The organism is Oxalobacteraceae bacterium OTU3CAMAD1 (genome assembly GCA_024123915.1).
Lineage (GTDB): Bacteria > Pseudomonadota > Gammaproteobacteria > Burkholderiales > Burkholderiaceae_D > Rugamonas.
On sequence record CP099650.1, the window covers coordinates 2,591,948 to 2,649,618 of the forward strand.

Below are 57,671 nucleotides of genomic sequence, written 5' to 3' on the forward strand. Positions count from 1 at the left end.
TCCTGGAGACGGTACGTACCGGCGGTTCCGGCATCGGACGCGGCGAACGCATCCTCAAAGTTTGATTGGCATGGCCGCAAGGCCCGCCGACACCCCAACATTAAAAATTATTACTAAGGAATTATCATGAAAGTTTTCTACGACAAAGACGCCGACATCTCCCTGATCAAGGGCAAAAACGTTGCCATCATCGGCTACGGCTCGCAGGGTCACGCGCACGCACAGAACCTGAGCGATTCGGGCGTGAACGTCACCGTCGGCCTGCGCAAGGGCGGCGCCTCGTGGAACAAAGTTGAAAAAGCCGGCCTGAAAGTCGCGGAAGTGAACGACGCCATCAAGGCCGCCGACGTCATCATGATCTTGCTGCCGGACGAGAACATCGCCCAGGTCTACAACGAAAACGTCGCACCTAACGCCAAGCAAGGCGCCGTGCTGGCCTTCGCCCACGGCTTCAACGTGCACTACGGCCAAGTCGTGCCACGCGCCGACCTGGACGTGATCATGGTCGCACCGAAGGCCCCTGGCCACACCGTGCGCGCCACCTACACCCAGGGTGGCGGCGTGCCGCACCTGGTCGCCGTGTACCAGGACAAGTCCGGCATCGCCCGTGACATCGCCCTGTCGTACGCTTCGGCCAATGGCGGCGGCCGCGCCGGCATCATCGAAACCAACTTCCGCGAAGAAACCGAGACCGACCTGTTCGGCGAACAAGCGGTTCTGTGCGGCGGCGCCGTCGAGCTGATCAAAGCCGGTTTCGAAACCCTGACCGAAGCTGGTTATGCTCCGGAAATGGCGTACTTCGAGTGCCTGCACGAACTGAAGCTGATCGTCGACCTGATCTATGAAGGCGGCATCGCCAACATGAACTACTCGATCTCGAACAACGCCGAATACGGCGAATACGTGACCGGTCCTAAGGTTGTGACGTCGGCCACCAAGGACGCGATGCGTCAGTGCCTGAAGGACATCCAGACCGGCGAATACGCCAAGTCCTTCATCCTGGAAAACAAGGCCGGCGCACCGACCCTGATCTCGCGTCGCCGTCTGACCGCCGAGCACCCGATCGAAGAAGTCGGCGCAAAACTGCGCGCCATGATGCCTTGGATCGCCAAGAACAAGATGGTCGACCAGTCGAAGAACTAAGTTTTATCTTCGTCACGAAAAAGCCGGCGCGAGCCGGCTTTTTTGCGTCTACGGCAGCAATGGTGAGAATGTACGCATTTTGAGGTGTTTCATCCGAGTATGATTGCTGATCCATAAACTTTGTTTGCCCATGATGAAACGTCCCACCTCCGTCTCGATTATTGCCTGGTTCCTCATCGCGACCTCGCTCATCTCCGTCATCACCAGCTACACGAGCCTGGACAATCCGGTCGCGCAGGAGTTGATGGCGAAAAACCTGTTGCCGATGTCAGTGCAATACGCGATGTTGTACGTCGGCCTGGCGATCTCCCTGGCGTCGGGGTTCGCCATGTTGAAGGGTCTGAACTGGGGGCGCACCTTGTATGTCGTCTGGAGCGTGCTCGGCATTGTGATCGGCCTGGCGACGTCGCCGATGAAGCTGATGCTGGTGCCCGGCGTTCTCGTCCTCGGCATCATTGTCTTCTTCCTGTATCGTCCGAAAGCCAACGCCTTCTTCTCCGCACCGCAAGCGGCCAACGATGCTTAAGGTGATCAGCGTCGTCTGCCACGTCGTCGCCGGCTTTGTCTTGACCATCGCCTGTGTGCTGGCCTTTATCAGCGGCCTCCCGGCGATGGCCAAACTGTTGATGGTGGGCGGCACCGCGCTGCCCGGCGTTATCGCCCTGGTCATCGGGCTGGCGTGCACCCGCTTTCGGCTATGGAAGCGGGACACCGGCGTCGTCCTGCTCTCCGCGACGGTTTGCAATGTCGTGATGGTCGTGTCGATCGCGTGCATGCTGATGAGCGAGGAGATGATGCTGATGTTTCCGGAGAGCGCCTCCATGCCGTTCCGCGATTACGTGACCGGCATCCTGGTCATGGCGGTGCTGGCGATCGCGGGGTGGCTGCTTTTCCAGCGTGGGGACGCCGAGCGCCAACAGAATGAAATCGGTCAGAGTGCGAGAGAGTTATCTTAAAGTGGTTCGTCACTTTTCACTTCGTCGGTAGGCGTGTGCGAATTGCCCTTGCGGGAGCGCGCGCGGCCGGCGGGTTTCTTGATGACGGCTATAGCAAGCATTTCCTCGGTCAACTCCGGAATTTCCTCATACTCATGGGGTTGAATTTCATGGGCATCGACGCGGGCCAGATCAGAGCCCAAGGGACGATGCGATACGGGATTTTTCACGTTCATTGGCTTTCCTCATACTGATGATACGGCGCTGGGAACCTCGTTGCGTGTAGATCACGACGACCATTCTATTGTTCAGAAGGCCGTAGCAAATCGTTCGCCGCTCGCCATAGTTTTTTCGCTTGTCCGGAATCTCCAAGATGGGACCCGCGAATACTTGCCACGCATCCGCAAAGTCGAGTCCGCGCTCATCTAGTGTTTTGTCACGTTTGACCGGATCGAACGTGATGAACATAAGGGTATTGTAGGGAAGTGGGGCGCCAACTTCAAGCGAGGTTAGCGGGGGAAGCCGGAGCAGCGGGAGATGTGATTTTCAGCCATCCACCTGCAGCAGGTTTTGATCTGCATCTTGGAGGTGGTTCGAATCGGCTGCACTGCAGCCGATTCAGTTAGATCTGAACCACGCGTAGGACATGCCAGCCCTAATTTAGTCCAATCGATAACGCAACCACGATCGCGATCCAAAACAGGATACCGACGAATGCGGCGGTCTCGCCGCTGAACACCACTTGCCCGTCTTCGCGCCACCACCATTCGAACGTTGTGAGGTATCGCCGCGCGTTCCATTTATCGACCCGCGCCCTGCCCAGGGACAACACCGGAATGACGACCCGGCCGGTGCCGTAGGCGAACACTTCGAGCCCTATCCGCACCAGCAAGTCGCCGATGAAATCAAGCGCCATGGTTACCTCCGGATCATCGCCCTGAAGCGGGCACGCTGATCTGCGCTCAACAGGCGGTAGGGGATGGGCATCGAGGTGTCCGCCAGGCGCAGCAAATAGCCGGTGGGGTAGGGACGCACCTCGCGCACATCGCGCCAGCTCCAGACCGAGGTGCCGCCGGCGCCGGTTCGTCTGATCTGTTGCTCATCGATGTCAATGGCGCTCGCGGCCGCATGGCGCACGCGCAGGTAGTACCAGAACGCGCCTGCCACCGTATCGGGTAAACGCATTCTGGCTTTCTTCGATTGGTTACTCGCCCATCGGAAATCGAGATATTCACGCAGCTGCAGCGTGACGTTGATGCGGATCGGCGCGGCGTCGCCGACCGCCGCGTCTGCTTGCTGACTTAACTCGGGAATGGGCACTTCCTCATGCTCGACCGTGATGGTCGTCGTCTCCGGCGGCGGCAACTTGTTCTGCTCGGCCATCTGCATGGCGACCGCTTTGGTGATGAAGGGTTTGGGGTGGCTAAACCACATATACGCTTCCTCTGTGTCAGCTCGGATTGAGCAGCTTGCCGCCATCGGTTTGCCGTTGACCGAGCAGCACCGTGCCCACCAGCCCCAGCACGATCAGCACGACGGCGATCATCTCGGCCTGCGTGGCCCGCACGCCGAGCACGTCGAACACCGGGTTGACGCGGATTTGCTCGATCAGCAAACGCTCGGCGCCGGCCAGTATCAGGTACACGGAAAACAGCCAACCCGTGCGAAACGGATGCCGGCGCAGCGCCCACAAGATCAGGAAGCATACCGCAGCCATCGCCGTTTCATAAATCGGCGCCGGATACACGCCCGGCGCGGCGAGCACTTCTCCGAAGATGTTGTTGTCGTAGGTTTGCGCCCAAAACCACGTCGGCAGCCATTCCGGCTTGAGCGCCATGTTCGCCACCGTGCCCCAATCGCCGTCGCCCGACACCTGGCAGCCGATGCGGCCGATCGCATAGCCGATCATCATGGCCGGCGCGGCCGCGTCGAGCAGCGGGCGCACCGGCAGGCGCCAGCGCCGCACGCAGACCATGCCGGCGAGGGTGCCGGCGATCAGCCCGCCGAAGATACTCAGCCCCGAGCGCGTGAAGATCATGCTCATCGGATCGGCCATGAACTGGCCGGTGTGTTCAAGGATATGGAACAGCCGCGCACCGATCACGCCTGCGATCATCACGACCACCATGAAGTCGCTGACCACTTGCTGTGGCGGCACCTCCGCACCCCGCACCCACGCGGCGCCGATCCTGCCGACGCGGTACAGGCGGCCCAGCTCGGCGTGGAAGCACGCGCCGGCGACCATCGCGCCGAGCGCGACGAACAGGCCGAACGTGGCCAGCGGTAGCGGGATGTCGTAGCCGGTCCAGGCTTTCACCACATCGCTTAAAAATGGATACGACATTAGAGTCCTTCAACGTCCCGTTGGTTCCCGAAACTATCCTGTCGAGATGTCATGCATGGCAATTAGCTAATCACTCTAGCATAACTTATGGCTCACCAGAAATGTTACAAACACTCACCATGTCTTACATATGCTCCGGTTAAATTCAGGTAAAGTTCGGCTTGTCGTAATCTCAACTTTGGAGTCCGCAATGACCGTAATGAAAAATCTCGCCGCAGCCGCTGCCGTCTCCTTCGCACTCGCCGCCCACGCCGCGCCGGGCGATTCGCTGCCGACCACCGGCACCTTGGTGGTGGTGCCGGCATACGGCGAAGTCAAACACGCCAACGATCAAGTCATTGCCACCTTGGCGATCGAAGAGCAGGACAAGGACAAGGCCGCCGCCGCCTCGCGCGTCAACCAGAAGATGAAGCAGGGTCTGGACATCGTCAAGGCGGCCGATCCGCAAGCCAAGCTCAAGACGCAGGGCTACTACACCTATCCCGTCTATCCGGAAGACCGTCCGCTGCCGAACGGCCAGATGCCGAAGCAGCGCGTGCCGACCGCCTGGCGCGTGGGCCAGTACCTGGAAGTGACCACCACCAATCTCGACAAGCTGCCGAAAACCGTGGCCGCCGCGCAAAAGGTGCTGACCCTGAACGGCCTGCAGTTCGGCCTGACGCCGGAAACCACCAAGAAGCTGGACGACGAGCGCATCGCCGCCACCTACAAAAACCTGAACGAGCGCATCAACTCGATCGCCAACGCCATGGGCCGCAAGGTCGGCGACGCCGTGCTCGACACGGTCGATTTCGAAGGCTCGGGCAATTACGCGCAGGAGCGCGCCCAGGCGCCGGCACCGATGATGATGCGCGCCAAGATGGCTGACAGCGCCGAAGTCGCCGAGCCGAGTTTCGAGCCGGGCGAGACCACCTTGCAGATGCAACTGGTCGGCAAGGTGCGCTTCAAGTAAGTCCGCGATGGCGAAACGTTTCAGGTAAAGTCGAGCTTGCTTTTCCATCAACCTCGGAGATCGATCGATGACCCACCTGAAACACCTCGCCGCCGCCGTGGCCGCCGCCTTCACCCTGGCCGCGCACGCCGCGCCCGAATCCCTGCCCACCGCCGGCACCTTGGTGGTGGTGCCGGCCTCCGGCGAAGTCACTCACGCCAATGACCAGGCGATTGTCACCTTCAGCGTCGAGGAGGTCGACAAGGACAAAGCCGTGGCCGCCTCCAAGGCCAACCAGAAGATGAAGCAGGGCACCGATATCGTCAAACGGGAAGACCCGCAAGCCAAGCTCAAAACCCACGGCTACTACACCTATCCGGTCTATCCGGAGGAGCCGCCGGTGCCGCCCGGGCAGCCCCTCAAACCATCCAAACCGCGTGTGCCGACCGCCTGGCGCGTCGGCCAGTCGCTGCAGGCGACGACCACCACGCTGGCGACCTTGCCGAAAACGGTGGCCGCCGCGCAAAGCGTGCTGTCGCTCAACGGCGTGCGCTTCGGCCTGGCGGCGGAAACCACCCGCAAGCTCGACGAACAACGCATTGCCGCCACCTACGCCAACCTGACCGAACGGATCAATTCGATCGCCGCAGCGATGGGCCGCAAGGTCGGCGACGCCGTGCTCGACACCGTCGATTTCGAAGGCTCCGGCAATTACGGGGGCAATAATGCGACCGCCTATGCGAGCGCTCCGGCGCCGATGATGCTGCGCAGGAGCGAAACGGCCGTTGCCGAACCCAGTTTCGAGCCCGGCGAAACCACCTTGCAGATGCGTCTTGTCGGCAAAGTGCGCTTCAAATAAGCAAACTTGTGCAGAATAGGGGGATGGGGCGCCATCCCCCTTTTTTATTGTCGGCTCCTCTATAATGATGGCGCAGCAAGACCACATAATGAGAATGGAACCCTATGCCGAACTTTCCCCGCCGCCGCGCTAAAAACGTCGCCGCCCAAGCCAAACTGCCCAAGACGTCGCGTTTCAGCCGTTTTGCGCGCCGCGCCCGGGGCGAGGGCCTCGACAAGCCGCGTCATCGTGGGATTTACCTGCTGCCGAACGCCTTCACTACCGCCGCGCTGTTCTGCGGCTTCTACGCCATCGTCATGGCGATGAACCAGAAGTTCGAACACTCGGCCTGGGCGATCTTCATCGCCATGGTGCTCGACGGCCTTGACGGCCGCGTGGCCCGCCTGACCAACACCCAAAGCGAATTCGGCGCCCAATACGACAGCCTGTCGGACATGGTCTCCTTCGGCGCCGCGCCGGCGCTGGTGATCTACGAGTGGTCGCTGCGCGGCCTCGGTAAACTGGGCTGGATCGCCGCCTTCGTCTACTGCGCCGGCGCCGCGCTGCGCCTGGCCCGTTTCAACACCAACATCGAGGTGGTCGACAAGCGCTTCTTCCAGGGCTTGCCGTCGCCGTCGGCCGCCGCGCTGGTGGCCGGCTTCATCCTGCTGATGGTAGACCAGGAGGTCTCCGGCCTGGAACTGCGCTGGATCTCGTGGGGCATCGCCGTCTTCGCCGGCCTGTCGATGGTGACCAATGTGCCGTTCTATAGCTTCAAGGACGTCAACTTCCGCAAGTCGGTGCCGTTCATCGCCGTGTTCCTCATCGCGCTGGTGTTCGCGCTGGTGTCGATCGATCCGCCAAAGGTGCTGTTCCCGATCTTTATCGCCTATGGCTTGTCCGGCTACGCGGTGCTGGTATGGCGGCTTGCGAAGGGCAAGCCGGTGAGCCTGATCCAGACCGAAATCGATAGCGACGATCCGAGCGAGCGTCACTAACCCGGGTCCTCGACACATGGGCGGTAGGCCCTGAGCATTTTCAAGCAACGCAGCCACAGCAACGGAGCTACTATGAACAACTCATCCAACCGCCTGATCATCTTCGACACCACCCTGCGCGACGGCGAGCAATCGCCCGGCGCATCGATGACCAAGGACGAGAAAGTCCGCATCGCCAAGCAGCTCGAGCGCCTGCGGGTGGATGTCATCGAAGCCGGTTTCGCCGCCGCCTCCCAGGGCGACTTCGAATCCATCAAGGCGATCGCCTCGGTGGTGCGCGAATCGACCATCTGCTCGCTCTCGCGCGCCAACGACCGCGATATCGCGCGCGCCGCCGAGGCGCTGGCGCCGGCCGAGCGCAAACGCATCCATACCTTTATCGCCACCTCCAATCTGCATATGGAGATGAAGCTGCGCATGCTGCCCGACCAGGTGCTGGAGCAGGCCCGCAACGCCGTGCGCTTCGCCCGCCAGCACACCGACGATATCGAATTCAGCCCGGAAGACGGCAGCCGCTCGGACGAGGATTTCCTGTGCCGCGTATTGGAGGGCGTGATCGCCGAAGGCGCGACCACAATCAACTTCCCGGACACCGTCGGCTACGCGGTGCCGGAGATTTTCGGCGAAACCATCCGCCGCCTGCGCGAGCGCATTCCCAACTCCGACAAGGCCGTGTGGTCGGTCCACTGCCACAACGATCTTGGTCTGGCGGTGGCCAATTCGCTGGCGGGCGTGATGATAGGCGGCGCGCGCCAGATCGAGTGCACCATCAACGGTCTCGGTGAACGCGCCGGCAACACCGCGCTGGAGGAGGTGGTAATGGCGCTGCGCACGCGCGGCGGCTACTACAACCTGGAATGCGGCATCGACACCACGCAGATTGTGGCGGCGTCGAAGATGGTGTCGCAGATCACCGGCTTCGCCGTGCAGCCCAACAAGGCCGTGGTGGGCGCCAACGCCTTCGCGCACGCCTCGGGCATCCACCAGGACGGCATGCTCAAATCGCGCGAGACCTACGAGATCATGCGCGCGGAGGATGTCGGCTGGGCGGCCACCAAGATCGTGCTGGGCAAACTGTCCGGCCGCAACGCCTTCAAGCAGCGCTTGCAGGAGCTGGGCATCGACCTGGAATCGGAGGCGGAGGTCAACGCCGCCTTCATCCGCTTCAAGGAACTGGCCGACCGCAAGTCCGACATCTTCGACGAGGATATCCTGGCGCTGGTCTCGGACGAGCAGCAGTCGCAGGAAAGCGAGTTCTATCGCTTCGTCTCGCTGTCGCAGCAATCGAACACCGGCGAGACGCCGAACGCCAAGGTGGTGTTCTTCATCGACGGCGAAGAGCACACCTCCGAGGGCAAGGGCGACGGCCCGGTGGACGCCACCGTCAACGCCATCGAATCGGAAGTCGGCAGCGGCGCCGAACTGGTGCTGTTCTCGGTCAACGCCATCAGCACCGGCACCCAGTCGCAGGGCGAGGTGACGATGCGGCTGTCGAAGGAGGGGCGCATCGTCAACGGCGTCGGCGCCGATCCGGACATCATCGTCGCCTCGGCCAAGGCTTATTTGTCGGCGCTGAATAAACTGCACTCGAAGATCGAGCGCGTCAACCCGCAACCATGAGGTTTTGAGTGGCAAAAGATTTTGATACGAGTTTTGATACGAGTTTTGATATTGTGGCGTTGGGCGAGGCCATGGTGGAGTTCAACCAGGCCACGCCTGGCGAAGCGAACTACCGCCAGGGCTTTGGCGGCGACACCTCCAACGCGGTGATCGCCGCCAGCCGGCAGGGCGCGCGCACCGCGTATCTGACACGCGTCGGCGAAGATGCTTTCGGCGGAATGCTGCTCGACTTATGGCGGGCCGAGGGTGTCGACGTCAGCGCCGTCGCGCGCGATGCCGACGCGCCCACCGGCCTGTATTTCGTCACGCACGGTCCCGATGGCCACGCGTTCAGCTATCTGCGCGCCGGCTCGGCGGCCAGCCGCATGCAGCCGCGCACGATGGATCTGGGCCTGATCGAATCGGCGCGCTGGCTGCATGTGTCGGGGATCTCGCAGGCGATATCGGCCAGTGCCTGCGACACCGTGTTCGCCGCCATCGACATCGCGCGCCGCGCCGGGGTAAAGGTCAGCTTCGATCCGAACCTGCGCTTGTCGTTGTGGCCCCTGGCGCGTGCGCGCGCCGTCATGGGCGCCACCATCGGCATGACCGATCTGTTCATGCCAAGTCTGGACGAAGCGGTGGCGTTGGCTGGTACCGACGATGTCGAGACGATGTTCGCGTGGTGCCGCGCGCAAGGCGCGCGTTCAGTGGTGCTGAAGACGGGACCCCAGGGCGCCTGGTACGCGGGCGAGGGCGAAGCGCCGCGATTGGCGGAGGGATATCCGGTGCAAGCGGTGGATGCAACCGGCGCGGGGGATTGTTTCGACGGCAGCCTGCTGGCGCGTCTTGCGGCGGGGGATGCGCTGGGCGACGCGGTAAGGTACGCCAACGTCAGCGCCGCGCTATCGACGCAAGGCCATGGCGCCGTGGCGCCGATACCGAGCGCCGCGCAAGTGCGCGCGGCGCTGGCATAAAATGCCGGCCAGCGGCAAAGCCGCCTGGCCGGGCTGTCCACAAAACCATGCTCCATTCTGGAGACACGTAGGGCGGATTAGGCGGAACGCCGTAATCGGCCATGCACGCGCCGTCGGCGGCTCATGGCGGATTACGCTACGCTAATCCGCCCTACGTAAATCCGCGCGACGCATCCAGTACCTTAGAACCGCACCTTGAGATAAGCCGCAGGTCCATTCAAACGGATATTCACCGCCAGATCGTCGCGCTCGCGGCGCAGGCTGATCTTCGACGCGCTGTACTCGGCCACCACGCCCACCATCGGCGTCACATACCACTCAACGCCAACGGCGCCGCCGTAGATATGGCCGTTGATGCTGCCGCCATTCTTCTTGATCCCGTTAGCATCCGCATACATGCGCAGCTGCGGCGAGAACTGATGGCGCCAGCCCAGTTCCACCAGCGGCGCGTAGGCGCTCTCATTCTCCGAATAGCGCGCATTGCCGCTAATACCATTCAACACCCCGTTCGCGGTGCCATCGATGCGCGCGCGGTAGTAGGCCGCGCCGACACCCACGCCGAACACGTCCGCGCCGCTGCCCAGCCACCACTTGTAGGCGACATTGGCCAGATCGAGCTTCAGCTTCGCATTCAGCTTGCCGGTGCCGGTCAGCGGCAAGCCATTAATGTTGGTGCTGCCGCTCAGGCTCGGGTTGTACTCTTTATCGTAACGGTAGTAATCGAAGTCAAAACCGTGCGAGTCGCCGATCAGTACGCTCGCCTTGGCGCGCGGCAAGGTCACGTTGTCGGATTTGTAGGTGCCGGTGTCGATACGGCCATAGTTGGTGTCGCCCTCGACCTTGATGCGCGGTTCGGTATAGAAGGCGCCGACGGACAGGCTGGCGCGGTCCAGCGCCGGTGATGGTTCCGCCCAGGCCATCGCTGTCGCGGTGGTCAGCGCGATAAGCGAGGCTGCATAAATAGCGTGGCGTGCGGAAGGCGTACGTAAAGACATGAATTCTCCGAAGTAAGTTGCGTTTTGATATAGAGAAATCATAGCAACCACGAGAAATCTTTCACGTCGGCGCACTGCCAAACTGCGCGTGGGACTGCTCCTACCGCGCCGGTTAGCGCAACCAGCGCGGTTCGCGTTCCTCGTCGGGCCCATTGACCAGGGCTTGCACCACGCCGTTGCGGTCGAACTGCACGTCCATCAGCGAGTTCCATACATCGCTTTCCTTGTAGCGGTATTGCCAGACGTCGCCGTCGACGCTGTAATAACGCACCTGCTTGGACGGCCGCCCGAGGATGCCCAGCACGCTGTCTTTGGTGTCCCGGCCGATTTTGATGGTGCCGAACTTGGCGTTCGTCAGCACCTGTTCGTACGAGATCAGGCGCCCGTCCGGACCGATGCGCGCCATCCACGTGTACTGGCCGAGCGGCCCCATGGCGTATTCGAGCATCGTGTCGGGGCCGTTTTTATAGACGCCGGTGGGCTGGCCCAGCTTGGATTGGACCACCTGGGCGGTGTCGCCCGGCGCTGGTGGCGGCCCGAACATATTGGCGCAGCCGGTCAGCGTGCCGCAAAACGTTGTCAAAACAAGCAGTCTTTTCATGTCGCAGCTCCAAAAAGAGGAGGGAAGTGGACAAATTGTAGCCAAGCCGGGATACACGCGGCGCTTTTTCCGCTATACTTTCGGGTCTGGTCTTCGGACCGGTTTTTTTTGAAGTTCACGGTGTGCAGGGTTCAGACTCCGCGCACCGCATGTTAAAGGTAAATATCATGACCGTAGAAAACATCAACAAAGCCGCGATCATCGCGGACAACGCCCGTGGTCAAAAAGACACCGGCTCGCCAGAAGTGCAAGTTGCACTGCTGACCGCACGCATCAACGAACTGAACGGCCACTTCAAGGCCCACAGCAAGGATCACCACTCCCGTCGTGGTCTGATTATGATGGTTAACCGTCGTAAGAGCCTGCTGTCGTACCTGAAGGGCAAAGACGCAACCCGTTATCGCGATCTGATCGCTAAACTGGGTCTGCGTAAGTAATATTTGCGTCATCCGGCTTAATCGAAATGCCTGCGCCAGTTTGTCTGTCGCGGGCATTTTGTCATTTTTGCGGGTAAAAACTTGCCAAATGGAATGCGATCTTGGCAGCGCAGCATGGAATCCCGGTAACACGTAGGGCGGATTAGCGAAGCGTAATCGGCCATGCCTGAGCAGTGGGCGGCTCGTCGATGGCCGATTACGGCGTTCCGCCTAATCCGCCCTACGTGGACCAATGTTTTAGCAAGTGTAGGTGTAGCAAAGACGGCGGGTATGCCGTCTGTGGTGAGGTGAACGACAGCCCCTGAAAATCTGTCGGCAAATAGAAAGGGATTACCCATGTTTAACAAAGTTACGAAAACCTTCCAGTACGGCCAACACACCGTGACGCTGGAAACCGGCGAAATCGCTCGCCAGGCATCCGGTGCGGTGATGGTGTCGATCGAAGACACCGTCGTGCTGGCAACGGTTGTGGCACGCAAAGATGCCAAGCCAGGTCAGGATTTCTTCCCGCTGACCGTCGATTACGTCGAAAAAACCTACGCTGCCGGTAAAATCCCGGGCGGTTTCTTCAAGCGCGAAGGCCGTCCTTCGGAAAAAGAAACCCTGACGTCGCGTCTGATCGACCGTCCTATCCGTCCGCTGTTCCCTGAAGGCTACCTGAACGAAGTGCAGGTCATCATTCACGTGCTGTCGGTCAACCCTGAGATCGATCCGGACATCGCCGCCATGATCGGCGCATCGGCCGCCCTGTGCGTGTCGGGCGTGCCATTCAACGGCCCGGTCGGCGCAGCGCGCGTCGGCTACGCCAACGGCCAGTACATCCTGAACCCGACCGTCGAACAACTGAAGACCTCCGAAATGGATCTGGTTGTCGCCGGTACCGAAACGGCCGTGCTGATGGTCGAATCGGAAGCCAAGCAACTGTCCGAAGAAATCATGCTCGGCGCCGTCGTCTTCGGCCACACCGAAATGAAAGCGGTCATCGACGCGATCCACGAACTGGTGCGCGACGGCGGCAAGCCGGAAGTCGAATGGGTTCCACCTGCCAAGAACGAAGCACTGATCGGCCGCGTGACGCATTTCGCCGCCAGCAAGATCAACGAAGCGTATCAGACCAAAGACAAGCAAGAGCGCACCGCCAAGCTCAAGGCCGCCACCAGCGAAGTGCTGGCCGACCTGTCGGCTGAAGCCGCCGCTGCAGGCGCCGCGCCGGTCGATTCGGCCGAAGTGAACAACATCCTGTTCGACATCGAAGCGAAAATCGTCCGCACCCAGATCCTGGACGGCGAGCCACGCATCGACGGCCGCGACACCCGCACCGTGCGTCCGATCTCGATCCGCACCTCGGTGCTGCCACGCACCCACGGTTCGGCTCTGTTCACCCGTGGTGAAACGCAGGCGCTGGTCGTCGCCACCCTGGGCACCGCCCGCGACAGCCAGAAGATCGACGCGCTGATGGGCGAGTTCACCGACTCGTTCATGCTGCATTACAACATGCCTCCGTTCGCCACCGGCGAAACCGGCCGCGTCGGTACCCCTAAACGCCGCGAAATCGGTCACGGCCGTCTGGCCAAGCGCGCGCTGATCGCCGCGCTGCCGGCACCGGAAGAGTTCAGCTACTCCGTGCGCCTGGTGTCGGAAATCACCGAATCGAACGGTTCGTCGTCGATGGCTTCGGTCTGCGGCGGCTGCCTGGCGCTGATGGACGCCGGCGTTCCAATGAAAGAGCACGTCGCCGGTATCGCGATGGGCCTGATCAAGGAAGGCGGCAAGTTCGCCGTGCTGTCGGACATCCTGGGCGATGAAGATCACCTGGGCGACATGGACTTCAAGGTCGCCGGTACCCGCAACGGTATCACCGCGCTGCAGATGGACATCAAGATCATGGGCATCACCAAGGAAATCATGCAAGTGGCACTGGCGCAAGCCAAGGAAGGCCGCGAGCACATCCTGGGCGAAATGCAAAAAGCCATGCCGCACGTGAAAACGGAACTGTCCGATTTCGCCCCGCGCCTGATCACCATCAAGATCAACCCTGAGAAGATCCGTGACGTCATCGGCAAGGGCGGCGCCGTCATCCGCGCGCTGACCGAAGAGACCGGCACGCAGATCGACATCAGCGACGAAGGCGTGGTCACCATCGCCTCCGTCGACGCCGCCGCCGGCCAGGAAGCCAAGCGTCGCATCGAAGAGCTGACCGCCTCGGTCGAAGTGGGCAAGACCTACGACGGCGTGGTGTTGAAGCTGCTGGACTTCGGCGCGATCGTCCAGGTCATGCCAGGCAAAGATGGTCTGCTGCACATCTCGCAAATCGCCAACGAGCGCGTCAACGCCGTTGCCGACTACCTGAAAGAAGGCCAGGCAGTGCGCGTCAAGGTTCTGGAAACCGACGACCGCGGCCGCCTGAAGCTGTCGATGAAAGCAGCCGCTGAAGAAGCGGCCGCCGCAGCGAACTAATCTCGGACCAGTCTGAGCGAAAACCGCCGGAGCGCAAGCGCCGGCGGTTTTTTTTGTCTGAACCTTTGATCACCTGGCGCCTCTAACTGAATGTGTGAGGAGGGGAGCCGCCATGGGCACGCTATACGATGAGGACGTCGTTGCATGGGCCGAGCAGCAAGCGGAACTGCTGCGCGCGAGACAGTGGTCGCAACTGGACGTCGACAACATCGCCGAGGAGATCGAGGATGTGGGCAGAAGCGAAAAAAGCGCGTTGCGCAGCCATCTCATTGTCTTGCTGGTGCATTTATTAAAATGGACGTATCAACCCCTCCGTCGCGGCGCGAGTTGGAACGCATCCATCTGCACGCAACGCGACCTCATTGAGGACGCACTTGAAGATTGTCCGAGTCTAAAAAAACTATTTGATGACCCCGGGTGGATCGTCACCACTTATCGCCGCGCTGTGCGGAAGGCCAAGCGCGAAAGCGGAATAAAAGCATTTCCCCCCGAGTTGCCTTGGGAATTGACACAAGTGCTGGATCCCGAATTCTTCCCGCAACCGAAAATTCCGGTTGCCAAGGTCCGGCGTATTCGCTGATTACTTGCCGTCGTACGTCACGCGGAATACGCGCCCGCCGTGGTCGTCGGAGACCAGCATCGAGCCGTCGGCCAAGGTGACCACGTCGACCGGCCGCGCCACCACTTCCTCGCCGCGCAGGAAGCCGTCGATGAACGCGGTGTCGCTGACGACCTTGCTGCCGTATAAGGTGATCTGGCGTACGCTGTAGCCGCTCTTGGTGGCGCGGTTCCACGAGCCATGCTCGGCGACATAGACGTTGTTGCGGTACTCCTCCGGGAACTGCTTGCCCGTGTAGAACGTCAAGCCCAGCGGCGCGACGTGCGGCCCCAGCTTGGCGACCGGTTCGACATACTCCTCGCAGGCGCGGCCCTTGAAGGTCGCATCCGGCACCACGCCGCCGTGGCAGTACGGAAAGCCGAAGTGCAAACCGGCCTTGGGTGCGATGTTCAGTTCGCACGAAGGGCTGTTGTCGCCCAGTTGATCGGCGCCGTTATCGGTGAACCACAATGCTTTGGTGGTTGGATGGAAGGCGAAGCCGACCGTATTGCGGATGCCGCGCGCATATTCTTCCAGCCCGCTGCCGTCGGCGTTCATGCGGTAGATCTTGGCGTGCCTGGTGTCGTCGGTGTCGCAGATGTTGCAGGGCGCGCCCACCGGAATGTACAGCTTGCCGTCCGGACCGGCCTTGATGACCTTTTCGCCGTGCCATTTGTCGTCCGGCAGATCGACCTTGACCACCTCGTACGACGGCTTTTGGGCGTAGCGCTTGTCGATATCGTCGAAGCGGATCACGCGGCTGATCTCGCCGACGTACAGCGCGCCGTTGAGGAGGGTGACACCGATAGGATTTTCCAGGCCGGAGGCGATGGTGACCACCTCGGCCGTCTGCTTGTCGCCGCGCGGCACCAGCGCGTACACCTTGCCGGCCTTGCGCGAGCCGACATAGACGATGCCGCTGTCGGACACGGCCATGCTGCGCGCGGCATCGACCTGGTTGGCATAGACGCTGATGCGGAAGCCTTTGGGCAGCTTGAAGCCGCTCAGGTCGATGCCGTCCGGGGCGGCCTTGGCTGCGGCTGCGGGCGCGGCGGCTGCCGCAGTGGTCGCCGCAGCGGCAACGATCGGTTTGTTGGCGCCGGCGGCGATGTAGTCGGCCAGCAGCGCGATCTGCGGCGCGCTCAGCGCAGGGGACCACGCCGGCATATTCTTCTCCGGCACGCCCTTGCTGATCACCTTGATCAGATTGGCCTTGGTCGGCTCGCCGTGCAGCCAGGCGTGCTTGCCCAAGGTCGGACCGATGCCGCCTTCCATCTTGACGCCGTGGCAGGAGGCGCAGTTGGCCTGATAAAGTTTTTCAGCGGCCACCGATGGCGCGGCGGCATGCGTAGCGAAAGAAGTGAAGGCCAGAGCGATAGCGGCGGCGGGCAAGGCGATCTTTTTCATAAGTGTCCCAAGGTCAACAATGCCGTATTGTGCCAGTTTTCTTGCGCTGGAGACATCTTGAAGATCACTGTCAGCGCAATGCCAGCGCCTTGTGCCCGCGCGCCGGCCCGGCGTCCAGCTTGAACATGCTGACCAGCTGCGCCAGATGACCGGACTGTCCTTGCAAGGCATCGGCTGCGGCCGCCGCCTGTTCCACCAGCGCCGCGTTTTGCTGCGTCACGCCGTCCATCTCGACGATGGCCTGGTTGATCTGCTCGATGCCGGCCTCCTGCTCGCCGCTGGCGGTGGCGATCTGACCCATGATGTCGCTCACCCGCTGGACGCTGGCGACGATCTCCGTCATGGTGTCGCCGGCCTGGCCGACAAGCCTGGCGCCATCGTCGATCTTGCCGACCGAGTCGCCGATCAACTGCTTGATGTCCTTGGCCGCGCTGGCCGAGCGTTGCGCCAGGTTGCGCACTTCCGACGCCACCACGGCGAAGCCACGCCCTTGTTCGCCGGCGCGCGCCGCTTCCACCGCCGCGTTCAGCGCCAGAATATTGGTCTGGAAAGCGATGCCGTCGATCACGCCGATGATGTCGACGATGCGGCGCGACGACGCGCTGATCGAATCCATCGTCGTCACCACCTCCGCCACCACGCCGCCGCCGCGCACCGCTACCGAGGCCGCGCTGGCCGCCAGCTGGTTGGCCTGGCGCGCGTGGTCGGTGTTTTGCTTGACGGTCGAGGTCAGCTCTTCCATCGACGAGGCGGTCTCCTCCAGCGAGCCTGCCTGCTGCTCGGTGCGGGTCGACAGGTCCATATTGCCGCTGGCGATCTCGTTCGACGCGGTGGCGACGGCGTCGGTGGTGTTGCGCACTTCGCCGACGATGGCCGCCAGGCGGTCGCGCATGGTGGCGATGCTGAATAGCAGACTGGAGCGGTCGTTGGCGCGCAGCGCGACGTCCACCGTCAGGTCGCCGGCGGCGATGCGGTCGGTGATGCCGGCCGCGTAATCGGGTTCGCCGCCGAGCTGGGTCAGCAGTGAGCGGGTGATCAGCCAGCCCAGCAGCAGCGCTACGGCGATCGACGCCACCGACAGGATCAGGATGGTGATCACGGCCGCTTCGCTGCGTTTCTGGATGCCGTTGCCGATCTCGTCGATGGCGGCCTTCTGGCGATCGGCAAGCGCCTCGATGCTGCCCACATAGACATCGCCGGCGGGCACGAATTTTTGCGCGATGATGGCGTTGGCTTGCTCGATGTCGCCCTGCGCCTTGGCGCTGAATGCCGCCTTGCGGTGGCCTTGATAGATCGCGCGGTTTTCCAGCGCTTTGGCGAACAGCTCTTTGGCGCGCGGATCGATCAGCAGCTTGCCGATTTGTTCCTGCGCGCCGGCCACCCGCTGGGACGCGCGGGCGATGCCGTCTTCGAAGAATTTTTGTGTCTCTGGGTCGCTCGTCTTGGCGGCGGCCTGTGCGCGCTGCACATTGGCTTCGATGATGCCTTTCCATTCGGTGACCAGGCGCTCGGTCTGCAACTGCTGTTCGAGCAGGTTGGTGGTGTCGGCGGCGATGCTGCGGATGGTCAGTTCACTGGCCACGGAGATCGTTAGCAGCAGCAACAGGGCGGCGCCGAAGCCGACCGCCAGCCGTTTTCCGACCTTCATCTTGGAAAAAATCATTGTGCTTCCTTACATTAAAGCAGGTCTATGCGACCGATCCACAACAGGCCAATATTTTATTATTGACAATACCTGTTTCTTGAATGTAATTTTACACGCTATTTGTGCGGGACGTACCTACGTAGTTTCACTTGCGCTGGCGCTGGGTGACGGAGCGCGGGAGGCGGGGGAAGAGTGGCGGAAGGCAGTAGGAGTCGAACTTACAGGAGAGCGTCTGACGCCCCCCACCGGGTTTGAAGCCCGGCCCCATCACCGGATGAGATTGCCTTCCGTGGTGCGATATCGGCGCTATCGTCGTTATTGCGCGCTGAACGACCAGGCCGCGTTGGGCCGGATCAGGTGGACGTTGCCGACGCGCCGAGTATAGCCGACGCGATTGAAGAACTCCAAGATTTGAATCGCGCGCTTGCGTCCCAGGCCGGTGGCGTCGCGGAACGACGAGGCTTGCACTTCGGGCAAAGTCGCCACCAACTCCGCCAGCTCGGCCAGCGGCGCTGGATGGTAGAACAGATCCGGCACCAGTTGGCTGATCTCGCCGGTCTTCGACAGTTTGAGCAGCAGGCGCCGCACTTCCGCCTCGGGCAAGCCGTGCTGGCGCACCAGATCGCGCACCCACGGCGGATCGAAGCGGCCCGCGTGCAAGGACACCAGCAGCGGTTGGACCAGCGCCTGTTCAGCCTCGCTCAACTCCACGCTGTGGCTGGGCAGATGCAGGCTGCGGCCGCGCTGCTTGACTTGTCCGGCGGCGGTCAGCGTCTCGACCAGGCGGCTCCACAGCCGGTCCTCCATTTCCGGTGCGACGATGCGTTTGAGGCGCCATAGCTCCGGTCCCGCCTCGTCGGGCGCGCGCGCGTGGAATCGCGCCAATCCCTCCAGAATGCGCGCCTCCAGCACTCGCACCTCGGCCGCCGCGATCAGCAGCGCGTCGCCGCCGGACAGCGACACTTCGACGGTTCCCGGCGGCGGCACGATCTCGCGCGCCGGCAGCTGCGACAGCCGCACCAGCGTCGACATGCGCAACCCCAGCGGGCTGCGCGCCAGCAGGGCGCCGATGCCTCCCGCGCCGCGGTCATGATCGGGATCCTGATCGTGATTGCCATCGATGAAACCGGCCAGCGCCCGCAGCCAGTCCAGCCGCTGTGCGCTACGCCGCTTGCGCGCCGCGCCGAAGGGATCGAGCACCACGCCGCCGCCGATGGTGGCGGTGGCCTGGGCGTTGCGGATCACGAAGCGGTCACCGGGCACCGCGTGCACCGGGGCGCCGAGCACCAGCTGCGCGCGGCCGCTACCGCCCGGCGCCAGGGTTTCGCCGTCCAGCGGCACGATGTTGGCCACATGGTGCGCCGCGCCCAGATGCACATGCAGCGGCGACCATGGCTTGAGGGTGACGCCGCAATCCGGCGTCAACGTCAGTTCGACGTCGATGCGTTCGGAGCATGCGGCGAGGGCCGGCGCGACGATCCAGCTGCCGCGCGCTATGTCGTCCTTCGATACCCCGCTCAGGTTGAGCGCCAGCCGCTGGCCGGCGCGGCCGGTGTCGGCGGCGCGGTTCTGCGCGTGGATGCTGCGCACCCGCATCTGCCGCTCGCCCGGCGCCACTTGCAGCGTGTCGCCCACGCGCACGCTGCCCGCCAGCGCGGTGCCGGTGACGATGGTGCCCTGGCCGGACAAGGTGAACACGCGGTCTACGCCCAGGCGGAAGAGGCGGCGTTCATCGGCGGCCGGCAATGCGGCCGCCATATCCGTCAGATGCGCCAGCAGCGCCTTCACGCCGGCGTCGCCTTCGCTGGTGGCATTGGTGCGGAAGATTCGCGCGCCGGCGAAATCGGTGGTCGCCAGCAGCGCCTCAATGTCGGCTTCCACGCGTTCCAGTTGCTGCGCGTCGGCGCGGTCGATCTTGGTCAGCGCCACCGCGCCGCGCCGCACGCCAAGCAACCGCAGAATGGCCAGGTGCTCCAGCGTTTGCGGCATGATGCCGTCGTCGGCGGCGATCACCAGCAGCGCGGCGTCGATGCCGGTGACGCCGGCCGCCATCGTGCGGATGAATTTTTCGTGGCCGGGAACGTCGATCACACCGAGGATGTCGCCGTTGGCCAGCGGCGCGTAGGCGTATCCCAGTTCGATCGAAATGCCGCGCGCCTTCTCTTCCTTCAGGCGGTCGGTGTCGACACCCGTCAGCGCGCGCGTGAGCGTGGTTTTCCCGTGGTCGATATGACCTGCCGTGCCGACGATCATGCGGGTGTATGCGCCAGCAGGGGCAGTTGTTCGGTGAAGCGCTGTTGCTGGTGGTCGTCCAGGCAGCGCAGGTCGAGCCACAGCGCATCCTGCGATACGCGGCCGATCACCGGCAGCGGCAGCGCGCGCAGGCGCTGTTCGAGCACGCCCAGCGCGTTGCCGGTGCGGACCGTCGCGGCGGCGCGTATCACCAGTCCGTGGCTGTGCAGCTGATCGACGGGCAGGGCGCCGCTGCCGATCTGGCTCATCATCGGTTCGGCGCCCACCAAGTAGCCGTCGCCCAGCACCGCCTGCAGTTGCGGCAGGATGGCCTGCGCCTGCTCGCGCATGGCGGCGGCGGGGCGCGTCAACAGCTTCAGGGTGGTCAGGCGCTCCGGCAGCAGGTCCGGCGCCCGGTACAAGGCCAGCACCGGCTCCAGCGCGGCGAGGGTCAGTTTGCCGACGCGCAGCGCGCGCTTGAGCGGATTCTTTTTGATCTGCGCGATCAGGTCCGCGCGGCCGACGATGATGCCGCATTGCGGGCCGCCGAGCAGCTTGTCGCCGCTGAAGGTCACCAGGTCGGCGCCCCCGGCGATGGTTTCGCGTACCGTGGTCTCGTGCGGCAGGCCGTATTGTTCGAGGTCGACGAGCGTGCCGCTGCCCAGGTCCACGGCGGTCGGGATGCCATGCTTGCGGGCCAGCGGCGCCAGTTCCGGCAGTTCGACGCTCTTGGTGAAGCCGGTGATCGCGTAATTGCTGCAATGGACCTTCATCATCAACGCGGTCTGCGGGCCTGCCGCTTCGGCATAGTCCTTCAGGTGCGTGCGGTTGGTGCTGCCCACTTCGCGCAGCACGGCGCCGGCGCGCGTCATGATGTCCGGGATGCGGAAGGCGCCGCCGATTTCCACCAGCTCCCCGCGCGAGACGATCACTTCGCGGCCCTGCGCCAGGGTGTTGAGCATCAGCAGCACGGCGGCGGCGTTGTTGTTGACGATGGTCGCCGCTTCCGCGCCGGTCAGTTCCAGCAGCAGTTCCTCGACCAGGTTGTCGCGGTCTCCGCGCTTGCCGGTGTCGATGTCCCACTCCAGGTTCATCGGCCAACGCAGCGCCTCGGCCACGGCCTGCACCGCGCTGTCGGGCAGCAGGGCGCGTCCCAGGTTGGTGTGCAGGACGGTGCCGGTCAGGTTGAAGACGGGACGCAGGGGCGAGCGGTTGGTCCCTCGCAGCCGCGCCGCCAGCATCGTCAGCAGGGTGGGGATGGAGGTGTCGGTGGCGGCCGGGCCGTGGCCGGAACCATCGCGCGCCGCCAGCAGCAGGCCGCGCAACTCGGCCAGCAGCGCGCGCGCCGCCTCCGTCGTTTGCGTGCGGCCGTATTCGGCGATCAGCGCTTCGCAGCCGGCGTCCGACAGAATCAGATGCACGGCCGGCAGGTGGATCGCACCGGCCGTCTTCACCGGGTTGGCGGGGCCGCTCATGCGGCGTTGAACCACAACAGCGGGTTGCCGCTGGCGCGGGCGTAGCCGGCTTCGCCGACCAGCAGGTCCAGGGTCAGGCTGGCCAGATCGTCGGCCAGCGGCTCGACGTTGAAGTCGTGCTCCTGGTTGAAGATCTTGCGGTATGTTTTGCAGTCCTCGCAGGTCTCTGCGCGCGCCACCTTGCTTGGATCGTTGGCCTTGTTGATCGGCGCGGAGTCGGCAGCGACAACGTCGGCCTTGTCCTCGTTGGTCTCCAGGCTTTGGTAGGCGATTTTGGACGTGTGCTCGCAGCACGAGCACTTGACCCGCACCATGTGCCATTCGCTGGCGCAGGCGCTGCAATGCAGATAGCGGTAGCCCTGCGACTGGCCGCCGATGCGGATCACGCTGGCGACCGGGTGAGAGCCGCACACGGGACACAAGGTGTTGGTCACCAGCGGTTGCACCGCCGGGGAATCGAGCTGGCTGGCGCGCATCGCCCACACCACCTGCAGCGCGGCGGCGACAAACGGCGCGTGCAGCGGATCGACGCCCTCGGTCACTTCGGCCAGCACGGCGTCGGCGCATCCTTCCAGCTGGGCGGTGTCGAGTTCGCGCAGTTGCGCCAGCACGCCGGCCATCTGCGGCTGCTCTTTGACCAGCGGATCGAGGCGATCGAGGAGGGCGGCGAACACGGTACGCCATGAGGCGGGGCGCGTGCCGCTGACCGGCAGCGGCGGCATATTGTGTTCCAGCGACAGGGCGATTTCCGCCGCATCCGGCAGTGCGAACGTCTCAGCCGGCAGCGACGCGGCGACGGCGGCCTGCGCGTCGACCAGGGCAGCCATCAGTTGAAGATAGCCCTGCATCGATTCGGCGACGGGAATTCCGGTGATGTCGTTGTTCGCCAACTGGCGCAGGCGCGCAGCGCGCGCGGTGAACAGGCTGCGTGCTTGCGGCAGCAGCAGGCGCGGTATGGCATTGTGATCGAGCGATTCGATTTCGCCCGGTTCAAGCAGACGTTGTACCAAAGATGTCTCCCATGTTGCCGGCGGCGTTAGTGATCCTGGCCGCCGGCTTGGGAACTATTCTAATCCCAAATTAATAAATCAATCGCGCGGTTTGTTGGTGCTCCGCGCGACTTCCTCGAACCAGCGCGGGTGGTGCTTGCGCGCCCACCCGTAGGTCACCGTGCCGCGCACCATCGCGCCGAGCGAACCCTTGATCCAGATGCCCGCATAAATGTGAACCACAATCGAGCAAATGATCACAAACGCGCAGAAGGCATGCAGCAGCGCGGCGAAGCGTACCACCTCGATCGGGAAATAGAACGCGAAGTAGGCGCGCCAGATCACGATGCCCGAGAACAGAAGCCCGAGCATGCACAGGATCAGCACGTAGAACAGCACCTTCTGGCCGGCGTTGTAGCGCCCGACCTTGGGCAATCTGTCTTCACGGTTGTTGACCACGTCGCCGACCTGTTTGAGCCACTGCTTGTCGCCCTTTTCGAAGCGGTTGTGGTGCCAGAAGCGCACCACCAGCAGCGCGAACGAGGCGAACATCAGTATCCCGAAGAAGGGATGCAGGATGCGCGTCCATTGCCCGCCGCCGAGGAACACCGCCATCCACGCCGTCGCCGGATGGAACATGGCAAGGCCGGACACCGTCAGCACGATAAAGCAGATGGCGGTGACCCAATGGTTGCTGCGTTCATTCGGCGTATAGCGCTCGATCAGTGGATTGCCGTCCTTGTCGCGCAAGGGTTTGTTTTCGGGTGTGCTCATCGGGGTGGTCATTTCTCGCTCTCCCTGATCCGGTTGGCCTCATGCAGCGCCTCCGCTTCCTCGTCCTTGCTGACCTCTATCGGACCGACGCGCGAGTAGTGGAACCAGCCCGCCAGCGCCGTCGCGGCGATGCCGGCCAGCGCGAGCGGCTTGGTCAACCCCTTCCATAAACCGACCATCGGGCTGATGCTCGGATTCTGCTTCAGTCCATGATACAGCGGCGCCTTGTCGGCATGGTGCAGCACATACATCACGTGCGTGCCACCGACACCAGCCGGATCATACAGGCCGGCGTTGGCGTAGCCGCGCGACTTCAGGTCCTCGATGCGATCGGCCGCGTGTACCTTCATGTCTTCCTTGGTGCCGAAGACGATCGCGCCGGTAGGACAGGTCTTGACGCAGGCAGGTTCCTGGCCGACGGCCACTCGGTCCGAGCAGAGCGTGCACTTGTAGGCGCGGTCGTCCTTCTTGGAGATGCGCGGCACGTCGAACGGACAGCCGGCGACGCAGTAGCCGCAGCCGATGCAGTTCTCCTGATGGAAGTCCACAATGCCATTGGTGTACTGGACGATGGCCCCCGGCGCCGGACAGGCCTTCAGGCAGCCCGGGTCCTCGCAGTGCATGCAGCCGTCCTTGCGGATCAGCCATTCGAGGTTGCCGTCGTTGGTCTCGTGCTCCGAAAACCGCATCACGGTCCACGATTGCGGCGTCAGGTCGAGCGGGTTGTCGTACACGCCGGTGGTTTCGCCGACGTCGTCGCGCAGGTCGTTCCACTCCATGCAGGCGGTCTGGCATGCCTTGCAGCCGATGCACTTCGACACGTCGATCAGCTTGGCCACCGTGCCGGTCGCCGGCGTGCGCGCCACCGGCGACTGCACCGTGGTGGCCGACATTCGTTTGATATCAAGTGATTGTAAAGCCATGTTTTATTCTCCTCGGGCCGTCATGCTTTTTCCACTTTCACCAGGAACGACTTGAATTCCGGTGTCTGTGAATTGCCGTCTCCAACCGTCGGCGTCAGGGTGTTGATCAGGTAGCCCGGTTTGGTGACTCCCTTGAACCCGAAGTGAATCGGCAATCCGACCTGGTGGGTCTTCTTGCCGTCGATGGTCAATGCCTTGATACGCTTGGTCACCACGGCCTTGGCCACGATGTGTCCCCGCTTGGAACTGATCTTGACACGGTCGCCATGGGAGACACCGAGCTCCTTGCCAAGGTCTTCGCCGATTTCGACGAATTGCTCCGGCTGGATGATCGCGTTCAGCAGCGCGTGCTTGGTCCAGTAGTGGAAGTGCTCCGTCAGACGGTAGCTGGTCGCCACGTGTGGATACTCGTTCGCCTTGCCCAGCTTCGCCCTGTCGTTCGGGAACATGCGGCCGGCCGGATTGCTGGTGGCGCGCGGGTTCGCCGGATGCAGCGGGTTGTGGCCGATCGGCGTCTCGAACGGCTCGTAGTGCTCGGGGAAGGGGCCCTCGGCCATGGCGTCGCGCGAGTAGAAGCGCGCCACACCCTCGGCCAGCATGATGAAGGGACCCATGCCGTTTTCCGGCGGTTCGTCCGCCTTGAAGTCTGGTACGTCCGCGCCGGCCCAGTTGGTGCCGTTCCAGGCCACCAGCTTGCGGGTCGGGTCGAACGGCTTGCCCTTGGTATCGCACGAGGCGCGGTTGTACAGCACGCGGCGGTTGGCCGGCCAGGCCCAGGCCCAGTTCAGCGTGTTGCCGATGCCGGTCGGGTCGCTGTTGTCGCGGCGGCCCATCTGGTTTCCGGCGGCCGTCCACGAACCGGCGAAGATCCAGCATCCGCAGGCCGTGCTGCCGTCGTCGCGCAGTTGCGCGAAGCCGGCCAGCTGCTCGTTCTTCTTCAGGATGACTTTCGTCGGGTCCTTCGGATCGGTGAGCTCCTTGAGCGCCTTGCCGTTGAACTCCATCGCGATTTCCTCCGGCTGCGGGCTCAGAGGCTGGGCGTAGTTCCACGTCAGGTTCAGGATCGGGTCGGGGAATTTTCCGCCGTCGGTCTGGTACATCTTCTTAATGCGCATGAAGATGCCGGACATGATCTCCAGATCGCTCTTGGTCTGGCCGGGGCCTTCGGCGCCTTGCCAGTGCCATTGCAGCACGCGCGAGGAGCTGACCAGCGAGCCGCGTTCCTCGGCGAAGCAGGTGGTCGGCAGGCGGAACACCTCGGTCATGATCTTGGTTGGATCGACCTGGTGGAACTCGCCGAACGGACGCCAGAATTCCGCCGTCTCCACGGCCAGCGGGTCCATCACCACCAGGAATTTCAACTTCGACAGCGCCTCGGTGATCTTCTGCTTGTCCGGCGCCGACGCCAGGATGTTGAAACCCTGGCAGATGTAGCCGTTCATTTTCCCCTGATGCATAAGCTCGAAGGCCTGCATCATGTCGTAGGGTTTATCGAGCTTGGGCAGATAGTCGAACGCGTAGTTGTTTTCCTCGGTGGCGGCGTCGCCCCACCAGGCCTTCATGAAGGAGACCAGGAACTTCTTGGCGTTGCTGTAGTAGCTAAGCTGGTTCGGACGCAAAGGCTTGAGCGCCCGCTTAGCCGTATAGGCTTCCCAATCCTGTTCCGCCTCGCCGGGCAGGGTCAGGTAACCGGGCAGCATATTGGTCAGCAGACCCAGGTCGGTCAGGCCCTGGATGTTGGAGTGGCCGCGCAGCGCGTTCATGCCGCCGCCGGCGATACCGATATTCCCCAGCAGGAGCTGCACCATCGCGCCGGTGCGCAGGGTTTGCGCACCGGTCGAGTGCTGGGTCCAGCCCAGGGCGTACAGGATGGTCGCGGCGCGTCCGGGGACTGCCGTCGACGCCAGCATCTCGGCGACCTTGTGGAATTTCTCCGGCGGCACGCCGCAGGCTTTCTCCACCATCTCCGGGGTGTAGCGCGAGTAGTGCTTCTTCATCAGCTGGTACACGCAGCGCGGATGCTCGAGCGTCGGATCGATCTTGGCGTAGCCGTCGTCGCCCATCTCGTAGTTCCAGCTGCTCTTGTCCGTGTACTTGCCGGCCGCCTCGTCGTAGCCCGAATACAGGCCGTCGGTGAAGGAGAAGTCCTCGCGGACGATGAACGGCATGTCCGTGTAATTGCGGACGTACTCGTGCTGGATTTTGTCGTTCGTGAGCAGGTAATTAATGACCGCGCCCAGGAATACGATGTCCGAGCCGGTGCGGGTAGGGACGTAATAGTCGGCTACCGAGGCGGTTCGGGTAAAGCGCGGATCGACCACCACCAGCTTGGCGCCGCGATGCGCCTTCGCTTCCGTGACCCATTTGAATCCGCAAGGGTGTGCTTCAGCGGCGTTTCCGCCCATGACCAGGATGACATCCGCGTTCTTGATGTCTACCCAGTGATTCGTCATCGCACCACGTCCAAATGTCGAGGCAAGACCTGCCACCGTCGGACCGTGTCATACACGTGCTTGATTGTCGAATGCCAGCATGCCCAGACTGCGCATGGTTTTATGGGTTAAGTAGCCTACTTCGTTGGAGCCGGCCGACGCGCACAGCATGCCGGTCGTGGTCCAGCGGTTGACGGTTTTGCCGTCGGCGCTTTTCTCGATGAAGTTGGCGTCGCGGTCGGCCTTCATCAACTTGGCGATACGCGTGAGCGCGTCGTCCCAGGCGATCGGGCTCCATTCCGTGGCGCCCGGGGCGCGGTATTCCGGCACCATCAAGCGATTCGGGGAGTGTATAAAGTCGATCAGGCTCGCGCCCTTGGGACAAAGCGTGCCGCGGTTGACCGGGTGGTCGGCGTCGCCTTCGATGTGGATGATTTTGGCGGTGGCGTTTTTCGCGCCGTCGCCCAGGCCGTACATCAGGATTCCGCAGCCTACGGAGCAGTAGGGGCAGGTGTTGCGGGTTTCGGTGCTGCGCGCCAGCTTGTACTGCCGGACTTCGGCCAGGGCCGTTGCCGGCGCAAAGCCGAGGAGCGCAATGCTCGAACCCGCGATGGTCGCGCCAGTCACCCTAAGGAACTGTCGCCTGGACATCTGGTTCATGGAAATGCCTTTCAGTAAGGACAAAGACCTTTCGAGTGTAGCACCAGAAAAACATTAATGTTTGCGCTGACATGTATCAAACGTTGGGTTAACGCCAGTGCAATACTTTTGATATAGCGCAAAGAACAACGTTTTAGCGGATTTCAAAGAAAAATGATTGTTTTGTTATCGCCGCGGCGGGCTGTGGACCGCGTCGGGCGGATCGGCTAACGCGATCGGCCCGACGTGTCCGGGGAGAGGTGGCTGTGGGTGTTAAGCGTTTGCGGTTGACTGCAGCAGCGCCTCGATCGCCGCCAGCGACGGTGGTGATGCGCCCGGCGCCAGACAGGCCGCCGCGCCGGCCGCCACCGCGAAGCGCAGATGCTCCAGCGGCGCGCGGTCGGCGTGGTGCATCATGCTGTAGGCCAGGGCCGCGATGCTGGCGTCGCCCGCGCCGACGGAGTCGATCACGGTGATGCTCGGCGCAGGCAGCGCCCAGGCTTGGTCGCCGATGTGCAGCGAGGCGCCGTCGCCGCCCTTGGTGTACAGATAGGTCGCCGCCGGATTCCAGCCGCGCAGCGTGGCGAACGCGGTCCCGATGTCGTCGGTGCGGAACAGTCCCGCCAGATCCTCCTCCGACACCTTGACCACGTCGGCCAGCTCCGTCATGCGGCGCAAGGTGGCGTCATAACGCTCGTCCATCAGCAGCCGGTAGTTCGGATCGAAGCTGATACGCACGCCTTGCTGCTTGAGCTGTTCGGCCAGCGCCACCAGCTTGCCGGCCAGCGGCTGGCGCGCCAGGCTGATGCCGCCGAAGTGCACCCATTTGCAGTGCGCGCGCCAGCCCTCCGGCAGCAGCGCGGCGTCGAAGTGCAGGTCGGCGCTGTCGTCGCCGACGAAGAAGTAGGCCGGCGGATCGGTGCGGTGCACGATCGCCAGCAGCGGCGACTTCGCGTAGCGCTGCAGGAAGCGCATGTCGAGGTTCGCCGCCACGCTGGCGCCATGCAGCGCGTCGCCGAAGACGTCGACGCTGATGGCGCCGGCGAACGCGGTCGGCACCTCCAGCTTGGCCATCGTGCGCGCCACGTTCCAGGTCGAGCCGCCGACCTGGCTAAGCCAGCGCTGGGGATTGGGCTGGTCGCCGTCCTGCACGATCATGTCGGTCAGCGCTTCGCCCGCCGCGACAAACAAAGGAAAAGTCGCCATCTCAGTCCTTCTTCAACACGTTCAGCACTTCGTAGCAGGCGCCCATGGTGTGGTAATCCACCTTGCCGGCCGGGCTTTTCTCGTCCGTCAGCTTGCTGTTGTCGGTGCCGAGGATGCGGTACCAGGCGCCGTGCTGGTGATCGACGAAATGCTCCCAGCTGTAAGCCCAGATCTTGTCGTACCAGGTCCAGTAGCTTGCTTCGCCGGTGCGCGCGCCCAGCAGGGCGGCGGTGGCCAGGCTTTCGGCCTGCACCCAGAAGTATTTGAGATCGTCGCAGATGCTGTCGTCCGGCCCGAAGCCGTAGTAGATGCCGCCGTGCTGCGCGTCCCACGCCTTGTCCATCGCCGCGCTGAACAACTCCACCGCGCGCGGCAGCAGCCAGTCCTTGCCGCCTTCCAGCTGGTCGCCGTGGCGCTCCAGCAGCAGCAACAGCTTGGCCCATTCGGTCAGGTGGCCCGGCTGATAGCCCCACGGACGGAAGATATTGCTCTTGTCGTGGCGGTTGTATTCGGTGTCGACCGACCAGTCGGCGTGGTAGTGCTCCCAAATCAGATTGTCCGCCAACGCGGCCTGGCGCTGGGTGATGTTGCGCGCCAGCGTTTCGGCGCGCAACAGGAAGGCGCGCTCGCCGGTCGCTTCGAAGGCGGCAATCAGCGCTTCGCAGGCGTGCATGTTGGCGTTCTGGCCGCGATAGCCGTCCAGTGTCGACCAGTCGGCGCTGGCCTCGTCGGCATACAGGCCGTATTTGGCGTCCCAGAAGCGCCGTTCCATCAGCTCGAAGGTCTCGTCTATCCATGCGCGGGCCTCGGTCTCGCCGGCCATCAGCGCGTGGCTGTAGGCGAGCAGCACGAAGGCCAGGCCGTAACAGTGGTTGGTGCCGTCGGTGACGCGGCCTTCGCCGTTGTGCCAGTCCAGTTGCCACGCGTAGCCGCCGGTTTCCGGATTGCGGTGGGCGCCGCGCAGGAAGGCCAGGCCGTGGCGCAGGCGCTGCTGGTCGGCCGCCTCGCCGAACTGGCGCCAGGCCATCGCGTGGGTGAAGATGAAGCGCGTGCTGCTGACCAGATGGCGGGTGCGGGTGTCGTAGACGGTGCCATCATCCTTGTAGAAGTGATAGAAGCCGCCGCTGGCGTCCACGCAACGGTTGTCGTAGAAGTTGCGGGTGTGGCGGATGTGGTTGAGCAGCGTAGCGCGGGATTGAAAATCTGGTACCATCATTGGGTCCGTTTTTAGTTGATAGGCGGGCGCTTTCTTGTCGCGTCCCGAGGTCGTGCGAAGTTCTCTTTTGTTTATGCCGCTGTCACGCCGCTCCCTTTGGCCTGCGGCTTCTGTACCCGCCAGCCGTCGAACACTGTGCTGGCGCGGACCACCAGTTCCACCGGCGCGATTTTTTCCACCGGCTCGTTGTGCGGGCCGTTCAACAGCATTTCCACGCCCAGGGCGCCCAGCGCTTTCTTATCGATGCGCAGCGTCGTCAAAGGGCGATGCCCCAGCACGGCGGTCGAGATGTCGTCGAAGCCGACGATCGCGATGTCGTGCGGGACCTTCAATCCTTTGGCCAGGCAGCAGCGCATTGCCACCAGCGCGGCGCTGTCGTTGTAGCAAAACACGGCGTCGGGCGGATGGGGCAGGGCCAGCAGCTGCTCCATCGCTTCCCATGCGCCGGTTTCCAGGTCGACGCCGTCGGGCAGGCCCGCTTCCAGGCGCGGGTCGGCCAGGATGCCCTCTTCGAACAGCGCCTGGCGGTAGCCGCGCGCCCGTTCCCGAATACTGTAATGCGACAGCGGACCGGAAATGAAACCGACCCGCGTGCGGCCGGTATCGATCAGGTGCTTGGTGGCCAGGTAGCCGCCCATCATATTGTCCGGATTGACCGAGCTGTAACCGCGCAGCTTCATATCGATCAGCACTAGCTGCTTGCCGGTCGAGCGCAGGGCGCTCAATGTTTCGGGTTCGAAGAAGCCGGCGCAGACGATACCGTCCGGCGCGTGCATGCGTATCTGGTCGATCAATCCATCCGCCGGGCCGACCGCCATGAACGACAATACGATGCCCTGTTTGCGGCAGGCTTCCTCGGCGCCGTGCAGCACCGGCGAGTAGAAAGGACTGCTCGACGCGGTGTTGTGCTGCCGGTGCAGCAGGAAGGTCAGGCGGCGCAGCCGTTTCGGCCGCAGTTTGCAAAAGTCGTAACCGAGTGCGCGCGCCGCCTCCAGCACCATCTGGCGTGTGGCCTCGGTCAATCCTGGTTCGTTTTTGAGGGCGCGGGAAATGGTCCCCGCCGACACGCCGGCCACCCGTGCGATATCACGTATCGTCACTCCCGTGGTCGCAGCGCTATTTGTGGAATCGCCCATCTCGGTCTCCAAATCTCTCATGAACCGGCTCGCGGCGGTGCCGTCGGCGGGTTTCTGGTGTGAATACAGTCTTGCATAATCGTCCAGCCACGGTCAAACGACACGTCGACTTTCCCGAAAAGTTTAGCGCAATTTACTAAACACGAGATTTTTAGCTGTACGCTGCAGCGCAACACGGCGTATCTGCTGGTATCGCGTGTTTAGTGAAGGCGGCTAAACTGCGCCCCAAACGCGCTTGCTATTTGACCCTTGGGCGCTGCCGATGCAGAATCTTTTCATTACTATAAAAACCATCCAAGAGGAGACAGCTGATGGAGCACGTTGCACCGGCAACTTTGAGTACCCACGATCATGCGCGTCAGGGCGGTGGCAGCAATACCTTCCCGATGATGATCATCACGCTGTTGTTCTTCATGTGGGGGTTGATCACCTCGCTGAACGATGTCCTCATTCCCCACCTTAAATCGATTTATACGCTGACCTATGTGCAGGCGATGCTGGTGCAGTTCTGCTTCTTCGGCGCCTACTTCATCGTCTCGCTCCCCGCCGGCATGTTGATCAAGCGCCTGGGCTACCAGCGCGGCGCGGTCGCGGGGCTGGTGGTCGCCGCCATCGGCTGCGCCATGTTCTATCCCGCCTCGATGGGCGGTTACGCGCTGTTCCTCCTGGCCTTGTTCGTCCTCGCCGGCGGCATCACCATCCTGCAAGTGTCCGCCAATCCCTACGTCGCGGCGCTGGGCGCGCCGGCCACCGCGTCGAGCCGCCTGACCCTGACGCAGGCGTTTAATTCGCTTGGCACCGCGATCGCTCCGGCGCTGGGCGGGTTCCTGATCCTGTCCGAAGGCGTTCCCGCCGTTGCCAACATCGTCAAGACCAAGGCAGAGGAAGCCGCCACCGTGCAGGGCCCTTACCTGGTGCTGGCCGCCACCTTGCTGGCCATCGCCATCCTGTTCGCGCTGGTGCGCCTGCCGAAGATCGTCGACGCCGAAGAATCGGGCGCCTACACGTTGGATAAAAAAGTGACGTCGCACCGCCATCTGGTGCTGGGCGCGATCGGCATCTTCCTGTACGTCGGCGGAGAGGTCAGCATCGGCAGCTTCCTGATCAATTTCCTGGGCGAGTCCAACATCGCCGGCATGTCGCACGGCGCCGCCGCCAACTACGTCAGCTTCTACTGGCTCGGCGCCATGATCGGCCGCTTCATCGGCTTCGGCGTGATGCGCTACGTCAGCCCGGGCAAGGCGCTGGCCTTCAACTCGGCCGCGTCCATCGTGCTGCTGCTGACGGCGATCTTCTCCCACGGCGCGGTCGCCATGTGGGCCGTCATCGCCGTGGGCCTGTTCAACTCCATCATGTTCCCGACCATCTTCAGCATGGCGCTGTACAAGCTCGGTCCCCTGACCAGCCAGGGTTCGGGCATCCTGTGCATGGCCATCGTCGGCGGTGCGCTGGTGCCGTTCGCGCAAGGCCTGCTGGCCGACACCATCGGCCTGCAGCTGTCGTTCTTCGTGCCGGCCGCCTGCTATACCTTTATCCTGTACTACGGCCTGAAATATGCCGGCATGTACTCAGACCGTTGATTTTTGATTTCGCCTTCCAATAATAAAGTGAGACAGCTAATGAACTCCGAATTGAATCTGCGTCCGCTGGCCATCGCGCTGGCGGTGGCGGCAACGCTTGCCGCCGCAACCGTCGTCACCGTGGCGACCTCGCTGCCGGCCTACGCCGCCGGACAAGCGGCCACCGCGCCGGCCGAACCAACTTCCAAGCCTTGGCTGGACAAGTCGCTGAGCGCCGACAAGCGCGCCAAGCTGGCGCTGGAAGCCATGACGCAGCAGGAAAAACTGAACTGGGTGCTGGGCTACTTCGGCGCCGACTTCGTCCCCAACAAGACCAAGAAGCATCCGGCGGCGCTGCCTTTCTCGGCCGGCTACATCCCCGGCGTGCCGCGTCTGGGCCTGCCGGCGCTGTTCGAGACCGACGCCGGCCTGGGCGTCGCCACGCAATTGAGCAAGAACCCGCGCGAGCGCACCTCGCTGCCTTCCGGCTTGGCCACCACCGCCACCTGGAACCGCGACCTGGCATACCAGGGCGGCGCCATGATCGGCCGCGAGGCGCGCGCCTCCGGCTTCAACGTGATGCTGGCCGGCGGCGTGAACCTGCTGCGCGAACCGCGCAACGGCCGTAACTTCGAATACGCCGGTGAAGATCCGCTGCTGGCCGGCACCATGGTGGCACAGCAGGTCAAGGGCATCCAGTCCAACAACCTGATCGCGACGATGAAGCACTTCGCCGTCAACGACCAGGAGACCGGCCGCTTCGTGCTGGACGCCCGCCTGGACGACGCCAGCAACCGCATGTCCGACCTGCTGGCGTTCCAGTTCCTGCTGGAGCAGGCCGATCCCGGTTCCGTCATGTGCTCCTACAATCGTCTGAACGGCGTCTACGCCTGCGAAAACGACTACCTGCTCAACCAGGTGCTGAAGAAGGACTGGGGCTTCAAGGGCTATGTGATGTCCGACTGGGGCGCAGTCCACAGCACCGTCGAATCGGCCAACAGCGGCCTCGATCAGCACTCCGGCTGGGAGTTCGACAAGTCGGCGTACTTCGGCGGAGCGCTGGAGGAAGCGGTCGAAAACGGTCACGTGCCGCAGGCGCGCCTCGACAACATGGCGTACCGGATCCTGTGGGCGATGTTCGACAAGGGCGTGGTCGACAACCCGGTCAAGGAGGGCGGCGCGATCGACTTCGAAGCGCACAAGCTGGTGAGCCAGGCCGACGCGGAAGAGGGCATCGTCCTGCTGAAGAACACCAACAGCGTGCTGCCGCTCAAGGCCGGCGCCAAAAAAATCGTCGTCATCGGCGCACACTCGGATGTCGGCGTGCTGGCCGGCGGCGGCTCGTCGCTGGTCTATCCGATCGGCGGCAATCCGGTGCCCGGCATCGAACCGACCATCTGGCCAGGTCCCGTGGTGTACCACCCGTCGTCGCCGCTGAAGGCGATCAAGGCCCGCGCCGGCGACGCCAAGGTCATCTACAACGACGGCAAGGATGCCGCAGCGGCGGCCAAGGAAGCGGCCGACGCCGATGTCGTTATCGTCTTCGCCGAGCAGTGGGTGGGCGAGGCGCTGGACGCCGTGTCGCTGTCGCTGCCGAACAACCAGGACGCGCTGATCGCCGCCGTCGCCAAGGCCAACCCGAAAACCGTGGTGGTGCTGGAGACCTCCGGTCCGGTGGTGATGCCATGGATCGACCAGACCGCCGCCGTGGTACAGGCCTGGTATGCCGGCAGCGGCGGCGGAGAGGCGATTGCCCGCGTGATGTATGGCGAGGTCAATCCATCCGGCCACCTGCCGACCACCTTCCCGGTCTCCGAAAGCCAGCTGCCGCGTCCAAAGCTCGATGGCGATCCGAAGAAGGACCGCGAGCGCTTCACCGTCAACTATCATGAAGGCGCGGCCGTAGGCTACAAGTGGTTCGACGCCAAGGGCCTCAAGCCGCTGTTCCCGTTCGGCCACGGCTTGTCGTACACGCAGTTCTCGTACTCCGGCCTGGCCGCAAGCCAGAAAGACGGCAAGCTGCAACTGCGCTTCAAGGTCACCAACACCGGCGCCGTCAAGGGCAAGGACGTGCCGCAGGTATACGTATCTCCGGTAGGCGTGAAGTGGGAAGCGCCGAAGCGCCTGGCCGGCTGGGACAAGGTCGAACTGGCGCCGGGCGAGAGCAAGGACGTCAGCGTGACGGTCGATCCGCGCCTGCTGGCCATGTACGACAGCAAATCGAAGACCTGGCGTGTCGCCAGCGGCGGCTACAAGGTATTGCTGGCGCATGACGCCGGTAATGCCAATGATAGCAAGGCCACCAGCATCACCGTGCAGCTACCCAAGCAGACTTTGAACGTCGCAGGCAAGCCAATTAAGTAACCATCCATAAAAAGAGAGAACGAGACATGAAACAACTCTACAAATTCTGCGCGACCGCGTTGATGATCAGTGCCTGCGGCATCGTGTCCGCCGCCGATGGCGCGCCGGTCAGCAAAGGCGATTTCGTCACCGCCAAGAAGACCCATTTCGCCCGCAAAGGCCAAGCCTATTACATCGTCGGCGCCAACTTCTGGTACGGCGGCTACCTTGGCGCGCCAAAAGGCGTGGGCGAGCGCGCCCGCCTGCTGAAGGAACTCGATAGCATGCGCGCGATCGGCATCAACAACCTGCGTGTACTGGCCGTCTCCGAGAAGACCGATATGAAGAGCGCCGTCAGCCCGGCGACCACCGCCAAGCCGGGCGAGTACGACGAGAACCTGCTGGTCGGCCTGGACTTCCTGATGGCCGAAGCGGCCAAGCGCGATATGACCGTGGTGCTCTACCTGAACAACTTCTGGCAGTGGTCGGGCGGTATGACGCAGTACCTGAACTGGTTCGAAGGCACGCCGGCGCTGGACCCGAACGTGACCAAGGACTATGACGACTACATGAAGAAGAACGCGCGCTTCTACGTCAACGCGGCGGCGCAAAAAGAGTACCGTAATGTGATCCAGAAGATCGTCAAGCGCGTCAACACCATCACCGGCAAGCCGTATTCGGAAGACCCGATCCTGATGTCGTGGCAGCTGGCCAACGAGCCGCGCCCGGGCAACGGCAACGCCACGCCGGAAGAGAAGAAGGCCTACGTCAAGTGGATCGACGAAACCGCCGCCTATATCCATAGCCTGGACAAGAACCACATGGTCAGCAGCGGCAGCGAGGGCCTGGCCGGTTCCGCCCAGGACGCGCAGCTGTTCCTCGACTCGCACCGCACCAAGCATATCGACTACCTGACCTATCACCTGTGGCCGAAGAACTGGGGCTGGTTTGATTCCAAGGACCCAACTGGTTCGTGGGACGGCGCCATCACCAAAAGCCGCAACTACCTGACCTCGCACATCGACCTGGCCAAGAAGCTGGACAAGCCTATCGTGCTGGAGGAATTCGGCCTCGATCGCGACGGCGCCTCGTTCAGCATCAAGGCCACCACCAAGATCCGCGACCGCTTCTACCGCGAAGTGTTCGACTTCGTCTACGACGGCGCCAAGAAGGGCGATCCGATCGCCGGCTTCAATTTCTGGGCCTGGGGCGGCGCCGGACGCGCGGCCAATGCGGACTACTGGTGGAAGCCGGGTAACGACTTTGTCGGCGATCCTCCGCAGGAAGAGCAGGGCCTGTACTCGGTGTTCGATTCGGACACCAGCTCGCTCAAGCTGATCAAGGAATACGCCGACAAACTCAATACCATCAAACGCTAAGGGGCCGCGCATGAAACGTACCGTGTTAAGCATGGTCGCGGCGTCCGCCTGCGCATTCGGATTCAATGCCCACGCCCAGAAGTTCGACGGGCTGGCAGACACGCCGCAGATGGGCTGGAACAGCTGGAACACCTTCGCTTGCGACATCAACGAACAGCTGATCAAAGACACCGCCGACGCGATGGTAAAGAGCGGCTTGAAGGACGCCGGCTACCAGTACGTCAACATCGACGATTGCTGGCACGGTAAACGCGACGAAACGGGCGCGATCCATCCGGACAAGGAGCGCTTCCCGTCCGGTATGAAGGCGCTGGCCGACTACGTCCATAGCAAGGGCCTCAAAATCGGCATTTATTCGGACGTCGGCGCCACCACGTGCGGCGGTCGTCCGGGCAGCCGTGGCTACGAGTACCAGGACGCGCGCACCTATGCGTCCTGGGGCATCGACTACATCAAGTACGACTGGTGCGACAGCAAGGGCCTGAACGCCGTCGGTGCCTACACCACCATGCGCGACGCCATCCACGCCGCCGGCCGGCCGATGTTGTTCAGCATTTGCGAATGGGGTGACAACAAGCCGTGGGAATGGGCCAAGGACGTCGGCCACTCGTGGCGCACCACCGGTGACATTCACATGTGCTTCGATTGCGAATTCAGCGAGGCGTCGTACTCGCGCTGGGGCGTGCTGCAGATTCTCGACAAGCAGGCGGGCCTGCGCGTGCATGCCGGTCCGGGTCACTGGAACGATATGGACATGCTGGAAGTGGGCCGTGGCTTCACCGAAGACGAGGACCGCACCCACTTCGCCGCCTGGTCGATGCTGACCTCGCCGCTTATCCTCGGCAACGACGTCCGCAAGATGTCCGAGGCCACGAAGCGCATCCTGACCAACAAGGCGGTGATCTCGATCAACCAGGATAAGCTGGGCATCCAGGCATGGCGCTTCCTGCAGTCCGGCCAGTTGGAGTACTGGGCCAAGCCGCTGGCCAACGACGAGTGGGCCGTGATGATCCTGAACCGCAGCGACGAGGCCAAGCCGGTGACTTACCAGTGGTCCGCCTCGCGTATCAACGACGATGCGAACAAGCGCGTGCTCGACACCACCAAGACGGTCTTCAACTGGACCGACGCGTTCACCGGCAAGACCGGCGACACCAGCAAAAAACTGGAGAGCAAACTGGCTCCGCACGGCGTGATTGTTTTGCGCCTGAAGGCCCGGAGCTGAAATGAAGCACACGATGACTGTGGCGGCGTTGGCCGCGATGATGTGGTCCGGCGCCCAAGCCGGCGACCAGTGGGGGCCCTATAACGCAGAGTTCCCGGCCGCCAGCGATGGTTTGCTGAAGAAGGTCAAGCAGGCCGACATCTTCGCGTCGGCGGTGGCAGGCAGGGTACAGCCGTTCGGTTTGAGCGGCTGGTTCAAACCATCGGAGCCGGCGCCCGGCCGCACCTTGATCGCCGGCTTTGCCGGCGCGCAGGCTGGGCCGGGCTGGTTTGTGTGCAGCGTGGACGGCGCGTTTGCTTTCTGCGGCTATGGGCTGGAATTGGTCTCGCCGTTGAAGCTCGCGTCGAACGCCTGGGTGCACCTGGCGGCCAGCTATGACGGCAAACAAGTCACCTTGTACGCCAATGGCAGCGCGGTCGCCCGCCAGGACGCGGCGCTGAAGGCCGAGGAGTTCAAGCCGGTCCAGGTCAAGGACGGCGCGCAGGCCGCGCCGGCCGACGACTTCGGCCCCCGGATTTCGCTGGGCCCGCGCAGCAGGGCCGCGACAGGCTATGCCGGACGGATCGCCGGCTTCACCGTCACCAGTACCGCGCTGGACGAAGGCGCGGTGCGCGCGATGGCGGCCGTGCAGCCGAACGACGCGTTGATCAATTTCGAGTCCGGCAGTCCGTCGTGGCCGATACAGGTTCGCCAGATGTACGGCCAGGTCGCGCCGCAGGACCCGTGGACCTTGCCAAAATCCGGTTCGCCGTTCCAGGAACCGAAGGCCAAGCCGGCCTACAGCGGTCCGGCGCTGGTGCAAAAAGACGCCAACCTGTGGACCATCAAGTCGTGGAAGCTGCAGGCGGCGCCGCAGGTCGACGCCAAGCCGGAGCGAATTTCGTCCGCCGGCTTCGACACCGCCGGCTGGTATCAGACCACCACGCCCGGCACGGTGCTGACCACACTGGTCGATCGCGGCGTCTATCCCGATCCCGACTACGGCCTCAATAACATGGCCATTCCGGAATTGCTGAACAAACAGGATTACTGGTATCGTACCTTGTTCCAGCCGCCGACCGCCTTAAAACAGGGGCAGCGTTTGTTCGTCACGTTCAAGGGGGTGAACTACGAGGCGGAAGTCTGGATCAATGGCCGCAAGCTGGGTGGCATGAAGGGCGCCTTCGTACGCGGCACCTTCGACATCAGCCCCTATCTGAAGCTCAAGGGCGAGAACGTCATCGCGGTCAAGGTATCGCCGCCGCCCCATCCAGGCCTGCCGCAGGAGGAATCGATCGCGGCGGGCGCCGGCGAAAACGGCGGCACGCTGGCGCAGGACGGCCCGACCTTTATCGCCTCCGAGGGGTGGGACTGGATTCCCTCGGTCCGCGACCGTAACACCGGCTTGTGGCAGGACGTGGAGCTGCACGCCACGCGCGACTTCAAGCTGGGCGACGCCCAGGTGATTACCGCGCTGCCGAAGGCCGACAACAGCGTGGCCGACGTCAGCATCGAGGTGCCGGTCACGAACCTGTCCAAATCGGCGCAGCGGGTGACCGTGCGCGCGACGATCTCGCGCCGGGACGGCGGCATGAAGCCTGTCCAGGTGAGCAAGACCGTCAATCTGGCGCCGGGCGAGCATAACGTGCGTTTCACGCCGGCCGATTTCGCCGCGCTCAAGCTGAAGAATCCCAAGCTGTGGTGGCCCAACGGCTACGGCGCACCTGATCTGCATGAACTCAAACTCGAGGCGGTGCAGGGCGCGCAGCTGTCCGACCAGGCCAGCATCCGGTTCGGCGTGCGCGCGGTGACGTACGAACTGTCGCTGGTCGACCAGAGCGGCCATCTGCGCCGCGTGGAAGCCGACTTCACCAAGGGGCGTGAACTGGGCGTGCGCATCACCGACGGCCGCCACCAGTCCATCCGCAAGCTGTCGGATAACAACTGGGCCACGGGACTGCGGCCGGAGGCGGAATGGACGGCGGCGATTCGTCCGCTGGAGGAAACCACGCTCAGTCCTTTCCTCGTCATCAAGGTCAATGGCGTGCGCATCGCGGCGCGCGGCGGCAACTGGGGCACGGAAGACTGGCGCAAACGCGTCGACCGTGAACGGCTCGAGCCTTACTTCCGCCTGCATCGCGACGCCAACGTCAACATCATCCGCAACTGGGTGGGGCAGAACACCGAGGAGAGCTTCTTCGAACTGGCCGACGAATATGGCTTGATGGTGATGAACGACTTCTGGGCCTCGACCCAGGATTACAACCTGGAGCCGCAGGACGTCAACCTGTTTATGGAGAACGCGCGCGATGTCGTCAAACGCTATCGCAACCATCCGTCGGTGATCATGTGGTTCGGCCGTAACGAGGGAGTGCCGCAGCCGGTGCTGAACGAGGCGCTCGAGGCGATGATTTATCAGCTCGACGGCACGCGCTGGTACAGCGGCAGCTCGAACCGCGTCAATTTGCAGAACAGCGGCCCGTATAACTACCAGACGCCGGTCAGTTACTTCACAGACCACGCCAAAGGCTTTTCGGTGGAAGTGGGCACGCCGTCGTTCCCGACGATGGAGGCGATCAAGGCGGCGGTGCCGTCGACCGACCAGTGGCCTTTGAGCGACACCGTCACGTATCACGACTGGCACCCGGACGGCAACGGCAGCGTCAAGACCTTCAATGCGGCGATGGCGACCGGTTACGGCGCGCCCGACTCGCTGGCGGACTTCGAACGCAAGGCCCAGTTGCTGAACTACGAAAGCCACCGCGCCATCTTCGAAGGCATGAACGCGGGCCTGTGGCGCCAGCACAGTGGACGCATGCTGTGGATGACGCAGCCGGCCTGGCCGAGCACCATGTGGCAGATACTCAGCCACGACTACGATACGCACGGCGCCTTCTATGGCGTGAAGAACGCGGCGGAGCCGGTGCACGTGCAAATGAACCTGCCCGATTATCAGCTGATGGTGATCAACAACCCGGCCGCCGCGCTGAATGGCGCCACGCTGTCCTACGCCGCCTATGACGTCAAGGGCAAGCTGTTGGCGAGTGGCGACAAGCCGGTGACGGTAGCGGCGGTAAGCACGTCCGAACCGATCGACGCCGGCATCGCCGCCTTGCTGGCGCAGCATAAGCTGATCGTGATCAAACTGGCGCTCAAGGACGCCGATGGCAAAGTGCTGTCGCAGAACGCGTACTGGCCGAGCAGCACGCTGGCCGGCCAACAGGGCTTGAACCAGCTGGCGACCGTGCCGCTGGAACTGGCCGCGCGCTGGACCGGCGCCGCAGTGCCGGGCGAACGGCAGTTGGAGGTTACAATGCGCAACGGCGGCGAAGTGCCTGCCTTGAGCGGTAAACTGACCTTGTTCAATGCGGACGGCGAGAGAATACTGCCGGTGTATTTTTCGGATAATTATGTAGCGCTGATGCCGGGCGAGAGCCGCACCGTGACCGTCACGTTCAAGAGCCAGGGCGCGGTGCGCCTGGATCTGCGTGGCTGGAACGTGGCGCCGCAATCGCTGCCGGTGGGCGCGCAATGAAAGGATTCAAGATGAAGAAGTCCCTGATCTCCGCGATCGTCGCCGCCGGCCTGCTGGCGTTGAGTAGTGCCCCCAGTTACGCCGACGCGGCCCTGAGCCCTGCCGCGTGCAGCACCACCCCGGCGCCGCGCAAAATCGAGTACCCGTGGATGTCGGTGGCGCGCTGGCACCAGATGTTCAACGAGGATGTCGCGGTCGCCGATGCCGGCAACGTCGATCTGCTGTTTGTCGGCGACTCCATCACCGAAGGCTGGAACCAGCAGATATGGGACAAGTCCTTCGGTTCATGGAATGCGGCCAATTTCGGCATCGGCGGCGACCATACCGGCAACGTGCTTTGGCGGCTCGATAACGGACACGCCGAAAAGCTGCATCCCAAGCTGGTGGTGCTGACGATCGGCGTGAACAACTTCTTCCATTGCGGTGCCGCGCCGGCCGACGTGTTCGAAGGCGTGCAGGCGGTGGTCAAGAAGCTGCGCGGGCTGTATCCGGATGCGAAGATACTGCTCAACGCCGTGCTGCCGTACGAGCAATCGGCACAGAGTCCCAAGCGGCAGCAGATCATTGAGTTGAACCGCAAGATATCGACGCTGGGCGATGGCAAAACCATCATCTTCAAGGACTACGGCGCGCGCTTCCTGCTGTCGAACGGCGACATGTCGCCGGACGTGATGGCCGACTTCCTGCACCCGACGCCCAAGGGCTATCAGATCTGGTCCGATGCGATGCTGCCGGACATACAGAAGCTAATGAAGTAATGAACGGCGCCCAACGCCGTATCACCGGCTGCGCGGCGTTGCTTGCCGCGCTATGGGGCCAGGCCCCGCTGGTCGCGGCGGCGTCGATGACGGCCGCCGATCCACATGTCGCCCGGATGGGTCGAACCGGTATCGACGCCGATGGCGCCGTGCGGTTTGGCTATCCGGGCGTTAGTTTTTATCTCAACTTCGAAGGCACGCGCCTGAGCGTCGAGGCGGAGGCCAGCGGCGGAAACAGCTACCTGGACGTGATCGTCGATGGCGTCGCGCGCAAGGTGCGGCTGGCGTACGGCAGGCAGACCGTTACCCTGGTCGACGGCGCCTCCGCCGGCAGGCACATGGTGGAAATCGTCAACCGTTCCGAGACCTGGCACGGCACCGCCGCGTTGCTGCGCTTCGACACCGACGGCAAATGGAACGCTCCGCCCGTCCTCCCTCAACGCAAAATGCTGGTGCTGGGCGATTCCGTCACCTGCGGCGAGGCGATCGACCGCGTGGCCGGGGCGAAGAAGGATACGTCCTGGTGGAACGCGCGTTCATCCTACGGCATGCTGATGGCGCGCGAGCTGCACGCGCAGGTGCAGTTGGTCTGCTACGGCGGTCGGGGCTTGATACGTACCTGGGAAAACAAGACCGACGAAATGAATCTGCCGGACTATTATCAGTTGGCGGTCGCGGACCTGCAAAAGCCGGTACGCTGGGACCAGCGGGATTATCGGCCCGATGTGATTCTCAGCACGATCGGTACCAACGACTTCAATCTCGGAATTCCAGATCGCGAGCAGTATGTGGGCACCTACGTGCGGTTCGTGCACACGCTGTTGAAGGATCATCCGCAGGCGCAAATCATGCTGTCCGAGGGCGGTTTGGTGACCGGCGAGAAGAGGGTGGCGTTGATCGAATATATCGCCGAGACGGTAAAGCGGGTGGGGGACAAGCGCGTTCGCGCGATCGCGTCGAAACCCTATTCCGGCGATGCGGATGACGGGCATCCGACCCGGGAGCAAACCGTCAATATCGCCAACGATTTGCTCCCCCAGGTTCGTGTGATTATGAATTGGTGAGTGTTTAGGTCGCCGACGGAGCTTGGCGGATTAGGCGGAACGCCGTAATCCGCCAAACGCCTTAGTAGTTCGCGCCAACCCGGAACCCGAACATGCGAGGCTGTACGAAATTGGCCTCCATGAACCCACCAAACACCGAATTTCCGCTCAGTTTCGCATGGCTGTTCGAGATGTTACGGACATACAGCTCCGCGTGCCACTTGTCGTCCGGCGCTTCCAGCCGCACCGACGCGTCGCCCATCGCATACGCCTTCTGATAGCGGCCGACGTGCGCGAACTCCGAATTGAGCATGTCGAAGTAAGCCTTGTCGCGCCAGTTCACCTTCACATACGGGATCACCTTGTAGCCGTTTTCAAACCCGAACTCCTGCGAGAAGTTGATGTTGAACTGGTACTTCGGCGTGTTCGGCAGGTGGTTGCCGTCGATGTTGGCCAGGCGGCGGCCCAGCAAGGTCTTATCCGGACCGTTGTAGGCGGTCGGGCAGGCCGGCAGGCCCAGTTCCACGCGCACGTCGCACTGGTAGTCGTCGCTGTACGAGTTGTAGTCGTGGATGCTGGAGTTGATGTAAGCGAAACCGCCGCCGATACGGCCGCCGCGCCATGGCTTGTAATCCCATTCCAATTCGAGGCCAGGGATATTCACCTTGCCGACGTTGATGGTGCGCCAGCCTTCATACACGTCGCACTTCGGCTGGTCGGCCGGGCAGGGCAGGCCGTTCGATGGAATGATCTGGTTGATGAAGTAGGTGCCGGTGACCTGCATGTCCTTGTACTTCATGAAGAACGCGGTGGCCGACAGGCTTAAACGGTTGTCCAGGAATTTGCCCTTGAAGCCCAGCTCATAGTTGGTGACGGTCTCCGGCTCGTACGGCAGGAAGGTCTCGACGCCGGGTTTGCCATCTGCGCACAGGCGGTAGTTGCAGCTGTCCGTCTTGTCGGCGAAGCCGCCGGCCTTGTAGCCGGTCGACACAGAGGCGTACACCATCTTGTTGGCGTCGAGCTGCTTCTGCAGGCCGGCACGCCACGTCACTTTTTTCCATTCCTGTTTGTGATCGTTCGAGGTCGGCGCGCCATACAGGTTGTAAGCGGCCACGCTGCCGCCCATGCCGGGCGTCAGGTCGGTGCCGTCATGGACGCGGAAGCCGGGCGTGCCGGGCGTGCCTTGCGAATACAGGCCGTTGTAATAGGCCGAATTGCCGATCCAGTTGGCGCCATACACCTTGCCGCCCTTGTCCTCTTTGCTGTCGATGCTGTAACGCGCGCCGAGGGTACCGGTCCACGTTGGCATGAACTTCCAGTCGGCTTGGGCGAAGACCGCCTTGGCGTCGACCTGGCGGTTAGGCTGGTTATACAGCACGCTGCCGACATCGCCGTACGGCTTCTGGATGGTGTTGGTCTGCTCGTAGTCGATGCGGTTACGCTCGTGCATCCAGAACAAGCCGCCGACGTACTGCACATTGCCCAGCTGCTGCTTCAACTGCGCCTCGTGCACGGTCGACAGATAGCGCGAATCGAGCGTGCGGTGGAAGGAGTCGGTCAGCGGCCAGGTGCCCCAGTTGCCGTCGACCGAATTCGGATACGCGCCGTTGATCTGGAACGGCGCCGCGTGCTGCATGCCCAGGTCGTCGTCGGTGATCTGCGAGCGGGTTTGGTCGGCGACCTGGAAGGTGTAGTCGAAGTTGGTGTGGTCGTTGATGTTCCAGTTGATCCCCGTGCGCAGCGTCTTGATACTCAGGTCGTTCTGTCCGGGGACGTTGACGTTAATGTCCCACTTGCCCTGACCCGGGCCGCAGGCGTAGCGGGTGCCCGCCGTGGCGGCGCAATCGCGGAAGGTGGCGCCGCCGGCGCCGGAATCCTGGAACTGCTCATACGACGCCTTGGCCGTGAGGTCCTTGTTGATCTTCAAAAGACCGGTCAGGCGGCCGGCCCATTCGTCCTGGTTGGTGTAGTAGTCGCTCGGGCCGACCACGCGGTTGAAGCGCTGGTCGACATCCGGTTTGCCGTTCGGGACCCAGCCCAATGCCGGCGCGTTGGCTTCGCTCAGGTCGCGCGTCTGGTTGGCGTAGCCGTCGCGCTTGACCTTCATGAACGTCGCGCGCAACGCCAGCGCGTCGTTGACGACGATGTTCTGCACCACCGAGATCTGCTTCTTGCGGTAGTTGCCGATATCGATGTCGGCCTTGCCGTAGTTGCCCGTCCAATCCGGCTTGGCGGGAATCACGTTGACGCTGCCGCCGGTGGAGTTGCGGCCGAACAGCGTGCCTTGCGGGCCGCGCAGCACCTCGACCTGTTCCAGGTCGAACATCAGCGCCTGCGCGCCTTGTGGACGCGGCGAGTACATGCCGTCGACGTGGAAGCCGACCGCCGGATCGCCGGTCTCGGTGAAGTTGGTGGAGGTGATGCCGCGGATGGTGATCTGCACGGCCGAATCCTCGCCGGTGTTTTCGATCACGACGTTGGGCATCTCGCCGCTCAAATCGGAGAGGCTGGTCGCGCCTTTGCGGGTCAATTGATCCTGGCTGAGTGCGGCGACGGCGAGCGGAGTACGCAGCAGCGAAGTGGAATAGCGGGTCGCGGTGACGCGCACTTCCTGGATCTGGTCCGGATTGGCTGCCGTGGGTGCTGCGGGTGCTGCGGGTGCGCCGGCTTGCGCCTCGGCTGCGGGTGCGGTTGCGGTGTCAGCCTGGGCCTGGGCGCTGAAGGTCATGAACGAGCAAGCGCTGGCGACGGCCAGGCTCATGAGAGTACGTCTTGTGGGGTGCAACATTGTGTCAGTCTCCTCGATGTTTTTGGAATTATGGAAAGTGCCAGCACCGCAGGTTGTCTGATACGGCTTAGCTTCCTGGCAATGCGGAGTATCGATCCGTAATTTTCGAGGGTCAAATGAAACCAAATTTGAAACCGATGTTTAACAAAATTTACTAAACACACAATATTTTGCTGTTTTTTGGTTACCGTGGTTATGAAGACACAAGGCTGTAATTTCTCGAACTGTTTTGTAAAGATTTGCAAGCATGCATTGCGCAATACCCTGGACAGGAAAGGGGGCGAACGGTGGCTTTGTAAAGAAATGTAAGCGGTATCACAGTTGAAATAGACCTGTTTTCAATAAAAACAATGGCTTAGGCGCGGCGGGGCGAGCGCTGGCCTGAGTGGTATTGCACTGGTAGCATGACTCATCGATAACTTGGGGGAGCCCCATGCAAATGAGTGCGAACACAACGGAACAGCGGTCACGCGATTCCTCTCGAACGGTAGTGGTCGGCATGCTGTTCGTCGGCCTGCTGTTCTTCATTCTCGGCTTCGTCACCTGGTTGAATGGTTCGCTCGTGCCCTTCCTCAAGATCGTCTGCGGCTTGAACAACTTCCAGGCGCTGTGGGTCACGTTCGCGTTTTACATCGCCTACACGGTGATGGCGCTGCCGGCCGCCGCCGTGCTGGGCCGGATCGGCTACAAAAAGGGCATGACCCTCGGACTGGGCATCATGGGCGCCGGCGCCTTGATGTTCATTCCAGCGGCGCGCAGCACGCATTACGAGCTGTTCCTGGCCGCGCTCTTCACCTTGGCCACCGGCATGACCTTGATGCAGACCGCCATTAATCCCTACATCGTCCAGATCGGCGACCGCGACAGCGCGGCCATGCGCATCAGCATCATGGGCCTGTTTAACAAGGGCGCCGGCGTAGTCGTGCCACTGGTGTTCAGCTCGCTGATGCTGGCCGATATCGACAGTTTCTCGCACACGGCGCTGGCGACCCTGGAGCCGGCCGCGCGCGACGCCATGCGCGCCACCCTGGCCGAGCGGCTGGTGTTCCCCTATGCCTGCATGGCCGCAGTGCTGTTCGTGATCATGGTGTTTATCCATTTCTCCAACCTGCGCGACATCCCGCCCGAGGCGGACGACGCCACAGCTAACGTCGAGCGCACCGGCGTGCTGCAATTCCCGCAACTGGTGCTGGGCGCGCTGGCCCTGTTCGGCTACGTCGGCGTCGAGGTGATCGCCGGCGACACCATCGGCCTGTATGGCCACGAACTGAACGTCGCCAACTTCGGCGTGCTCACTTCCTACACGATGGTGTGCATGGTGCTCGGCTACCTGGTCGGCGTGGTGGCGATTCCTCGCTACCTGTCGCAGAAGGGCGCGCTGCTGCTGTCTGCGTTGCTGGGTTTGGTGCTGACGGTCGGCGTCGCCACCGGCTCCAGCCAGTCGAACGGGATCTCGCAGGTGCTGGTGGGCTGGGCCGGCGTGCCGCTGGTGCCGGACACCGTCATGTGCCTGGCGCTGCTGGGGCTGGCCAACGCGCTGGTGTGGCCGGCCATCTGGCCGCTTGCCCTGCAAGGTCTGGGACGCTACACCGCCGCCGGTTCGGCCGTGCTGGTGATGGCCATCTCCGGCGGCGCCGTGCTGCCGCTGCTGTATGGCCGCTTGTCCGATGCGTCCGGTCCGCAAGCTGGCTACTGGCTGATGCTGCCTTGCTACGCGCTGATCCTGTGGTACGCCGCGAGCGGCCACAAGATCCGCAGCTGGGGTGGCGCCCGATAACGAAGCGATTCCATTTTTGAATAAAACAGGAGAATCAAATGACCACGACCACCAAGCCGCTGTTGAAGAAAAAACTGTTACCAAAGCTGATCGCGCTGGCGCTGGGAGGCGCTTTCGCTCCCCATTTGTATGCCGCCGATCCGGTCGGGCAGGCGCAGGCCGCCGAGGCCGCGCCGGCGGGAGAGCCGGCCGTGGTCGAGGTGAAGGGCATCCGTGAACGCCTCAAGCGCAATCTGGCCGAAAAGCGCGACTCGGGCAATGTGATCGACACGGTGACGGCGGAGGAAGTGGGCAAGTTCCCGGACAAGAACGTGGCCGACTCGCTGCAGCGCGTGCCCGGCATTTCGGTCGACCGCACCTGGGGCGAGGGCCGCGACATCTTCGTGCGCGGCACCGACAAGAATTTGAATCTGACGCAGTTGAACGGCCAGGCCGTGGCCTCCGGCTACTGGTGGAAAAACGACTCGCAAAGCCGTGGCTTCAACTACGACATCCTGGCGTCGGAGCTGGTGGGCAGCATCGACGTCTATAAAAGCCCGTCGCCCGACCTGGACGAGGGCAGCATCGGTGGCCTGGTCAACGTCAAGACCCGCAAACCGTTCCAGCTCAAGCCTTTCGTGGCGCAGGTGTCGGCGGAAGCGACCTACAGCGAGCTGCCGAAGAAAACCGATCCCCAGTTCTCCGGCCTGCTCAGCTGGACCAATGAACAGAAGACCTTCGGCGCGCTGGTCGCACTGAGCCAGCAAAAGCGCACGATGCGCCGCGACGGCCTGGAAAACTTCACCGACACGACCAAGTACAACATCGTCGACCAGAACGGCGCGGTCACGCCGGGCGCGTATGCGTCGTGGGGCGGCGGCACGCCGATCTTCCGCCAGGACCGCGAGCGCACCACCGGGAATATCACCTTGCAGGCGCGCCCGAACGCCAACACGGACATCTCGCTGAACTACATGAACTCCGATATGAGCATGGACAACAGCAACCAGAACTACCTGTGGCAAGCGGGTGGCCTGGTGGACGCGCAGGGCAATATCGCCGTCACCGATCCGCGCTTCATCACCACCTCGGACGGCACCAAGGCGCTGGTCGGCGGCACCGTCGGTCCGGCCAACGGCGTATCGTTCGAGCCGATCTTCCGCCAGTCCTATGTCAAGTCGCAGGTTCTGGACCTGGAAGGCACCTATGACGCCGACAACTGGAAGTTCCACGGCCAGGCCGGCACCACCAAGGGCTCCGGCGGCAGCGACCATGACCGCAACTTCTGGTTCACCGGGAATACCCGCGCCACCTTCAACCTGGCGCCCGACACGTATGAGATCAAGTACCTGGATATGAATCCGCTCGATCCGACCAAACTGACCTTGCAAAGCACGCGCGACTGGATACGCCGCATGGAGACCAAGGAAAACTACGCCCAGGGCGACCTGACGATAGACCTGGATAACGCCTTCTTCAAATCGATCAAGGTCGGCGTCAAGCTGCGCGACACCAAGGTGCAGAACCGCCGCATCATCGGCACCAATGGCCCCGGCAATCCGGGCTGGGAGACGCTGACCCTGGCGGACCTGTCGACCGGTCCATCGCCGCTGATCTCGCAGGAGGCGGCCAGCGCCGGCTCGCTGACGCAGTACGCATGGGTCGATGACGGGCTGGCGTCGTCGCGGGGCTTTGCCATGTTCGACAAGGGCATGGTCTACGCCGAGGCGAAGGGCGAGTACTACCGCATCAAGGAGAAGATCTACGCCACCTACGTCCGCGCCGACTTCGCGGTGGGACAGTGGCGCGGCGACTTCGGCGCGCGTCTGGTCAAGACCGACCAGACCTCGGAAGCCTATCAGGACCTGAACGGCAATGGCAATTACGTGCTGGGGAGCGTTTCGCGCACCTACAACGACGTGCTGCCAAGTCTGAACGCGGTCTACTCGGTGAACAAGGATTTGCTGGTGCGCGGCGCCGTCGCCCGCGTGATGGCGCGTAACACCTACAGCGATTTGAGTGCCAGCACGGAAGTCAGCGGCACCACCAACGCCGCCACCGCCGGCAATCCCTTGCTGAAACCGTACCACGCCAACCAGGCGGAGATCGGCGCCGAGTGGTACTACGCCGACGCCTCGCTGCTGTCGGCGACGCTGTTCGCCAAGAAGCTCGATACTTTCGTCTACACGCAAAGCGCGCTGGAAAACGTTGGCGGCGTCACCCGCTCGGTCACGCGGCCGTACAACGCCAGCAGCGGGCAAACCGTCAACGGCCTGGAACTCCAGTGGCAGCAGGTGTTCGGCAGCGGCTTTGGCGCCGTCGTCAACTACACCTTCACCGACGCCAAGACCGGCGCCAATGCCAACGGCCAGAAGCTCAATGTGATCGGCAACTCGCGCAACCAGGCTAATGTCAGCGGCTTCTTCGAGAAGGACGGCTACAGCGCGCGGCTATCGTACAACTACCGCTCCAAGTCCTACGGCGGCTTGAATGAGGGCGGCCAGGATGTCACCAGCGCCTACGGCCAGTGGGACGCGTCGGCCAGTTGGGACGTCACGCCGAAAATCAGCTTGTACCTGACGGCGGTGAACATCGGGAATGAACTGATACGCACCAATACCACCGACGGCCTGCCGGTTGGCGTGTATGAGAACGGCGCCCGGTATAGTGTCGGTCTCAAAGCCAAGTTTTAATCGCTAATCGTCATCCAGGGGAGTGGAATGCTGAATCGGAAAATGGCCGGTGGTATCGGACTTGCGTCGCTGTCGATGTCGTTGTTGATGGCGGTGGCGCCGGCCCCGATGGCGCGGGCGGCGGAGGCCGCGAAGCCGGGCAAGCCGGCCGTGGCGAAGGAGTCGGCGCGGGTCGCCGCCGCCGCCGGACTGCGCCTGCGCTGGGAGCTGGAGCGCAATGAGTTCAGTCCCGGTGCGCCGGGCGGCATCACGCGTGCGCGTTTCATCCTGACGAACCTGGACAAGTATCCGTTGCCTTCCCAGGGCTGGTCGCTTTATTTCAATTGCATGGACGGTGTCGCGACCGGCCCGCTGGCCGGCAATCTGACGGTAGAGAAGGTGGCGGGCGGCTTGTTCCGTATTCGTCCCACTCCGGGGTTTGCCGGCGTCGTGCCGGGCGAGACGTTGAATGTGCCGTACATTCATCCCAACCTGGTGATCAAGCTGGCGAAGGCCCCGGCCGGCCCGTATCTCGTCTACGACAGCGCGCCCGATGTCGGGCAGAACATCGCGGACTACGAACTGCTGCCCGTCGACCGCCCCGAACAACTCGACAAGGGCGGCAGCGGCGCCAAGGCCATTATCACGCCGCAGGACACCTATCGCCGCAACGCCAACGCCGACCTGCTGCCAGCGGAGGCGCTGCCACCGTTGTTCCCGACCCCGCTGCTGTTGCAGCAGGGACTCGGCAAGCTCAGTGTGACGTCGCGGCCCAAGCTCGTCGCGCCGGCCGCGTTGAAGACGGAGGCCACCTTCGCGCGTTCGCTGTTCCCGGCGGCCTTGCCGGCCAACGGCGCTGGCGCGCCGGAACTCCGCCTGAGCGTCGGCGAGGTCGCCGGTCAAACTTCGCCGGAAGCCTACAGCCTGACCATCAAGGCCGATAGCGGCATCGCCATCGTCGGCAACAGCGCCGCCGGCGTGGCCTACGGCTTGCAATCGCTGCGCGACCTGATGCCGCTGCCGGGCGCCGGCGGCATCGACCTGCCGGAACTGACCGTCGTCGACGCGCCACGGTTTCCGTATCGTGGTTTCCAACTGGACGTCAGCCGCAACTTCCACACAAAACAAACCGTGTTCAAGCTGCTGGACCTGATGGCGCGCTACAAGCTCAATACCTTCCACTTCCATCTGACCGACGACGAAGGCTGGCGGCTGGAGATCGCCGGCCTGCCGGAGCTCACCAGCATCGGCGCGGTGCGTGGCCACAGCGCCAAACCGGGCGTGCGCCTGCAACCGGCCTACGGCTCCGGCGGCAATCCGGACAACGCAACCGGCACCGGCTACTACACCCGCGCCGACTACATCGAGATCCTGCGCTACGCCGCCGCGCGCCACATCGACGTCATCCCCGAGATCGAAATGCCGGGCCATGCCCGCGCTGCCGTGCAGGCCATGGAGGCGCGCTACCATCGTCTCAAGGCCGCCGGCAAACGCGACGCGGCGAAATACCTGCTCAACGATTTCGGCGACCTTTCCGTCTACAGCTCGCCGCAGCACTACAACGACCACGTGATCAACCCCGGCCTCGAATCGAGCTTCACGTTCATCGAGCACGTGGTCGGGCAGGTCGCCGCGCTGCACCGCGAGGCTGGCGTCAAGCTGCGCACCATCCACGTCGGCGGCGATGAGCTTCCGCACGGCGCGTGGGAAAAATCGCCTGCCAGCCTAAAGGTCATGCAACAGAAAAAACTGGAAACCGTCGCCGACCTGTGGGACTACTTCTACGACCGCGTCGACGTCATCCTGCGCAAACAAGGCCTGTTCGCCTCCGGTTGGGAGGAGATGGCTGCGCGCTCCACCATGCTGCGCGGGCAGCACAAGCTGATCCCGAATCCCCGCTTCACGCAGCGTGGCTTCAGCGCCTATGTCTGGAACAACACCGAGGGCGCCGAGGACTTCGCCTACCGGCTGGCCAACGCCGGCTACGACATCGTGCTGGCGCCGGTGACCAAGATGTACATGGATATGGCCTATAACGCCAACCCGGAGGAGCCGGGCGTCAATTGGGGCGACTACGTCGAGCTGGATACGGTGTACGACTTCATCCCGCTGGACTATCTGAAGAACGCCGCCAAGCCGCTGCCTGGCAAGGATGCGTTGACAGATTACGGCAAGCGCCGCATTCGCGGGCTGGAAGCCACTTTATTCACGGAGACCGTGCTGACCCCGGACCGCATCGACTATCTGGTCATGCCGCGATTGCTGGCGATGGCCGAGCGCTCGTGGGCGCCGGACCCCGCCTGGGCCACCGAGAACGATCGGGACAAAGCCGCCGTGCTGCACCGCGCCGCATGGTCGGGCTTTGTCAACACGCTGAGCCAGCGCGTGCTGCCGCGGCTCGACCTGGAGAAAACCGGCGTTAACTACCGCATCGCGCCTCCCGGCCTGCTGATCGAGGGCGGCCGGATTCTGGTCAACCACGTCTTGCCGGGCATCGCGATGCGCTACACCACCGACGGCGGAACGCCGGACGCCAACAGCAAACCGGTGACAGGGCCGATAGCGGAGAAGGGCGTCATCCAGGTTGCCGCCTTCGACCGCAACGGCAGGGCGGGGATGGTGGCGCGGATGGAAAACCGCTAAGTGACCGGGTTGACGACCCATCCCCGGAGGCGTTCATCTCCGTTATAATCATTTTCACTGTTTTCTCAGGGATGATGAGTGATAGCGTCGATGGAAAAAGTACTGCCGCCCCGGTTAGGCCGGTTACGATTTCGTTCGAGTGCGCGTCGCGCATCCGCCATCCGCGCATTTGCGTTCGTCCTGTTTGCGACCGCAGCCGGCGCCGCCAGCAGCGGTGCGGCAGCTTCGGCGCAGGCCTCGGCCAACACCTTCCCGGCCAACACCTTGCAAGTGCTGCACTGGTGGACCTCCTCGAGCGAGCGCAAGGCGGCGGACTTGCTGGCCGCGCGCATGGCCGACGAAGGACTGGCGTGGAAGGACGCCGCCATTCCCGGCGGTGCCGGCATCGGCGCCGGCAAGGTTCTCAAGGGACGTGTGCTGGCCGGCGACGCGCCGCAGGTCACGCAGATCATCGGGGCCTCTGTCGCCGAATGGGCCGAATTGGGGCTGCTGCTCGACATCGACAGCGTCGCCAGCGCCGGCGACTGGAACGGCTTCTTGTTCCCGACCGTCCAAAAGCTGATCCAGCACCGTGGCCATGTGGTGGCGGCGCCGGTCGGCATCCACCGCGTCAACACCTTGTACTACAACCGGGCGCTGTTCGCCCGGCTCAAACTCACGCCGCCACGCACCTGGGCGGAATTCGAAGCGACCGCCCGCAAGCTCCGGGCGGCCGGGGTGGCGCCGCTGGCGCAGAGCAGCGAGTCGTGGCAGGTGGCCGCGCTGTTCGAGAACCTGGTGCTGGCCGAGAGCGGGCCGGAATTCTACCGCGAGCTGCTGGTCAAGCGCAGCCCTACCGCCGCCGCCGACCGCCGCACCGCCGAGGCGCTGGAACGGCTGCGCATCGTCAAGGGCTGGATCGGCCGCGAGATGGAGGAGCGAACCTGGCCCGAGGTGGTGCGCCAGTTCGCGCGCGGCGAGGCGGGCATGATGATCATGGGCGACTGGGCCAAGCCGGAGTTGGCCGAACGCGGCATGGCGCTGGACGAGGACTACGGCTGCGCCGCCGCGCCGGGAACGGCCCGGTATCACCTGTACAGCGTCGATACGCTGACGATGTTCGCCGGCGCCAACCGCCACAGGCCGGCGCAGGAGAAGATGGCGCGGGTGCTGGTGTCGCCGTCGGTGCAGGCCGATTTCAACGCGCTCAAGGGCGCGGTCCCGGTGCGGCGCGACGCCGACCCGGCACGCATGGACAGCTGCGCGCGCGCCTCGTGGACCATCTTCGCGCAGGGCGCGGCGGTGCAGGCTCCGAGCCTGGTGCACCGCATGGCCTCCGACGAGGCAAGCCGCGACGCCATCATCGCCGAGGTCCACCGCTATTTTCTCGACGACAGGGCCACGCCGGCGGAGGCGCAGCGCCGTCTCGGCGCGCTGTTCCGACTATTCAACATCAAAAGCCAAGGAGCACCCGGTGCGCAAGATACTGATCGTTGATGATGACCAAAAAACCCGCGAGCTGCTCAAGACCTACCTGGAGAAGAACCAGTACGAGGTGATTTTGTCGCACAACGGCGAAAGCTTCCTGGCCGAGCTGCACGCGCACGCCGACGCGCTGTCGCTGGTGATCCTCGACGTCATGCTGCCGGACACCGACGGCTTCGCGCTGTGCAAGCAGGTGCGCCAGCGCTCCAACGTCGCCATCATCATGCTGACCGCCAGCTCGGACGAAACGGACCGCATCGTCGGCCTGGAGCTGGGCGCCGACGATTACATCGCCAAGCCATACAGCCCGCGCGAGCTGCTGGCGCGGATCAAGGCCATCCTGCGGCGCAGCGCGGCCGAGCCGCCGTCGGCGCGCTACTATCGCTTTGTCGGCTTCACCCTGGACCTGAAGGAGCGCAAGGTGGTGGACCGGGACGGCAATCCGGTGGTGCTGACCGGGCTCGATTTCCAGCTGCTCAAATACTTCGCCGAGCATCCGGGCGTGATCCTCGACCGCGGCGTGTTGTGCGAGGAGACGCGCGGGCGCGACGCCGGCCCGCTGGACCGCTCGCTGGATGTCCAGATCAGCCGCCTGCGGCTGCGGCTCAACGACGACGGCAAGCAGCCGGCCCTGATCAAGACGGTGCGCGGGGCCGGCTACGTGTTCTCGGCCGACGTCAGCGTCTCGCATGCGTAGACGCCTGCCAGCTTTGCTGCAAAGGTTTTTGCCGCAATCGCTGCTGGGGCGACTGACCCTGGTGATGGTGGCGGGGCTGCTGGTGACCCAGCTCACCGCCAGCATCATCTGGGCCAGCCAGCTGCGCGCCAAGTCCCAGGTGGAGGCGCAATCGGCGTCGCTGTACGTGGCGCACAGCGCCTCCGGCGCGATCCGGTTTTTCCGCAGCCTGCCGGCCAACTACCGCCTGCTGCTGATCCAGCAGCTGCGCGAGATGGGCGGCACGCGCTTTTTCGTCAACCTCAATCGGGCCTACGTGCCGGTCGTGCAGATCGCCGAGCATCCGCTGGCGCGCAGCGTCATCGACACCGTCGGCGCGACGCTCAAAAGCGATCTGCCGCATTCCCCCAGCTTCCACCTGGCGTTCGCGTGGCCGGATCAACTGGTGGTGTCGGAAAACGACGTTCATCTGAGCGACCTGCCGGACGCCTGGGTGCAGCACATCCTGCTGCTGCAGCCGGACCCCGCGCCCATCCTGGTGATACAAACCGAGATCGAACCTGGCAACTGGCTGTACATGGCGGCGCTGATGCCCAATCCATACTTCTTGAGCAGTAACGATCCGCTGGCGTGGGACCGGCTCGCGCTGCAAGGGCTGTCGCTGGCGGCGGTGCTGCTGCTATGCCTTTTGGTGGTGCGCTGGATCACGCGTCCGCTGGCGGCGCTGTCGGAAGCCGCCGCCGCCTTCGGCAACGGCCAGGACGACCGCGCGCCGCCGCTGCCGGAGACGGGCAGCAGGGAATTCATCAACACCGCGCGGGCCTTCAGCGCAATGCGCGAGCGCATCCAGCGCTACATCGAGGACCGCGACCGGCTGTTCATCTCCATCTCGCACGACCTGCGCACGCCGATCACGCGCCTCAAGCTGCGCTCCGAGTTGCTCGACGACGAAGCCTTGCGCAACGAGTTCGAAGAGGACCTCGATGAACTGGACATGATGGTCAAGGGCGCGCTGCAATGCGTGAAGGACAGCGACATCCACGAGAACCCGGCCGAGGTCAAACTCGACGCCTTGCTGGGGCGCCTGGTGCGCAGCGCGCGGCTGGCCGGGCACGAGGTGGGCTATCGCGACAGCGGCCAATCGGTGCGTGCCAAGCCGCTGGCGCTCAAGCGGGCCATCGGCAACCTGCTCGACAATGCGCTGTTCTACGGCGACCGCGCCGAGATCGGGGTGCGCGCCGAGCCGGGCGCGGTCGCGATCACCGTGCGCGACCACGGCCCGGGCGTGCCGGAGGAAGCGTTCGCCAGTTTGTTCGAACCCTATGTGCGACTCGAGCACGGCCGCGAGCAGAACGACGGCGGCATGGGCCTGGGGTTGGGCATCGCGCGCAGCATCATCGAAGCGCATGGCGGCGAGCTGATACTGGAAAACCATCCAGACGGCGGCTTGAACGCGACCATCCGCTTGCCGGCCTGAACAACTCCAGGTTCCCACCGTCGCCTGTCCGCGTTTTTCGACGTCCGGTCGCCGTTTTGTGCAGTTCATCGCAATCCGCAGCGACGTTGCGCCGGCGATTGATATAGTGACCGCCTACATCATGGGTGGTTGGCGGCCGTCGCTATTGTTGCTATATTGGCCACTATCAGCTTGTTAAAAAAATATCAGAGGATTGAGATGATGACGAAGCTTTTCCAGTTTGGCCTGCTGTTTGCCGCGTTGTGTACGCTGTTTGCCCGCGCCAGCGCCGCCGAGGAGAGCGAAACGCGCGTGGTCACGATCGACGCCCGCGTCGTGCGCGTCAAGCTCGACGGGGTGATCGACGTCAAAATGCGGCAGGGCGATACGCCGTCGCTGCGCATCATCGGAGACAAGCGCGACATGGATAAGCTGAACGCGGCGCAAACCGGCGACACCTTGTACCTCGATACCGACAACGGCCGTGGCGTCAAAGTGGGGCGATCCAGCGCGCGCGCCGAGCTGATCCTGCCGAATTTGCGCCAGGTGATCTGCGAGGGTGTCGGCACGACCGACATCAGCGGCTTCAGCGGAGACGAGCTGGAGTTGACAATGGACGGCGCCGGCAACATGAAGGCGGTGATCGACTACAAGGTGCTCAAGGCCAACCTGGGCGGCGTCGGCAAGATGCACTTGCTGGTCGGCGAAAACGAGAGTGTCGAGCTCGACTTGCGCGGCGCCGGCTACATCACCCTCGGCGGGCGAAGTAAGTTGCTCAAGGCCACACTCGGCGGGTTGGGCGGACTCAACGCCCAGCAGTTCCAGGCGGAGTCGGTCAACGTCGACCTCAGCGGCCTGGGCAATGCCACGGTCCACGCCAAAGCCAACGCGACATTGAACCTGAGCGGCCTCGGGTCGGTCATCGTCTATGGCAAGCCCCTGAACCGCAACGTCACCGTTGACGGCCTGGGCAAGGTAAGTTGGAAATAAAACCAAATAAACATACCCACTTATACGTGATATGAAAAAATTCATACTAGCGATAGGTCTCGCATTTGCTCTGCAACAGAGCGCGATGGCTGGATTCGCCGAAGGCGCCACCGCCTACAACAACAAAAACTACGCGGTGGCTTTGAAAGAGATCACCCCCCTGGCCAAGGCCGGCAACGCTGAGGCTCAGCACCTGTTGGGCTTGATGTATTACATGGGCCGTGGCGTCAAGCAGGACTATAAGCAAGCGCTGAGCTGGCACCGCAAGGCGGCGCTGCAGGGCAAGGCCGACGCGCAATATGTGGTCGGCGCCATGTACTACACCGGCAACGCCGTGATTCAGGACCACAAGCAGGCGGTCGGCTGGTTCCGCAAGGCCGCCGAGCAGGGGCATCCGGATGCGCAGCAGGTCATGGGGCTGATGTACCGCTACCAGATGGCCGGCATGCCGCAGGACAACGTCATCGCCTACATGTTA

The 57,671-nt window shown here is 63.3% G+C and carries 45 protein-coding genes, 1 tRNA gene and 1 pseudogene (2 of these 47 running past the window's edge); 27 read left to right on the forward strand and 20 right to left on the reverse strand.

From position 1 onward, the window contains the following. The 4 genes from ilvN to NHH88_11150 all read left to right on the forward strand — a co-directional run. On the forward strand, positions 1-65 hold the final stretch of the coding sequence (ilvN, locus tag NHH88_11135; protein USX16300.1) for an acetolactate synthase small subunit. The gene continues 427 nt to the left of window position 1, outside the view; the window shows 65 of its 492 coding nt (coding positions 428-492); the start codon falls outside the window, past its left edge; its stop codon occupies positions 63-65. A 61-nt stretch (positions 66-126) separates the two neighbouring features. Continuing rightward, positions 127-1,143, forward strand: a complete 1,017-nt coding sequence (gene ilvC, locus NHH88_11140; GenBank protein ID USX16301.1) for a ketol-acid reductoisomerase — start codon at positions 127-129, stop codon at positions 1,141-1,143. A gap of 130 nt (positions 1,144-1,273) precedes the next feature. After that, on the forward strand, positions 1,274-1,669 hold the full coding sequence (locus NHH88_11145) for a hypothetical protein (protein ID USX16302.1): 396 nt from the start codon (positions 1,274-1,276) through the stop codon (positions 1,667-1,669). Beyond that, a complete protein-coding gene (locus NHH88_11150; protein ID USX16303.1) occupies positions 1,662-2,099 on the forward strand; it encodes a hypothetical protein in 438 nt (145 codons plus the stop codon). The genes NHH88_11145 and NHH88_11150 overlap by 8 nt, the downstream gene beginning before the upstream one ends. Here the strand turns inward: NHH88_11150 and NHH88_11155 are convergent. The 5 genes from NHH88_11155 to NHH88_11175 all read right to left on the reverse strand — a co-directional run bounded on the left by NHH88_11155 (position 2,096) and on the right by NHH88_11175 (position 4,422). After that, positions 2,096-2,314, reverse strand: a complete 219-nt coding sequence (locus tag NHH88_11155) for a hypothetical protein (GenBank protein USX16304.1) — start codon at positions 2,312-2,314, stop codon at positions 2,096-2,098. The two genes, NHH88_11150 and NHH88_11155, sit on opposite strands and share 4 nt — an antisense overlap. Beyond that, a complete protein-coding gene (locus tag NHH88_11160) occupies positions 2,271-2,546 on the reverse strand; it encodes a BrnT family toxin (GenBank protein USX16305.1) in 276 nt (91 codons plus the stop codon). Before NHH88_11160 ends, NHH88_11155 begins: the two co-directional genes overlap by 44 nt. Positions 2,547-2,733: 187 nt before the next feature. Then, positions 2,734-2,994, reverse strand: a complete 261-nt coding sequence (locus NHH88_11165; protein USX16306.1) for a hypothetical protein — start codon at positions 2,992-2,994, stop codon at positions 2,734-2,736. A gap of 2 nt (positions 2,995-2,996) precedes the next feature. After that, positions 2,997-3,512 carry a YcxB family protein gene (locus NHH88_11170; protein ID USX16307.1) on the reverse strand — a complete coding sequence of 172 codons (516 nt, stop codon included), beginning with the start codon at positions 3,510-3,512 and terminating at the stop codon, positions 2,997-2,999. 16 nt (positions 3,513-3,528) lie between these two features. Continuing rightward, on the reverse strand, positions 3,529-4,422 hold the full coding sequence (locus NHH88_11175; protein USX16308.1) for a prolipoprotein diacylglyceryl transferase: 894 nt from the start codon (positions 4,420-4,422) through the stop codon (positions 3,529-3,531). A 190-nt stretch (positions 4,423-4,612) separates the two neighbouring features. On the opposite strand from NHH88_11175, the gene NHH88_11180 reads away from it, so the two are divergent. The 5 genes from NHH88_11180 (at position 4,613) to NHH88_11200 (ending at position 9,765) form a co-directional block, all read left to right on the forward strand. After that, positions 4,613-5,374, forward strand: a complete 762-nt coding sequence (locus tag NHH88_11180) for an SIMPL domain-containing protein (protein ID USX16309.1) — start codon at positions 4,613-4,615, stop codon at positions 5,372-5,374. A gap of 67 nt (positions 5,375-5,441) precedes the next feature. Further along, positions 5,442-6,212, forward strand: a complete 771-nt coding sequence (locus NHH88_11185) for an SIMPL domain-containing protein (protein ID USX16310.1) — start codon at positions 5,442-5,444, stop codon at positions 6,210-6,212. A 104-nt stretch (positions 6,213-6,316) separates the two neighbouring features. Then, a complete protein-coding gene (gene pssA / locus NHH88_11190; protein USX16311.1) occupies positions 6,317-7,189 on the forward strand; it encodes a CDP-diacylglycerol--serine O-phosphatidyltransferase in 873 nt (290 codons plus the stop codon). Positions 7,190-7,261: 72 nt separating this feature from the next. Then, entirely contained in the window at positions 7,262-8,809 is a 1,548-nt protein-coding gene (locus NHH88_11195) for a 2-isopropylmalate synthase (GenBank protein USX16312.1), read from the forward strand. A gap of 71 nt (positions 8,810-8,880) precedes the next feature. Then, positions 8,881-9,765 (forward strand): sugar kinase, encoded by an 885-nt coding sequence (locus NHH88_11200; protein ID USX17320.1) that lies wholly within the window; start codon positions 8,881-8,883, stop codon positions 9,763-9,765. Between the two features lie 182 nt (positions 9,766-9,947). Here NHH88_11200 and NHH88_11205 read toward each other — a convergent pair whose 3' ends face one another. Next, positions 9,948-10,760 carry an OprO/OprP family phosphate-selective porin gene (locus NHH88_11205; GenBank protein USX16313.1) on the reverse strand — a complete coding sequence of 271 codons (813 nt, stop codon included), beginning with the start codon at positions 10,758-10,760 and terminating at the stop codon, positions 9,948-9,950. Between the two features lie 112 nt (positions 10,761-10,872). After that, positions 10,873-11,361, reverse strand: coding sequence for an outer membrane protein assembly factor BamE (gene bamE / locus NHH88_11210; protein USX16314.1), 489 nt, complete (start codon positions 11,359-11,361; stop codon positions 10,873-10,875). Positions 11,362-11,528: 167 nt separating this feature from the next. On the opposite strand from bamE, the gene rpsO reads away from it, so the two are divergent. From rpsO to NHH88_11225, 3 genes are all read left to right on the forward strand, one after another. Next, complete coding sequence (gene rpsO, locus NHH88_11215; protein ID USX16315.1) at positions 11,529-11,798, forward strand: 30S ribosomal protein S15; 270 nt, start codon at positions 11,529-11,531, stop codon at positions 11,796-11,798. Between the two features lie 336 nt (positions 11,799-12,134). After that, entirely contained in the window at positions 12,135-14,255 is a 2,121-nt protein-coding gene (gene pnp, locus NHH88_11220; protein ID USX16316.1) for a polyribonucleotide nucleotidyltransferase, read from the forward strand. Between the two features lie 112 nt (positions 14,256-14,367). Continuing rightward, complete coding sequence (locus tag NHH88_11225; protein USX16317.1) at positions 14,368-14,835, forward strand: DUF29 domain-containing protein; 468 nt, start codon at positions 14,368-14,370, stop codon at positions 14,833-14,835. On the opposite strand, the gene NHH88_11230 is transcribed toward NHH88_11225, so the two are convergent. The 12 genes and pseudogenes from NHH88_11230 to NHH88_11285 all read right to left on the reverse strand — a co-directional run bounded on the left by NHH88_11230 (position 14,836) and on the right by NHH88_11285 (position 30,927). Next, on the reverse strand, positions 14,836-16,260 hold the full coding sequence (locus NHH88_11230; protein ID USX16318.1) for a PQQ-dependent sugar dehydrogenase: 1,425 nt from the start codon (positions 16,258-16,260) through the stop codon (positions 14,836-14,838). A gap of 100 nt (positions 16,261-16,360) precedes the next feature. Beyond that, positions 16,361-17,923: pseudogene (locus NHH88_11235) on the reverse strand (methyl-accepting chemotaxis protein). 175 nt (positions 17,924-18,098) lie between these two features. Beyond that, a tRNA-Sec gene (locus NHH88_11240) sits at positions 18,099-18,194 on the reverse strand. Positions 18,195-18,220: 26 nt separating this feature from the next. Next, a complete protein-coding gene (gene selB / locus NHH88_11245; protein ID USX16319.1) occupies positions 18,221-20,158 on the reverse strand; it encodes a selenocysteine-specific translation elongation factor in 1,938 nt (645 codons plus the stop codon). Continuing rightward, positions 20,155-21,612, reverse strand: coding sequence for an L-seryl-tRNA(Sec) selenium transferase (gene selA, locus NHH88_11250; protein ID USX16320.1), 1,458 nt, complete (start codon positions 21,610-21,612; stop codon positions 20,155-20,157). The genes selB and selA overlap by 4 nt, the downstream gene beginning before the upstream one ends. Then, positions 21,609-22,622 (reverse strand): formate dehydrogenase accessory protein FdhE, encoded by a 1,014-nt coding sequence (gene fdhE / locus NHH88_11255; protein USX16321.1) that lies wholly within the window; start codon positions 22,620-22,622, stop codon positions 21,609-21,611. The genes selA and fdhE overlap by 4 nt, the downstream gene beginning before the upstream one ends. Before the next feature lie 78 nt (positions 22,623-22,700). Next, the gene (locus NHH88_11260; GenBank protein USX17321.1) at positions 22,701-23,375 is read right to left on the reverse strand and encodes a formate dehydrogenase subunit gamma; all 675 of its coding nucleotides are present in this window, start codon (positions 23,373-23,375) and stop codon (positions 22,701-22,703) included. An 8-nt stretch (positions 23,376-23,383) separates the two neighbouring features. Further along, positions 23,384-24,298 (reverse strand): formate dehydrogenase subunit beta, encoded by a 915-nt coding sequence (gene fdxH / locus NHH88_11265; GenBank protein ID USX16322.1) that lies wholly within the window; start codon positions 24,296-24,298, stop codon positions 23,384-23,386. Between the two features lie 20 nt (positions 24,299-24,318). Further along, the gene (gene fdnG, locus NHH88_11270; GenBank protein ID USX16323.1) at positions 24,319-27,390 is read right to left on the reverse strand and encodes a formate dehydrogenase-N subunit alpha; all 3,072 of its coding nucleotides are present in this window, start codon (positions 27,388-27,390) and stop codon (positions 24,319-24,321) included. A gap of 252 nt (positions 27,391-27,642) precedes the next feature. Further along, the gene (locus NHH88_11275; GenBank protein USX16324.1) at positions 27,643-28,575 is read right to left on the reverse strand and encodes a carbohydrate kinase; all 933 of its coding nucleotides are present in this window, start codon (positions 28,573-28,575) and stop codon (positions 27,643-27,645) included. A gap of 1 nt (position 28,576) precedes the next feature. Then, the gene (locus NHH88_11280; protein USX16325.1) at positions 28,577-29,788 is read right to left on the reverse strand and encodes an AGE family epimerase/isomerase; all 1,212 of its coding nucleotides are present in this window, start codon (positions 29,786-29,788) and stop codon (positions 28,577-28,579) included. Positions 29,789-29,862: 74 nt separating this feature from the next. Further along, the gene (locus NHH88_11285; GenBank protein ID USX16326.1) at positions 29,863-30,927 is read right to left on the reverse strand and encodes a LacI family transcriptional regulator; all 1,065 of its coding nucleotides are present in this window, start codon (positions 30,925-30,927) and stop codon (positions 29,863-29,865) included. A 311-nt stretch (positions 30,928-31,238) separates the two neighbouring features. On the opposite strand from NHH88_11285, the gene NHH88_11290 reads away from it, so the two are divergent. From NHH88_11290 to NHH88_11320, 7 genes are read left to right on the forward strand one after another with little or no spacing between them, the layout of a single operon-like run. Next, a complete protein-coding gene (locus tag NHH88_11290) occupies positions 31,239-32,507 on the forward strand; it encodes a sugar MFS transporter (GenBank protein ID USX16327.1) in 1,269 nt (422 codons plus the stop codon). 39 nt (positions 32,508-32,546) lie between these two features. Next, on the forward strand, positions 32,547-34,850 hold the full coding sequence (locus NHH88_11295) for a glycoside hydrolase family 3 C-terminal domain-containing protein (GenBank protein USX16328.1): 2,304 nt from the start codon (positions 32,547-32,549) through the stop codon (positions 34,848-34,850). 26 nt (positions 34,851-34,876) lie between these two features. Further along, positions 34,877-36,208, forward strand: a complete 1,332-nt coding sequence (locus NHH88_11300; GenBank protein ID USX16329.1) for a cellulase family glycosylhydrolase — start codon at positions 34,877-34,879, stop codon at positions 36,206-36,208. 10 nt (positions 36,209-36,218) lie between these two features. Next, positions 36,219-37,433, forward strand: coding sequence for a glycoside hydrolase family 27 protein (locus NHH88_11305; GenBank protein USX16330.1), 1,215 nt, complete (start codon positions 36,219-36,221; stop codon positions 37,431-37,433). Position 37,434: 1 nt separating this feature from the next. After that, positions 37,435-40,947, forward strand: a complete 3,513-nt coding sequence (locus tag NHH88_11310) for a hypothetical protein (GenBank protein USX16331.1) — start codon at positions 37,435-37,437, stop codon at positions 40,945-40,947. A gap of 11 nt (positions 40,948-40,958) precedes the next feature. Then, entirely contained in the window at positions 40,959-41,705 is a 747-nt protein-coding gene (locus NHH88_11315) for a GDSL-type esterase/lipase family protein (protein ID USX16332.1), read from the forward strand. Continuing rightward, complete coding sequence (locus tag NHH88_11320; protein ID USX16333.1) at positions 41,705-42,769, forward strand: GDSL-type esterase/lipase family protein; 1,065 nt, start codon at positions 41,705-41,707, stop codon at positions 42,767-42,769. Before NHH88_11315 ends, NHH88_11320 begins: the two co-directional genes overlap by 1 nt. Before the next feature lie 61 nt (positions 42,770-42,830). Here the strand turns inward: NHH88_11320 and NHH88_11325 are convergent, their stop codons facing one another. Next, a complete protein-coding gene (locus tag NHH88_11325) occupies positions 42,831-45,509 on the reverse strand; it encodes a TonB-dependent receptor (protein USX16334.1) in 2,679 nt (892 codons plus the stop codon). A gap of 466 nt (positions 45,510-45,975) precedes the next feature. Between NHH88_11325 and NHH88_11330 the strand changes: the two genes are divergently transcribed. From NHH88_11330 to NHH88_11365, 8 genes are all read left to right on the forward strand, one after another. Beyond that, positions 45,976-47,313 carry a sugar MFS transporter gene (locus NHH88_11330; GenBank protein USX16335.1) on the forward strand — a complete coding sequence of 446 codons (1,338 nt, stop codon included), beginning with the start codon at positions 45,976-45,978 and terminating at the stop codon, positions 47,311-47,313. Between the two features lie 38 nt (positions 47,314-47,351). Continuing rightward, positions 47,352-49,985: a TonB-dependent receptor gene (locus NHH88_11335; protein USX16336.1), complete on the forward strand. Its 2,634-nt coding sequence runs from the start codon at positions 47,352-47,354 to the stop codon at positions 49,983-49,985. A 27-nt stretch (positions 49,986-50,012) separates the two neighbouring features. Further along, positions 50,013-52,607 carry a carbohydate-binding domain-containing protein gene (locus tag NHH88_11340; protein ID USX16337.1) on the forward strand — a complete coding sequence of 865 codons (2,595 nt, stop codon included), beginning with the start codon at positions 50,013-50,015 and terminating at the stop codon, positions 52,605-52,607. Positions 52,608-52,697: 90 nt separating this feature from the next. Continuing rightward, positions 52,698-54,083, forward strand: a complete 1,386-nt coding sequence (locus NHH88_11345) for an ABC transporter substrate-binding protein (protein USX16338.1) — start codon at positions 52,698-52,700, stop codon at positions 54,081-54,083. After that, positions 54,061-54,768: a response regulator transcription factor gene (locus tag NHH88_11350; protein ID USX16339.1), complete on the forward strand. Its 708-nt coding sequence runs from the start codon at positions 54,061-54,063 to the stop codon at positions 54,766-54,768. Before NHH88_11345 ends, NHH88_11350 begins: the two co-directional genes overlap by 23 nt. Beyond that, the gene (locus NHH88_11355) at positions 54,761-56,224 is read left to right on the forward strand and encodes an ATP-binding protein (GenBank protein ID USX16340.1); all 1,464 of its coding nucleotides are present in this window, start codon (positions 54,761-54,763) and stop codon (positions 56,222-56,224) included. The genes NHH88_11350 and NHH88_11355 overlap by 8 nt, the downstream gene beginning before the upstream one ends. Before the next feature lie 201 nt (positions 56,225-56,425). Continuing rightward, a complete protein-coding gene (locus NHH88_11360) occupies positions 56,426-57,193 on the forward strand; it encodes a DUF2807 domain-containing protein (GenBank protein USX16341.1) in 768 nt (255 codons plus the stop codon). Between the two features lie 31 nt (positions 57,194-57,224). Continuing rightward, positions 57,225-57,671, forward strand: partial view of a sel1 repeat family protein gene (locus NHH88_11365; protein ID USX16342.1) — the 5' portion only. Its footprint extends 162 nt past the window's final position; 447 of the gene's 609 nt are visible here — the first part of the coding sequence; the start codon lies at positions 57,225-57,227; its stop codon lies beyond the right edge, outside the window.

What these genes read in the sequence shown, in the direction of transcription:
- NHH88_11320 (USX16333.1), top strand. Translation starts at nt 41,705, where the DNA reads ATGAACGGCGCCCAACGCCGTATCACCGGCTGCGCGGCGTTGCTTGCC.
- NHH88_11150 (USX16303.1), top strand. Translation starts at nt 1,662, where the DNA reads ATGCTTAAGGTGATCAGCGTCGTCTGCCACGTCGTCGCCGGCTTTGTC.
- bamE (USX16314.1), bottom strand. Translation starts at nt 11,361, where the DNA reads ATGAAAAGACTGCTTGTTTTGACAACGTTTTGCGGCACGCTGACCGGC.
- NHH88_11230 (USX16318.1), bottom strand. Translation starts at nt 16,260, where the DNA reads ATGAAAAAGATCGCCTTGCCCGCCGCCGCTATCGCTCTGGCCTTCACT.
- NHH88_11330 (USX16335.1), top strand. Translation starts at nt 45,976, where the DNA reads ATGAGTGCGAACACAACGGAACAGCGGTCACGCGATTCCTCTCGAACG.
- NHH88_11165 (USX16306.1), bottom strand. Translation starts at nt 2,994, where the DNA reads ATGGCGCTTGATTTCATCGGCGACTTGCTGGTGCGGATAGGGCTCGAA.
- NHH88_11225 (USX16317.1), top strand. Translation starts at nt 14,368, where the DNA reads ATGGGCACGCTATACGATGAGGACGTCGTTGCATGGGCCGAGCAGCAA.
- selB (USX16319.1), bottom strand. Translation starts at nt 20,158, where the DNA reads ATGATCGTCGGCACGGCAGGTCATATCGACCACGGGAAAACCACGCTC.
- pssA (USX16311.1), top strand. Translation starts at nt 6,317, where the DNA reads ATGCCGAACTTTCCCCGCCGCCGCGCTAAAAACGTCGCCGCCCAAGCC.
- NHH88_11335 (USX16336.1), top strand. Translation starts at nt 47,352, where the DNA reads ATGACCACGACCACCAAGCCGCTGTTGAAGAAAAAACTGTTACCAAAG.
- NHH88_11200 (USX17320.1), top strand. Translation starts at nt 8,881, where the DNA reads ATGGTGGAGTTCAACCAGGCCACGCCTGGCGAAGCGAACTACCGCCAG.
- NHH88_11310 (USX16331.1), top strand. Translation starts at nt 37,435, where the DNA reads ATGAAGCACACGATGACTGTGGCGGCGTTGGCCGCGATGATGTGGTCC.
- NHH88_11160 (USX16305.1), bottom strand. Translation starts at nt 2,546, where the DNA reads ATGTTCATCACGTTCGATCCGGTCAAACGTGACAAAACACTAGATGAG.
- NHH88_11340 (USX16337.1), top strand. Translation starts at nt 50,013, where the DNA reads ATGCTGAATCGGAAAATGGCCGGTGGTATCGGACTTGCGTCGCTGTCG.
- ilvC (USX16301.1), top strand. Translation starts at nt 127, where the DNA reads ATGAAAGTTTTCTACGACAAAGACGCCGACATCTCCCTGATCAAGGGC.
- NHH88_11145 (USX16302.1), top strand. Translation starts at nt 1,274, where the DNA reads ATGATGAAACGTCCCACCTCCGTCTCGATTATTGCCTGGTTCCTCATC.
- NHH88_11305 (USX16330.1), top strand. Translation starts at nt 36,219, where the DNA reads ATGAAACGTACCGTGTTAAGCATGGTCGCGGCGTCCGCCTGCGCATTC.
- NHH88_11155 (USX16304.1), bottom strand. Translation starts at nt 2,314, where the DNA reads ATGAACGTGAAAAATCCCGTATCGCATCGTCCCTTGGGCTCTGATCTG.
- selA (USX16320.1), bottom strand. Translation starts at nt 21,612, where the DNA reads ATGAGCGGCCCCGCCAACCCGGTGAAGACGGCCGGTGCGATCCACCTG.
- NHH88_11280 (USX16325.1), bottom strand. Translation starts at nt 29,788, where the DNA reads ATGGTACCAGATTTTCAATCCCGCGCTACGCTGCTCAACCACATCCGC.
- NHH88_11260 (USX17321.1), bottom strand. Translation starts at nt 23,375, where the DNA reads ATGAGCACACCCGAAAACAAACCCTTGCGCGACAAGGACGGCAATCCA.
- NHH88_11185 (USX16310.1), top strand. Translation starts at nt 5,442, where the DNA reads ATGACCCACCTGAAACACCTCGCCGCCGCCGTGGCCGCCGCCTTCACC.
- NHH88_11285 (USX16326.1), bottom strand. Translation starts at nt 30,927, where the DNA reads ATGGGCGATTCCACAAATAGCGCTGCGACCACGGGAGTGACGATACGT.
- pnp (USX16316.1), top strand. Translation starts at nt 12,135, where the DNA reads ATGTTTAACAAAGTTACGAAAACCTTCCAGTACGGCCAACACACCGTG.
- NHH88_11195 (USX16312.1), top strand. Translation starts at nt 7,262, where the DNA reads ATGAACAACTCATCCAACCGCCTGATCATCTTCGACACCACCCTGCGC.
- NHH88_11275 (USX16324.1), bottom strand. Translation starts at nt 28,575, where the DNA reads ATGGCGACTTTTCCTTTGTTTGTCGCGGCGGGCGAAGCGCTGACCGAC.
- NHH88_11170 (USX16307.1), bottom strand. Translation starts at nt 3,512, where the DNA reads ATGTGGTTTAGCCACCCCAAACCCTTCATCACCAAAGCGGTCGCCATG.
- NHH88_11355 (USX16340.1), top strand. Translation starts at nt 54,761, where the DNA reads ATGCGTAGACGCCTGCCAGCTTTGCTGCAAAGGTTTTTGCCGCAATCG.
- NHH88_11315 (USX16332.1), top strand. Translation starts at nt 40,959, where the DNA reads ATGAAGAAGTCCCTGATCTCCGCGATCGTCGCCGCCGGCCTGCTGGCG.
- NHH88_11290 (USX16327.1), top strand. Translation starts at nt 31,239, where the DNA reads ATGGAGCACGTTGCACCGGCAACTTTGAGTACCCACGATCATGCGCGT.
- NHH88_11360 (USX16341.1), top strand. Translation starts at nt 56,426, where the DNA reads ATGACGAAGCTTTTCCAGTTTGGCCTGCTGTTTGCCGCGTTGTGTACG.
- NHH88_11180 (USX16309.1), top strand. Translation starts at nt 4,613, where the DNA reads ATGACCGTAATGAAAAATCTCGCCGCAGCCGCTGCCGTCTCCTTCGCA.
- NHH88_11325 (USX16334.1), bottom strand. Translation starts at nt 45,509, where the DNA reads ATGAGCCTGGCCGTCGCCAGCGCTTGCTCGTTCATGACCTTCAGCGCC.
- fdxH (USX16322.1), bottom strand. Translation starts at nt 24,298, where the DNA reads ATGGCTTTACAATCACTTGATATCAAACGAATGTCGGCCACCACGGTG.
- NHH88_11175 (USX16308.1), bottom strand. Translation starts at nt 4,422, where the DNA reads ATGTCGTATCCATTTTTAAGCGATGTGGTGAAAGCCTGGACCGGCTAC.
- NHH88_11345 (USX16338.1), top strand. Translation starts at nt 52,698, where the DNA reads ATGGAAAAAGTACTGCCGCCCCGGTTAGGCCGGTTACGATTTCGTTCG.
- NHH88_11295 (USX16328.1), top strand. Translation starts at nt 32,547, where the DNA reads ATGAACTCCGAATTGAATCTGCGTCCGCTGGCCATCGCGCTGGCGGTG.
- NHH88_11205 (USX16313.1), bottom strand. Translation starts at nt 10,760, where the DNA reads ATGTCTTTACGTACGCCTTCCGCACGCCACGCTATTTATGCAGCCTCG.
- rpsO (USX16315.1), top strand. Translation starts at nt 11,529, where the DNA reads ATGACCGTAGAAAACATCAACAAAGCCGCGATCATCGCGGACAACGCC.
- NHH88_11300 (USX16329.1), top strand. Translation starts at nt 34,877, where the DNA reads ATGAAACAACTCTACAAATTCTGCGCGACCGCGTTGATGATCAGTGCC.